We start from the raw sequence: 57671 nt of genomic DNA on the forward strand, positions 1-57671 counted from the left end.
CTGGCAGCTTCCCTGCGTGTGCTGCCGGCCTTGCGCAGCCGGAAATACTCCCCGAGCCCGGGATGAACCGGGCCGCCGGGCCTGCCCCGGAACCCGGCACGCCTTGCCCATTTCCGGCACGTGTACCGGTTAAAGCCCAGTGACTCGGCAGCCCGGGCCACATTACCCAACCGATCCAGAACCGAGAAGAACTCGTCCTTCTGCTCCTGCGTGTATTTCCTGCTGGTTCGTGGTGCTTCCGCTAAAGACGACACGGTCGTTGCAACTCCCAATTTTCATTGAGTGTTGCAACGACCGCTAGAACTCGCCGCCCTCCGATTGGGCGCTAAGTGACCCCGCGTTGCGTTGGATCGTCCGGTGGGTGGTGTGACGCACGTCATTACCGGCCAGTAAAAACTGGCGAACAGGCAGCGGAAAACAGGCAACACCCGGGAAACACTGCGGAAAAATCGGCCCCCTACGCTGGGATTCATCAAGCACACCGGCCGCACGATGGCCACCCAGCGAAAGGGCCTGCAGATGTCCGCTCCGGCATTGTCTCCCACGTCCGACACCTCCTCCTCGACGGCCGCCGCTTCCGGCACCGCCTCTCCCACGACGGCCGGCCGGCCCCGGATTGTGATCGCCGGCGCCGGCCCGGCCGCGCAGGCCCTGGTCCGCCAGCTCACCCGGACCCCGTTTGCCGGCGCCATCACCGTGCTCAGCAACCGGGACGACGCGCCGGATGAACTGCTGGAGCTCGCCGTCCTGCCCCAGGTGTCGGTCCGCTTCGGCCAGCCGGCCAGCTACATCGACGCGGAGAACCGCCGCGTGACCACCGCCGACGGCTTGGAGTTAAACTACGACGAGCTCGTCATCGCCACCGGGTCCGCCCCCGCCGAAGCGCCGGTGGAGGGCGCCGCACGCTGCCTGAGCTACTCCACGATCGACGACGCCGCCCGGCTGGGCGAAGCCGTCAAAGACGTCACGCGGGTCCTCGGCAGGCGCCCCCTGGGCATCCTGGTCGGTACCGGCTCCGCCGCCGGCCAGGCCGAGGCCGTCCTCCGGGCCCGCGGCGTCCGCCCGGTCCGCACCACTATCCGTCCCGCCGCCGTCGTTCCCACCCTCGCAGGATCCGTCCTGCCAGCCTCCGGCATCCTCTTCGAGGACGGCTCCAGCATGAACGGTGACCTTGTGATCCTCGCCGAGGAGCGCATCGCCCGCGACGAGCTGGCCGCCACCGCGGGGCTCGTCACCGCAGCCGGCGGCGGGATCGTCATCAGCCAGGACTTCCGCACGTCCGTGCCGGGCATCTGGGCGATCGGTGACGCCGCGGCCTACGACGGCGTCCGGCTGGGGCTGCTGGTGGCTTCCGGTTCCGCCGCCTCCGTGTGCGCTTCCCAGCTGCTGGAGGCCGCCATGGCCCGGCCCCTCGCGGCGGCCGCCTGAGCTGGCCGGCACCGGGCCGCCGGGCGCACCGGGACTGTCCAGACGGGCGCGTCCTCCTGTGGCAAGATGGTCAGCGATGAGCCGCGAACCGTGCGGCGCCGACCGGGCCTACAGGCCCACAGGCCCGGGAAGGGACCGCCGCGTCCCAGGCCCGCCAGGAAAGGGACCACCATGAGCCACGAAGCCGCCACCGCGGGCACGCCCGACATTGCTTCCTACATCGACCACACTCTCCTCAAGCCGGAGGCCAGCGAGGCTGAGATCCTCAAGGTTTGCGCCGAGGCGGCCGAGTACCACTTCAAGTCGGTCTGCGTGAACCCGGTCTGGGTCAAAACCGTCCAGACCGCGCTCAAGGGCACCGGGGTGCTGACGTGCTCAGTGGTTGGATTCCCGCTGGGCGCCACGCCGAGCGACGTCAAGGCCTTCGAGGCCCGGGGCGCCGTCCTGGACGGAGCCGAAGAGGTGGACATGGTCATCAACATCGCCGCAGCCCGCGCCAATGACAAGGGCACGCTGGTGGATGACATCACTGCCGTCGCCGAAGCCGTCCACGACGGCGGGGCGATCCTGAAGGTGATTATCGAAACGGCGCTGCTGAGCGATGACCAGAAGGTGCTCGCCTGCCAGGCCGCGGTGGAGGCCGGGGCCGACTTCGTCAAGACGTCCACCGGCTTCAACGGCGGCGGGGCCACTGCCGAGGACGTCGCCCTGATGCGCCGCACGGTGGGCAATCGGCTGGGGGTCAAGGCCTCCGGCGGCGTGCGTTCCCTGGCTGATGCACAGGCTATGATTGCTGCAGGTGCAACACGTATTGGCGCCAGCTCCGGTATCGCAATCGTCAAGGGTGAACAGGGTTCGTCCGCGTACTGATCCGGCGGCGCCACAGTTTTGAGCCCCCCGGGGCCGAGGAGGAACGAATGTCCAGCAACACCACCAAGAGCCCGCAGACCGAGAACAGCCTTGGCTCGTCCATCGTTCTCTTTGCCCTGATGATGATCCTCTTCGCCGGTGCGATCTACTCGCTGTCCTTCCTCACGCTGGAGAACCCCTGGCCGATGGCCGTCTGCCTTGGCCTGTTCGCCCTGGCGTTCTGGATCCCGCAGACGCTGCTGGGCCGCTCGGACTCGGCCGGAGAAAACTAGGCTCCACTGTTCTTAAAACGAGGAAGGCTCCGGATATCCGGAGCCTTCCTCGTTTAACGCGCACCATTTAACGCGTACCGGCTCATTAGGGCAGCAGCGCGAACAGGCTCCTGAGCAGTCCGGTGCCCAGCGCCAGTGCTGCCGGGAAGTGCGCCTTGGCCACGGCCAGTCCCGCGCCAAAGATCCCCACCATCGCGTAGCCGCTGACCGGGATAAGGACCAGCCATTCCCGCCGTGAGCCCGCCCGCCCCAGCAACGGGATGGAGAACGCCCCGTTGGCTTTCCAGACGTTTTTGAGCAACGGCAGTTTCCGCATAACCTTCGGCGGCTTGATCACGAGCGGCCAGAGCAGCGGCACTCCCCCGGTGGTGATCATGTCACCCACAATGTGCACCAGCACGCCGGTGAGCATCGAAACCGGGAGCCAGGTCCACTGGTGCGGCGCAAACCACGTCACAAGCCCTGCCATGACAAGGGCGAAGATCCAGTTGCTGATCCAGCCGTACTTCGGGAAAAGTTTCAGGGCCTTCGCGGCGATGTTGATCATGAACATGCACAACAGCCCGGCCCCGACGGACAACAGCCCCCACTGGGTCTGCACCTGCAACTGCCCGGCAATCATGGCCAGCAGCACGAAGAACGCCGCGCCCAGCACGGAGTGCGTGCCCTGCCGGTGGCCGCCGCTGACGTTCTCGATTCCGCGCGCCACGAGGTTGGACAGCGGCGGCAGCGCGTGCGCCACGGTGCTGGCGCGGTGGTCCCAGTCGCAGACCAGCGCGGTCCCCGCCGTCGCCATGGCACCGATCACGATTCCTGTGGGGTCCAGCGGGTACCAGCCCAGGGCGTACGGGCCGGTCGAGGCAATGGCTACCCACGCCGCGGCTCCCGACGCCGCGTGGTGTCCTCCCATCATGGTCTAACCCCTGGTCTGTTCGAGCGGAACAGGAACGTCGGTGAAGATGTTGCGGATGACGCCGTTGGCCCACTCCAGGATTTCGGCGTCCTGCAGGTCCCTGCCGCCGATCCTCGCGGTCTTGGGCTTGGGGATGAGCACCGCGTCCAGCGCCGGCTTCGCCTGCGCGCCCGGGTACATGCGGGTGAGGCGCATGAGCTTGGACTCGGGCAGCTGGGCCGGGGAGAACTTGATGAAGTTGCCCTGCAGCGCGACGTCGGACAGTCCGGCCTCGCGGGCCCCCACCCGGAAGCGGGCGACGTCGATCAGGTTCTTCGCCGGCAGCGGCAGCTCGCCGTAGCGGTCCACGAGCTCGGCCTGGACCTCCTCGATGGCCTCGGGCGTGAGCGCGGCCGCCAGCTTGCGGTAGGCCTCAAGGCGCAGCCGTTCGCCGGGCACGTAGTCGTGCGGCAGGTGCGCGTTGACGGGCAGCTCGATCTTCATCTCGGCGGCCTTTTCCTCGGCCTCGCCCCGGTATTCGGCCACGGCCTCGCCCACCAGCCGGATGTACAGGTCGAATCCGACGCCCTGGATGTGGCCGGACTGTTCGCCGCCGAGCAGGTTGCCTGCGCCGCGGATTTCCAGGTCCTTCATGGCCAGCTGCATGCCGGCGCCGAGCTCGTTGTGTGTGGCCACGGCCTTGAGGCGTTCCAGCGCCACCTCGCCCAGGGGCTTTTCCGAGGGGTAGAGGAAGTAGGCGTACGCCCGCTCCCGGCCGCGGCCCACGCGGCCGCGCAACTGGTGCAGCTGCGACAGTCCGTACTTGTCCGCCCCGTCCACGATCAGGGTGTTGGCGTTGGAGATATCCAGCCCGGTCTCGATGATGGTGGTGCAGACCAGGACGTCGAAGCGCTTTTCCCAGAAGTCCACGATGATCTGTTCGAGCCGGCTTTCGGACATCTTGCCGTGGGCGACCTCCACCCGGGCCTCCGGGACCAGCTCGCGGATCTTCGCCGCGGTGCGGTCGATCGTGGAGACCCTGTTGTGAACGAAGAACACCTGCCCTTCCCGCATGAGCTCACGGCGGATGGCGGCGGAGGTCTGTTTGTCCGTGTACGGACCCACGTAGGTCAGCACAGGGTGGCGCTCCTCGGGCGGAGTCGCCAGGGTGGAGGTTTCGCGGATGCCGGTCAGGGACATCTCCAGGGTCCGGGGAATCGGTGTGGCGCTCATGGCCAGGACGTCCACGTTGGTGCGCATCTTCTTCAGCGCCTCTTTGTGCTCGACGCCGAAGCGCTGCTCCTCGTCCACAATCACCAGGCCCAGGTCCTTGAAGCCGAAGTCCTTGGACAACAGCCGGTGGGTGCCGATGACGACGTCGACGGCGCCGCTCTTGACCCCCTCGGCCGTCTCCTTGGCCTCCTTCGCGCCCTGAAAGCGGGACAGCGGCCTGACCCGGAGCGGGAAGCCGGAGAACCGCTCGGTGAAGGTCTCGTAGTGCTGTTGGGCCAGCAGCGTGGTGGGCACCAGCACGGCCACCTGCTTGCCGTCCTGGACCGCCTTGAACGCCGCGCGGACGGCGATCTCGGTCTTGCCATAACCGACGTCGCCGGAGATGAGCCGGTCCATCGGGATCTCGCGCTCCATGTCGGCCTTGACCTCGTTGATGGTGGTCAGCTGGTCCGGGGTCTCCACGTACGGGAAGGCCTCCTCCAGTTCACGCTGCCACGGAGTGTCCGCGGCGAACGCGTGGCCGCGGGACGCCATCCGGGCCGAGTACAGCCGGATGAGTTCGCCGGCGATTTCCTTGACCGCCTTGCGGGCCTTGGACTTGGTGCTCGCCCAGTCCGCGCCGCCCATTTTGCTCAGCGCGGGTGCGTCCCCGCCGACGTAGCGTGTGACCTGGTCCAGCTGGTCGGTGGGCACGAAAAGCCGGTCACCCGGGGCGCCGCGCTTGGACGGGGCGTATTCGAGGACCAGATATTCCCGGACGCCGTCGCCGCCGCCAGCCACTTTGCGCTGAATGAGCTCCACGAAGCGGCCGATGCCGTGCTGTTCGTGGACCACGAAGTCGCCGGCCACAAGCTGCAGCGGGTCCACCGCGTTCCGCCGTTTGGAGGGCATCCGGCGCATGTCTTTCGTGGACCCAGCGGAGGTCCGGCCGAGCAGGTCCGCCTCGGTCAGCAGGGCCACCTTCAGCGGATCCAGGACAAAGCCGCGTCCGACGGCGGCGGTGGTCACCTCGATCAGCCCGGGCTGCGGCTCCTCGGCGAGCGCGTCCACCCGGGCGCAGGGGATGTTGTTGTCATGGAAGAGTTCGGCCAGGCGCTGGGCCGGCCCTGGGCCCTCGGTTACCACCACGATCCGCCACTGGTCGCGGACGCGGGAGCCGATGAAGTCCATCATCTCAGCCACTTCACCCTGGTAGCCGCGGGGTTCGCGGGCGTGCAGGTTCAGGACGTCGACGTCGGGCAGGAGTTCCTCGTCGGTGGCCAGGGACGTGATAGACCACCAGGAGACCCCGTGGGCGAGGGCTGTGGTGCGGGTGTCGGCCAGCGACCGGAAGCTGGCCGAATGCAGGGCCTCCGACGCCTGGGAGCTCAAATCAAGAGGCGCGGCACCGCCGTCGGAAGCCGTAGACCAGGCAGCTTCAAGGAATTCCTCGTTCGTGGCGGCGAGGTCGTGGGCACGGGTGCGGACCTTTTCCGGTTCGATCACCACGGCAACGGACCCGGACGGGAGCTGGTCCAGGAACGGGACCATGGCGTCCACGAGAACGGGCGCCAGCGATTCCATGCCCTCCACCGTGATGCCGCCGGCGATCTTCTCCAGCATGTCCGCCGCTGCCGGCAGCTGGGACTTCAGCGTCGCCGCCCGGGACATGACAGACGGGGTAATGAGGATTTCCCGGCAGGGCGGGGCGTGCAGCTCGGTGGGGTGATGGACACCGGGTGCCGAGAGCGAGCGCTGGTCGGCGACGGCGAACCAGCGCATCTGTTCGACTTCGTCGCCGAAGAACTCGACCCGGATCGGGTGGTCCTCGGTGGGCGGGAAGACATCCAGCATGCCGCCGCGCACCGCGAATTCGCCGCGCCGGGTGACCATGTCCACGCGGGCGTATGCTGCTGCCGCCAGGTTTTTGACCACGTCGCCGAACGGGACGTCCTGGCCGACGGTCAGGGTCACGGGTACCAGCTCGCCGAGGCCCGCCACGATGGGCTGGACCACGGCGCGGACCGGCGCCACCACAACGCGCAGGGCACCGGCACCGGCGGATTCCGGGTGGGCCAGGCGGCGGAGCACGGACAGCCGCCGGCCCACCGTGTCCGAGCGCGGGGAGAGCCGTTCGTGCGGGAGGGTTTCCCAGCTGGGGAACTCGGCGATCGATCCGGCCGGGAGATAGGCGCGCAGCGCCTCTGCCAGGTCTTCGGCTTCCCGTCCCGTCGCCGTGACGGCCAGGACGACGGGCGCACCGGCGCCGCTGCCCTGGGCGTCCGCCCCGCCGGAGGCCGCGTCGGACGATTCGTCAGCCAGGGCAGCGAGGCCGTCGGCGATTTCGGCGAGCAGCGTCGCCCGCAGGCCGGCCGGGGCGCTGATCTGGTAGTCCTCGCTGCGGGCGGCGAATCCGCGGGAGGCCTCGGCCCGGACGCGGGCGTAGTTTCGGTCCTCGGCGAGGACGCGGCGCAGACCGGTGAGTGAGGGGCCGTTGAGGCTCATGTCTGAAGCTCCTGGTGTGTTCACGAATGCAGGCAACACGAATAGCCGAAATTCGCAAGAATCCCGGGGCTTCCAAGCCTACCGCGCAGCCCGGGGCCGCCCACACACGGCCGCCAGCACCTGTCCGTGCCCGGCTGCCGCTGACTCCTTCCCGGCATGCGGGCTAGGCTGGCGAGAAAGGACCTGCCACAAATTACCGCCGGCGGCCATCCGGGCCGGCCGGCGGACCGAATGGCTTGGTGGGCGGCTTGCCAGTCCGGAAGCCTGCCACCTGAGCGCAAACGCTGGATGAGTAGGAGCCACCCATGAACGGCACACCCACCGCCCCGGAACCGACGCCGGAGCAGCTTCAGCCCGTCATCCCCAAGGCGGCGCACGCCAAAACCGTCCTCGTCACCGGCGCCACCGGGTACATCGGCGGCCGCCTGGTTCCCCGGCTCCTGGAAGCCGGGCACACAGTTAAAGTCGTGGTCCGGACGCCGGCCAAGATCGCCGGCGTGCCGTGGCTGGACGACGTCGAGGTGGTCCAGGGCAGCCTCGACGACGGCGCCGCCCTGCGGAAGGCGCTCGACGGCGTGGACGTCCTCTACTACCTGGTCCACTCCATGGCCGCCGGGAAGGGCTTCGAAGCCAAGGAAAAGGCCATGGCCGGCACGGCCGCCCGCGCGGCGGCCGCGGCAGGAGTGGACCGCATTGTGTACCTTGGCGGACTGCACCCGGCCGGTACCGAACTGTCCACCCACATGCGCTCCCGCGAGGCGGTGGGGAAGGTGTTCCTGGACAGCCCGGTGGACGCAGTGGTCTTCCAGGCCGGCGTCGTCATCGGCTCTGGCTCGGCGTCGTTCGAAATGATCCGGCACCTGTCCGAGACGCTGCCGCTGATGCCCGCGCCGAGTTGGGTGCGCAACAAGATCGAGGCGATCGCCGTCCGGGACGTGCTGCACTACCTCGTGGCCGCGGCCTCGCTGGAAGGAAGCACCAACCGCACGTTCGATATCGGCTGCCGCCAGGTGCTGACCTACGCGGAGATGATGCAGGAATACGCAGCAGAGGCCGGGCTGCCTCACCGGGTGGTGCTGGCGCTGCCCGTCCCCGCGCCCAAGCTGGCCGGCATGTGGGTTGCCCTGGTCACCCCGATCCCGCTGGCCATGTCGCTGCCGCTGGTCGAATCGCTCCAGCACGACGCCGTCTCCCGGGAACATGACATCGACGCCCGCATCGCCGTGCCGGCGGGCGGGCTGACCCCCTACCGGCGGGCCGTGGCCCTCGCCTTGGGCAAGGAACGCGACGGCCAGGTCGAAACCACGTGGGCCAGCGCCGGCGTCGACGCCGATCCCCTCCCCAGCGACCCGGACTGGGCAGGGTATCGGGTGTACGTGGATGAGCGCAGCTTCCCCAGCGACGTGGACCCGCAGCACGTCTGGACCATCATCGAAGGAATTGGCGGCCGCAACGGCTGGTACTCGCTTCCGCTGGCGTGGCAGGTGCGCGGCTGGCTGGACAAGCTCACCGGCGGCGCCGGCCTGCTCCGGGGGCGCCGGCACCCGCATCTGCTGGCGGAGGGCGAAGTGGTGGACTGGTGGCGGGTCGAACGGATCGACCGCGGGCGGCTGCTGCGCCTGCGCGCCGAAATGCGGGCCCCGGGGCGGGCCTGGCTCGAGCTCTCGGTGGAGCCGGAGGGGACGGGCAGCCGCTACCTCCAGCGGGCCATCTTCTTCCCCAAGGGCCTCAGCGGCCGCCTTTACTGGCTCGCCGTGCTGCCGTTCCACAGCGTCATATTTCCCGCGATGTCGCGGAATATCACCGCCGCCGCGCGGGAACTGGAAAACCTCGAGTCGGAGCCTGCCGGGCGCACCACGTAGGATGTTGAAGCCCGAAACGTCCACTTCCACATCACGGAGGACCCCCATGGCCCTGAGTGCATCCACTACCGTTCCGCACAGCGTCGACCGCATTACCGCGGTTTTCGTCAACGAAGACTTCCTGCGCCACACGAGCGAGCTCGTCGGCGGCACCCTGGAATCGTTCGCCCTCGAAGGCGACCCCGCCGCCGCCTTCAGCACCACCACCGTGCGCACCATCCCCACCACCCGGATGCCCGACCTGGCCCGGAAATTTGTCGGCGAAAGCCTGAAGGTCACCCAGCTCGAAAGCTGGGAGGCCCCGGCAGCCGACGGCTCCCGGCAGAGCAAGATCTCGCTCAAGGTCGCCGGCGCACCGCTGGACGTGAACGCCGTCCAGCGTCTCGTATCCGAGGGTGGCAGCACCCGGATCGAGCTCGAAGGCAACGTGACCTCCTCGGTGCCGTTCCTCGGCGGCAAGATCGCCGATGCAGCAGAGCCGATGGTCGGCAAGGCCCTGAACCTGCAGTCCCAGCAGGCCCAGGCCTGGCTCGAGAGCCACTAGCGCCGTGGAGCTGCCAGCGTTCCTCGCCGTCGTCCTGGTGGTCTCCGGTGTTTGGTCCCTGGTGGTCTGGCCGCAGTTCCTGCGCCGGGTCAGAAAGGACCCGCGGGCCCGCGATGCCGACGGCAAGGCCACGCGCTTCCTGACCGTCCACGTCGTCCTCGTCAGCATCTCCATGGTGCTTGGGGCCGCGACGGCGGCCATCGGCATCGCGGGGCTGGTCAGCTAGCCCCCGAAACACCGGCGGCGGCACTGCGCATACCGCGCCCGCCGCCGCCGGCGCTAGAATCGGCAAAAAGGTGGACCACTGAAAGGGGACACCCCTTTGCTACCCCGTCGTGCGGCCATCTGGGCCCTGGGCACCTATGCCCTTTCGCTGGGCCTGATTGCTTTTTGGCCCGTCCCCGTTGACCGCGACGCGTCCGGATTCTTGGCGCAGTGGTTGCAGGACCTCCACCGCGGGGGCGTTCCACGATGGTTCGATTACGCCGTGGTGGAATTCAGCGCCAACGTGATCTTGTTCTTTCCGCTGGGCGCCTTGGTCGCCCGGATCCTCGGCCCGCGGTACTGGTGGGGAGGGGTGGCTACGGGTTTCCTGCTCTCCGTCCTCATCGAACTTGCCCAGTTCGCCCTTCTTCCCGCCCGCTTTGCCTCCGTCGCCGACGTCGCCGCGAACACCCTCGGCGGGTTGCTCGGCGCCCTCCTGGCCCGGGCGCTCATGGCCCGCGGCAACCCTGTGCGAAAACGGCGGCCAGCACGTACGCTGTGAACTAGCCACGCGGGAGGACATTGAGCTATGCGGATCTCGGTCATCGGCTGCGGTTACCTGGGTGCGGTCCACGCTGCGTGTATGGCGAAACTGGGTCATGACGTCGTCGGCATCGACGTCGACGAACACAAAGTGGAACAACTATCAGCGGGCCATGCTCCCTTTTACGAGCCTGTCCTGGATGAACTCCTTGCCGAGCTTGAAGAATCGGGGCGACTGCGGTTCACGTCCGACTTGGCGGCCGCCCGCGGCGCCGAAGTCCATTTCGTTTGCGTCGGGACCCCGCAGAAACGCGGCGAAAACGGCGCCGACCTGCGCTACGTGGACGCCGCCGTCGAGGCTCTCGCCGCCCAGCTCTCCCCCGGCGACGTCGTCGCCGGGAAGTCCACGGTGCCGGTGGGAACCGCCGCGCGGCTGGCCGAGGTGATTGCGGAGACGGAGCCTGGTGCCACGCTGGTCTGGAATCCTGAGTTCCTGCGCGAGGGCCACGCCGTGACGGACACCCTGAACCCGGACCGGTTCGTCTACGGAACACCCGACGGCAGCGAAGAACATCCTGCCGTGGCCGTCCTGGACCGGGTCTACGAGGTTCCGCTGGCGGGCGGAATCCCCCGGCTGGTGACGGACTTTGCCACCGCAGAGCTCGTGAAGACGGCCGCCAACTCGTTCCTCGCCACGAAGATTTCATTTATCAATGCCATGGCCGAGGTCTGCGAGGCCACGGGGGCCGACGTCACGCGGCTGGCTGATGCGATCGGCCTCGACGAGCGGATCGGGCGGAAGTTCCTGAACGCAGGTATCGGGTTCGGCGGCGGTTGCCTGCCCAAGGACATCCGCGCGTTCATGGCCCGGGCCGGGGAGCTGGGCGCGGACCAGGCACTGACGTTCCTGCGCGAAGTGGACGCCATCAACATGCGGCGCCGCACCCGGGTGGTGGAGCTGACGCGGGAACTGTGCGGCGGGTCCCTGCTGGGCCAGCGGATCGCGGTGCTGGGGGCCGCCTTCAAGCCCGAGAGCGACGACGTCCGGGACTCCCCCGCGCTCAGTGCCGCCGCGCAGCTCCAATTGCAGGGTGCGGTGGTGACGGTGACCGATCCCCAGGCACTGACCAATGCGGCCAAACGCTTTCCCGAACTCCCGTTGGAACCCGATCTGGAAACCGCGCTGAACAGGGCCGACGCCGTGCTGCTCCTCACCGAATGGCGGGTGTACCGGGAACTGGATCCGCACGCCGTCAAAGCGCTTGTGTCCGTGCCGCGCATCCTCGATGGCCGCAATGTCCTGGACCCGGCCAAGTGGCGTGCTGCCGGGTGGATCTACAGGGGTCTCGGGCGGCCCTGATCCTGCCACGGCGGCCTCGTTCACCGCCCAGCGGCGGCCGGTCCTACTGCGAGACGGCTTGCCCGAGGGCGTCTTCGGCCGCTACCCAGGAGAGCATGGCGCACTTGACCCGGGCAGCGTAGCGGGACACACCCTCGAACGCGGCCGCGTCGCCCAGCAGTTCCGGGTCCGCCGGCACCTTGCCGCGGGAGCGAAGCACGTCGCGGAAGTTGCCAATCACGGTGCGGAGTTCCTCGGTGGTCATGCCCTCGGCAAGGTCCGTCAGCACGGAGGCCGAGGCCATCGAGATGGAGCAGCCGTCGCCGTCCCAGCGCAGCTCACTGACTTTGCCGCCGGCCACGGACACGCGGACCGTGATTTCGTCGCCGCAGGTCGGATTCAGCTGGTGGGACTGGCCGCTGGCACCCACGGGAGCTGCCGCCGCGGCCAGGCCGCTGCCGTGCCGGGCCTTGGAGTGGTCCAGGATGATCTGCTGGTAGAGCTGGTCAAGACTCATGGATGTCCGCCCTAGGCGTGGAAGTAGGCACGGACGTCGGCGACCGCATTGAGGAATGCGTCCACATCGTCCGTGGTGTTGTACAGGTAGGTGCTGGCTCGGGTCGTGGCCGTCAGCCCCAGCCGGCGGTGCAGCGGCTGGGCGCAGTGGTGGCCCACCCGCACCGCGATGCCGCGGCTGTCCAGGAACTGGCCGACGTCGTGCGCGTGGACGCCGGCGACGTCGAACGCCGCCAGGCCGATCCGTTCCTGGCCCGCTGCCGGGCCCAGCACGCGGATCCCGGGGATGGCCGACAGGCCCTGCACGAGCCGCTGGCCCAGCTCGGCTTCCCAGGCATGGATGCGGTCCATCCCGGTTTCGCTGAGATAGTTCACCGCCGCGGCGAGCGCAACAGCCTGCGAGATGCGCTGCGTGCCGGCCTCGAAGCGCTGCGGACTCGGCAGGAAGCCCGCCCGTTCCATGGTGACAGTGGTGATCATCGAGCCGCCGGTCAGGAACGGCGGCAGCGAGTTGAGCAGCTCCGAGCGGCCATAGAGGGCGCCGATTCCCGTGGGGGCGAGCATCTTATGGCCAGAGAACACCGCGAAGTCGACGCCGAGCGCCTTGACGTCCAGGGGCAGGTGCGGGACGGACTGGCACGCATCGAGCACAACGAGTGCCCCCGCGGAACGAGCCAGGCCGACCAGGGCTGCCACCGGGTTGATGGTGCCCAGAACGTTGGAAGCGTGAGTGAACGCCAGGACGCGGGTGCGCGGGCCAATGATGGCGGCGGCAGCCTCCAGGTCCAGGGCGCCGGCGTCGTCGACGGGGATGAACTTCAGGACCGCTCCGGTCCGGACGGCGAGTTCCTGCCACGGGATCAGGTTGGCGTGGTGCTCCATCTCCGTGACCACGAGTTCATCGCCCGGGGCCAGGGCGAAACGGGCGGCTTCAGCGCCGGCACCGGGCAGCGACGCGTTGAGGAAGGAGTAAGTGAGAAGGTTCAGGCCCTCCGTGGCGTTGGAAGTCCAGATGAGCTCATCCGGCTCCGCCCCGACGAAGGCCGCCACGGTCTCCCGAGCGTCTTCGAAGGCCTCGGTGGCCTCGACGGCGAGGTGGTGCGCCCCGCGGTGGACCGCCGAGTTCCGCTGCTCATAGAACTCCTGCTCGGCCTCGAGCACGCTGAGCGGGTTCTGCGACGTCGCGCCGGAGTCCAGGTAGACCAGCTCTTTGCCGTTGACCCGCTGCTGCAGGATCGGGAAGTCGTTGCGGATCCTCAGGACCTCATCGTTTCCGAGCGCGACGGCAGCGCTGCGGAGGTGGGCTGGGGTGGCAACCATGGCGGAGACTCCTGGATCGGCGTTCGCTGCGGCGCACCCCCGCAGCAAACGCCGGCGGAAATACGTCACACATATTGGACTTAATTATCCCACGTTCCCACTGGCTTCCTGTGCGGGCCCCGTACAGCAGCGGCACGACCCGGCTGATCCCGGGAAATGCGTCCCCGTAATGGAGATAAGCCGCTCAACAAATCTATAGTTCCTGCAGGTCAAGGCCGCTACGATGACTTCATGCAACTGACAAACGCAGTGTCCGGGCTTCTGACCGCGACCGAAACGTCGCCGTGCAGGTAGAGCAGACCCAGCAGCCGCTGGCCCCCTCAGCTTCTCACCGTCAACTGGTTCAGGCCCTGCGGTCGAAGCAAAAGACGTCCAAGGGCGCCTCTGCCTACGCACGCTTCCTCAACCGTCCCGCGGGCCGCCATCTTGCCGCCCTGGCGTACAAGTTGAATATGACGCCCAACGGCGTGACGGCGGTGAGCGCCCTGTGCAGCTTCTCAGGGATAGCGCTGATCGCGTTCGCGCCGGCCACGGCGCTCAACAGCGTGCTGGTTGTCCTGCTGCTCGTGCTCGGCTATGCCCTTGACTCAGCTGACGGACAGCTAGCCCGGCTGCGTGGCGGCGGAAGCTTTGCCGGCGAGTGGCTGGACCACGTTGTTGATGCGGTCAAGATGGCTTCTCTCCACTTGGCGGTGCTAGTGGCGTGGTACCAGGGCTACGTCGAGCGGGGCGCATGGCTGGCTGTTCCGTTGCTCTACCAACTGCTCGCCGTGGTGCTGTTTTTCGCGATCATTTTGACCGACCAGATGAGGCGGGCACACCGCGGCTCAACCTCGACCCGACTGGCCGGGGAAGGCAACTCATCCGTTCTCTATTCCTTGGCCGTGCTGCCCACGGAGTACGGGGTGCTGTGCCTGGCATTTCTCCTGTGGGCAATCCCGCCCGTTTTTTCAGTTGTCTATGCGGTCTTTTTCGGAATCAACGCGTGCTTTCTCCTGCTGGCGCTGCCCCGCTGGTACGGCGAAATGCGAAGTTACGGTGCAGCCGATAGGGCGCAGGCAGCACCCCTCACCGAGCCCTGAGGACAGGGAAGGCCCGCGACCACCACCGGTAGCACCGGAGGGCGGCCGCGGGCAGCCCGTTTGTCCACTGCGTGTTGGTGTTATTGCCGGACCGACTCCTGGAGCCGGTACCATTCCACGGTTCCGGTGATGCCCTTCTCCAGCGGGATGCGATAGCTCCAGCCGGAGTCCGTCAGTTTGGAGACATCCAACAGCTTCTGCGGCGTTCCGTCGGGTTTGGTCGTATCCCATTTCGTTGTTCCCGTGAAGCCCACGGCGTCCGCCACGAGCCCGGCAAGTTCGGCAATGCTTACGTCGGTTCCGGTACCGACATTTACTTGCTCAGGGCCGTCATAGTGTTCCATCAGGTACAGGCAGGCCTCGGCCATGTCGTCTACATGCAGGAACTCGCGCCGCGGTGAACCGGTGCCCCAGTTCGTCACCGTTTCAGAGCCGTCGGCTACGGCTTCTGCGTACCGGCGGATCAGGGCCGGGAGCACGTGCGAGCCCTGGGCGGAGAAATTGTCGCCCGGGCCGTAGAGGTTTGTCGGCATGGCCGAGATCCAGGCCAGATGGTGCTGGCGCCGGACCGCTTGGACCTGGAGGATGCCGGCGATTTTCGCAATTGCATAGGCGTCGTTGGTCGGCTCCAGATGACCAGTGAGCAGGTATTCCTCCTTGATGGGTTGGGCCGCCATCTTGGGGTAGATGCAGGACGACCCGAGGAAAAGCAGCCGCTCGACTCCTGCCTGCTGGGCCGCGTCGAGCACGTTGACCTGGATTTGGAGGTTCTCGCTCAGAAAATCCGCGGGATAGCTGTTGTTGGCCATGATCCCGCCGACCTTGGCTGCTGCGAGGACGACGTACCGCGGCTTCGTTTCACGAAAGAACGCGAAGGTGGCATCCCGGTCTTTCAGGTCCAGCTCGTCCGAGGCACGGCCAACCAGGTTCGTAAACCCTGCCTTGGCCAGGGCACGCCACAGCGCTGATCCGGCGAGGCCGCGGTGGCCGGCGATGTAGAAAGGTGCGTCGCGCTCAAGCGGACCGGGTGTAAAACGGGGAGCCTCAGTCATGCCCGTGGCCCCAGCTGCCCAAATCCACTGTGTCGATCCAGCCGCCGGGATGCTTCAGAGCTTCCATATCGGCGTCCACCATCAGACGGGCCAATTCAGGAGTCTCCACTGTGGCTTTCCATCCGAGCTTTTCTCGTGCCTTGGAAGCATCGCCCACGAGCGCATCCACTTCGGTGGGGCGAAGGTAACGCTCGTCGAACTCGACGTGGTCTTCCCAGTTGAGCCCGGCGTGGCTGAAGGAAATTTCCAGGAAGTCACGGACGGTGTAGGCCGCCCCCGTAGCGAGCACAAAGTCATCAGGCTCGTCGGCCTGGAGCATCCTCCACATGCCTTCGACGTACTCGGCGGCGTAACCCCAGTCACGGACCGCGTCAAGGTTGCCCATGTAGAGGGTCTCCTGAAGCCCGGCACTGATGGCGGCCACAGCCCTGGTGATCTTGCGCGTGACAAAGGTTTCGCCGCGCCGGGGTGACTCGTGGTTGAACAGAACGCCGTTGACGGCGTACATTCCGTAGGCTTCCCGGTAGTTCTTGGTCACCCAGTAGCTGTAGACCTTCGCAGCCCCATACGGAGAACGCGGGTAGAACGGCGTTTCCTCGCTTTGCGGCGGCGGCGTGGCGCCAAACATTTCCGACGAGGACGCCTGGTAAAACCGGGTCTCGATTCCCGCCAGCCGCACCGCTTCCAGCATGCGCACAGAGCCGACGCCCGTGGTGTCAGCGGTGTGCTCCGGTTCGTCAAAAGAGACCCGGACGTGCGACTGGGCCGCCAGGTTGTAGACCTCGTCAGGTTTGATGTTCGCGATCAGGGTGACGAGCCGGGCCCCGTCACTCAGATCCCCGTAGTGGAGGAAGAGCTTCGCATCCGGCTCATGCGGATCAACGTACAGGTGTTCTATCCGCACCGTGTTGAAGGTGGAAGCCCTGCGAATGAGGCCGTGGACCTCGTAGCCCTTCTTGAGGAGAAGTTCGGCCAGATACGAACCGTCTTGGCCGGTAATACCGGTAATAAGCGCACGTTTAGTCACAAGGTCCCCCGAAGTCTCGAACGATGATGAACGGCAAATGTCCGGACCCCGGTGAAGGGCTCCACACGATCTGTGCTGTCATGATAAATGACGAAGATCACACTTGCGAGCACGTCTCAGGATTCAAGATGGGCAGATGCGCGGGGATCGAGGCAGCCCACCACGGCCAATGCGGCGGGAGCGAACGCTCTCCCGCCGCATGGCCGGCCGGTAGCTAGGTGGCCGGAACCACCCGTCCGTTGCGCTCCTGGCCGGTGGCCTGAAGCGAAGCGAACGAGATGTAGGCCTTGTTCCACGAGAAGCGCTTGGCGCTCGTGGCGTCCATCCGGTACGTGTTGAAGTCGAACCGGTTGTTCTTGCCGGTGTAGTACAGCGTCGGCGAAACGGGCGACAGCGTACCCAGGCCCTGAACGCCTTCGCCTGTCCGGGCCCCGGTGGCGAGTGTTACATCGTTGTTGTGGACATAGAGGTTGTGCAGATCCCAGGCGCCGTAGGTACCGCTGCCGCGGCTGCGCATCTGGGCGGTGATGCCGTTCTGGTTCCTCCCGACGACGTTCTGCCGGATCTCAACATCGGGTGAGGAGTTGACGTTGATGGCGGCTACTGCGTACAGCGAGTAGTCCATTCCCCGTCCTCCACCGGTGGCCAGGCCGTAGCCATTGCCGGTCAGCTTGTTGTCGCTGATAAGCGCCTTATAGCTGATCTCGTACCGGATTCCATCGGCGTAATTGTTGTTGATCGTATTGCCGAGAATGTTGGAGTTGATGTTGTTGATATCGAACCAAATACCTGTGCCGCGGTTGTCATGGACGTTGTTGGTGCGGACGGTCACGCCATTGGAATAGGTGCTCTTAAAGCCTCCGGCTTCCCAGTCGGCGCCCCAATAACCGGCAGTATTGTTCCGGGCAATCTCGTTGTTTTCCACGACGGTGTTATCGGAGGAGTAGTGTCCCATACCAAGCTGGCCATTTTCGACCATGGTGTTGTTCCGGACGATAGCCCTGTCTGCGTTGGAAAGCTGCAAGCCGATACCGTGGTTCCGCTTGAACACGCAGCCTTCGATGACCCAGTTGGCTCCGCCGGCCATTACGGCACCCTTTTGGGACGGGGTGGCAAAGTTGGTGAACGTCAGGCCACTCAGGGTCACGCCGTAGGCCCCGGAATTGATGGCGTGCGGGGTGCGGGCGATCTCCATGGTCGTATTGGCGGGATCACTCCCGACCCAGGTGCGGTTGTTCTGGTAGTCCTGGTAGAAGCCGTTGGCGCGCACGCTTGAGAGCTGCATGACGCGGTTCATGGCGACGCCGTTGCGGTACACCTGCTCCCGCTTCTGGCAGGGGTTGGCTTCCGCGCCGCTGATCACCTCACACTGGCCCGGGTCCGAATAGGCAGCAGGCAGCAGGCCGTTCTTGTACCAGCGGGCATTCGACCCGTCTTTGACCCATCCGGTGACAACATTGGAACCTTTGATGACTGCTGTGCCCGCGCCGCCAAGTGCCAGCAGCTTCTGACCTCGCTTGGGGCTGATGGGGCTGCTGATGCGGTATGTCCCGGCCGACACTCCGATGCGCGCGCCTTCCGGGGCGGCATTGATCGTTGCCTGAATGGACCCGCCAGCGGGAACGGTGGCGTCAACCACCGGCGTGGCAGCTGTTGATGGCGCAACAAATCCGAGGGCCAACACGCCCATGAGCGCCGCGACCGCGGCGGCACGGCGGGCCCTTCCGGGCGGGAGTGGCTTCATCTCAGGCATAGGCGCAAGAGTGGGGAAATTCATGTGAAATTTCTTTCTGTTGGCGAGCCCTGTCTAGGAACCCTTGGCCGCGACTCCCCCAGCGAAAATCGCGTCTCCAGCATTCAAAGGGGATTACGGACGGACACTCTAGCAAGAAATTGTTGCAAAACAGCATCCGGCCGGTCCTTGACACCACCCTGTCGCCACAGTATAGAAGCCAGCTTGGTCAGGAAGCAATGTCCCATTCAAGCGGGGAGGACCGCCCCAGCCGTATCGTTTCCTGCGTTCTGCCAACCCTTGAAATCCAGGGTCCCACCATTGAAATTAAATTTGTGCGCGTCGGCGTCGTCGAGGATGTACCGGTTGTCCTGAAACCTGACGCCGCCCCGGTCCGACTCCCGGGTCGGGGCGCCGGACTCGACGTAGCCCGTGGTCGATGTGGTCGGCGCGCTCAAGTCGATGACGTTTCCCTTCACCACCACCTTTTCCAGGACGTACTTGCCCCACGGCCCGTTACCCCTCGACCGCGCCTGGACGCCGATTCCGTTGAGGTTGCCGCCCACAGCGTTGTCCTCAATCGTGACGTCGCTGCTGGTGTTCACCGTGATGCCCGCCCCGGTGAGCAACCCGGTGCCGGCGCCCCGCTTCAGGGCGAGTCCATTACCGGTCACCTTGTTGCCGGTGATGCGCCCGTCGCGGCTGATTTCGTACCGAATGCCGCAAGCCGCATTTCCGCCTATTTTATTGTCAGTGATGACGACGCCGTCCCCTGCCAGATCTATCCAGACGCCAACGCCGAGGTTGTCTGATACATCATTGTTGATGATGGTTGAGGACGATCTTGTGACTTTTATTCCGCCCGCTTCCCAATCGGCACGCCAAAAATCCGCAGTATTGTTTTTGACAATCCGGTTGTTGTCAATACGACCACCTTGGGAGCGGTATTGGCCCAAACCTAGCTGCCCGTTTGCCGTAATTGTGTTCTCCGTAATGCGTGCATTATCGGCCTGTGCGATCATTACGCCCACCCCGTGATTAGCGGTAATGACGGAATCGCGAACGGTCCAGTCCTTGCCCCCGACCACAATGGCGCCCTGCTGCGCCAAATTGGCGAATCCGCGAACGGTCAGGTGCTCGATGACAACTCCCGGCGCATCGGAGGTGACTGCCGTTCTGGTGCGGGCCAGCGTCGCAGCACGGCCCGCCGGGTCCTGCCCGAGGTAGACCACGTTGGCAGCATAATCGGCGTAAAACGTCGTTGCGTCGACGGCGCTTTTTTTCATGACGCGCCGCACTGGCCTTCCATCCAAAAAGAGGTCCTCGGCGACTTGGCACGGATTGGAGACAGTGTCCTCACACTGTCCGGACTTCTCATAGTCGGCCGGCAGGTAGCCCGCGGCAGCCCAGATGGCGCCCTCCCGGTTCCAGCGCTCCACCGGGACGTCGCCAGCCAGCACCGTGTTGTCGCTACCCCGGAGGGTTTGCAACGCCTTGGGCCGGACGGTCCGGGCCACTCTAAAAGTCCCCGGGGCCAGGCAAATTACGGCAGCCTCGGGCTGTTCATTCACCACAACGTCCAGATCTGCTCCGGGTTCCACTGAAACGGTGCAGGGTGCTGCCGGAGTACTGCCCGTGGAGTCGGACCTTGGTCCTGCGTCGGTCGCCACCGGGGAGGTTGTTGGCGGCGCAGTTGGCGGACCCGCGGAATCGGCCCCGCTGCAGCCGCTCAGTGCCAATGAGACGGCCAGCAACAAAGCACTTGGATATCCCAATCCAACACGGATCACGTCGACATCCTCTCTAGCAAGAACAGATCAGATCCGGTAGCATGCGAGCTAATTCAGCCCACCTAACGAACGGAACCATTTGCGCGTCTTATTGGTCCACAACCGCTACCGTTCGGATCATCCTAGCGGAGAGGACATGGTAGTAGAGCAGGAGCGAAAACTGCTTGAGGATGCCGGGCATGAGGTGGCCGAATATATTCGCCGCAGCGACGACATTTCCGGCATGTCGGTCGGCCGGAAAGCAGAATTGCCGATGCGGGTCACTTGGTCTCTGCAGGACCAGGCGGCGATGAAGATTGAACTGCGGCGGCAACATTTCGATGTTATTCATCTGCACAATTCGTTTCCGCTGATTAGTCCCTCGATTTTGGCCGCTGCCCGGCAATCCCATGTTCCAGTTGTCGCGACCCTGCATAACTACCGCCTTGTGTGCGCCGCCGGCACGCTGTTGCGCGACGGCCGCCCCTGCTTCGAATGCCTCCACGGCTCCCCGCTGCCGGCGCTCACGCATTCGTGTTACCGGGACAGCCGCCTCGCCACAGCTCCGCTGGCCTTCTCGATTGGGACGCACCGCGCGATGGGGACCTGGCAGCGGGGCGTGGACCGGTTCATCGTGATGAGCAAATTTGCCCAAGGGATCATGACGGAGGCTGGTTTGCCGGCCGAGCAAATCACCATCAAGCCCCATTTCATTCCCTCTCCTGCTCAGGTCCGGGAAGGACCAGGATCCTATGGGCTCTACTTGGGACGGCTCTCTGTTGAGAAGGGCGTCTCGACCCTCATCGAGTCCTGGGACCCCTCCCTCGGTACCCTGATGATCGCGGGTGACGGCCCGCTGCGCCGGGAACTCGAAGAGCAGGCAGCCGGTCACGGCAACTCCGTCCGCTTTCTCGGATCGCTCGACCGCTCTGCTGCCTTGGAACTGCTGCTGAACGCGCGCTACCTGGTCAACTCGTCGAGGGCATTTGAGACTTTCGGATTGAGCGTAGTGGAGGCGTTTGCCCATGGCGTACCCGCGGTCGTGCCCAATCAGGGGGTGTTTCCGGAACTAGTTCGAGATGGCGAGAACGGCTTCACCTTCCAGCCCGGGGATCCGCTGTCCTTGCGCAGGGCGCTGCAGGAAATTAGTAATCCTGCGGTCTCCGTGCTCGCCGGTTCAGTAGCCCGGCAGGACTACCTCTCCCACTTCACTCCGGCGAACAACCTACGCGCACTGGAGAGGATTTACGCCGAAGCCATTGCCTGCAACCCGCCCTCCCGGCCCTAATTCGCTGGTTGCCGTGCCCGGGTTCAGCTAACCTCGACCTGCCGGAACTCCACCGGCTGCTTTCCTTGATAGTTCTTGGTGAGCCCAAAGTAACCGCCACGGTGGGACGAAGTACGCGCGGACGCGCTGGTGACAGTCCCGTCAAGCCGGGTGAAGGTGATCTCCTGCGGGCTGACATCCACCCGGAAGCGCATCCACGCACCTGCCCTGGGCGCGTCTGATCGCGCCTCGCCCAGCAACTGCCCGTCCAGCGTTCCAGCCTCGCGCGCGAAGAGCCGAATGGTGCCCACGCGGTCAACCGTCAGGTGATAGCCGGCCACCGTGGCCGGCACCGTGGGGCGGTACGGCCGATCATCGGCCTGCCCGAACGCGATGCCAGCGCTTCCGCTCTTTTCGGGGACGGCCATCGGCCACCTCATGTCGAAGGACAGCGAGTAGGTGTCTTTTGTGACGGGGCACATGGATCCCATCGTGTAGCTGGAGCCGGCCTCGTTGTTCAGGCTGATGGAGGAAAACTCGGGCTGCAGCGTGGGCTGGTAGGTCGGCGCCAGGATCCATGGCAGGTCCCCTGGTGCCCGCACACCGGATGCGAAATTGTCGCGCGTGCTGATGGGGGTGCTGCCCGAGGCATAGGGATAATTCGAACACATCAGCCCGGTCACGCCCAGCGCCATCACTCGTTCCCGCATCCATCGGGTGTGGATCTCCCAGCAGATTACGGGCTTACCGTAGCGAACCAGGGCCTTAATCTCGTCGTCCGAAGCGCCGTGATAGATGCCCAGATAATCAAAGCGGTCCGCGAAGTCCGCAAACCGGATCTGAACGTCGTCAACGAAGTATCCCCAGGCCTTGTATCCCCTCTCCTTGGCCTCGGCAAGGTGTTTGCCGCCCGCGGTCTGCTTCCACACAAAGTGCTCTTTGGAATTGGGGTAACTGTCCATAAGATCCAGGAGGGCAGCCGTATTGGTGCCTTGTTTGTCCTCGAGGAAGATGACACTGGTGGCTGCGTGGGCATCCAGCACGTCCTTGACCCGGGGAATGGGCTCGAGCGGTGCCTTCGGTCCGATCCAGGATCGCGAGTCATTGCGCAAGGCGCCCAGTTCCTCGAAGGTCACCTCGCTGATCTGCAGGTTCCGCCCGGTCATCCGTTCGGTACTGAGGTCGTGGTGGCAGACCAGGACTCCGTCACTTGTGGCGGAGACGGAGACCTCAATTGCCTTAGCACCGTTTTGAATTGCCTGTGAATAAGCCTCGGCCGTGTGTTCGGTCCAGTTGTCGCCCGAGCCGCGATGGGCGATGTAAAACGGCGTCGTGGACATCAGGTCGCTCAGCGTGTGCACCTGAGCTGGCTGCGACCCGGCGGCACGGGCACCTCCGGGGCGGGGCACTTCACCTCCGCCACAGGCAGTAAGCAGCGCCCCAGTTCCCAGGGCCGTCAACAGCTGACGCCGGGAGACGGCCCGGGTCGCGGGCACGTTCTCAGGAAGTTTGCTACGGAACAAGGTGTCCCACCCCTCAACTGTCGGTTGTCGGCTGGCCAAGGGGCTGCGAGCGCGCCCTCGTTCCCACCCTATCCGCGTGGTCGGCGGCCGGCCGGGACAATTCCCGGCCGACGCCAACCTCCGCGCCCATCTCCGGACCGCACGCGTACACACTCATGAGCACGGGGCGCCGGCCGGGGCCGCCTACTCCGCGGACATCGTTGGCAGTTTGCACGGTCCGGTCCTTTCTCAACGGGGAGTAGTCAGGGACAAGTTCGACACCCGGGCCGTGACAGGAGAATTAGTCGCCGAGCCCGAAAGCAGCGACATCACTCCGGTGTAGCCCGGCGCCTGAAGCGCTGCCGTGGTGTCTGTTGCTTCAAGCTGCCACGCCGCCGGTTCTGCCCCGGTGGTTGCCCACAGTTTGGCCTTGATGGCCGTGGTGCCCTGACCTGTGACCTGGATGCGGACCCCGAGCTGCTGGCTGTTGGTGCCGGTCAGCCCTGCGATCACGGTTTCCGGCGTCAGGTACGTCTCAGCACCGGCAGCGTCGGTCCTGACGATGGCGAGCGACATCCTGCCGGCCGAGGTGAACCGGACCTTGGCCCGGTACTCCCCCTGGTTGGCAACGGAACGCCCGACAGCGGTAAGGTAAACGCCGCCGCCGGTGGCTGCCTTGTCGAGCGAGACCGCAAACGACAGGTCGGTGTCAGCAGCCTGGACATTCTTCAGGTACGCGGCCGGAGCGTTGCCGGGGGCCTGCATGATCCAGTTGCCTGCTCCACCCGCGACGGAATACCGGCTTGCCGAACCACTGATGGTCCACGGGCCGCCCAGATCTGCCGTCCCCAGCCCTTGGGCCACAACCCTGGCGAAGGTGTCCTTTGCCAGCCCGGTGCCAGCCGGGGCTGACGAGGCCGTGAGGTCCTTGCTGGCCTGATTAGTAGCCCCCTTGTCGTCCGTGACGGTTAGCTTCACGGTGTAGGTTCCTGCCGTAGCGTAGGTGTGGGTGGCGGTTTTGCCGGTGCCAGTCTGGCCGTCACCAAAATCCCAGGCCCAGGAGCTCACGCTGCCGTCGGGGTCCGAAGACGTCGAACCGTCAAAGGAACAGTTGAACCCGGAACACGTCGACGTCAGCGCGGCAACCGGTGCCTTGTTGGGTGCAGAGACCGGCACTGCGTTCGCCACGACACTGCTCGCCCCCCGGTCATCCGTCACGTTGAGGCGGACCTGGTATGTTCCCGCCGCGGCGTAGGTGTGCGTGGGGGTTGCTCCCGAGCCGGTTTGCCCGTCCCCGAAGTCCCACGTGAAGTCCGCGATCGTTCCGTCCGGATCGGACGAAGCCGAGGCGTCGAACCCGCAGCTCAACCCCGTGCATGCTGGGCTGAAGGAAGCCACGGGTGCCTTGTTTCCGCTGCCGAGGCTGTAGTGCCACTGGACGTCCGATGAGGTTAGCTGGATGGGGTAGATGGCCACTTCGTCGATGCTGCCCACCATGGCCCGCGATGCCGGCTGATTCGGCCAGCCGTTGAGGTTGTCCGCTCCCACCCTCCAGTAACCGTCGTATCCTTGCGCAACCGTCGGAGTGTTGGTTCCCTGGCTGACGCCGTCCACGAAGAGTTCAGAGCGGCCCGGTGCCATGGTCCCGACGAGGTGATGCCATTTCCCGTCATTGAGGGCGGCGCCGCTGGTGACCATAGTGGCTGAGCCGGTCCACACACCGAAGACGACCTTGCCGTCATTCTGCATGAAGATGTGGCGGTCGTAGTTGCCGCTCTGGTCCGCCTGGCTGTTACCGAAGCCGACAATCCGGCCGCCGGAAGTTGTGGTGGTCTTGATCCAGGATTCCACGGAGAACGTCTGCGGCCCGGCCTGGGACACGCTGCTCGCCATGCTGCTGTTGCTGTCCGTCAGATCAGCAGACGTGGTGCCAGCCAAGATCCCGGGCCCGCCCAGGTTCATGGTCTGGTACGTGCCGGCATTGGTGCTGGCAAAATCCGCCGCTGCCGTACCGCTGGCCTCCTCAAAGCGCCAGAAGCTGCTGGCGCCGTCGCCCTTCACGGTGTCCTGATAGTTAGCGGACTGTGAGGCGACGGTGACATAGGGAGTCCAGAAGGACTGGACCGCAACGGTACCGTCGGATGCCTCAACCCGGTACGCAGCTTGGGTTCCTGGAGCGAGATTCTTATCAACAAACGTCACCGTCGGGATGTCCCAGAACCGGGACCGGATGACCTGCGTGAGGATCGGCTGCGTGCTCCCAGCCCGGTACAGGTTGTAGGTGAGGTTTTCGTCGTCTTTGTCGGTCGTGGCCTTGAACGTGACTTTCACCTGGCCAGCGCGGGTGCTCGACGCAGAAGGAGTCAATGGCCGGGTAGGGGCTGTTTCCGGATCGGCCTGGAACCTAGTTACACCCTGCTGGATGGCCCCGTTGACCGTGGTGAAGTCTCCGCCGACCCACAGTTGCTTGCCATCGGTGGCCATGGCCAACGGACCAACCTTGGTCACTCCGGCGGCGTTGGTCTGGGGGTACCAGCCAGCCAGCTTTCCGTTATCGGGGCGCTGTACCAGCAGGTAGCGGTTGGGCACCTGGGGGAAGTCTCCCTCGCTGCTGCAGTCATGAGCATGCGAGCCCTTGTAGAGCCAGCCTCCGACGAGGGCGATTGCTTCCGTGGCGCCGAGGCAGTTGTTCTGCCACTTCAGCGCGCCGCTGGTGAGGTCCGCGGCCCAGGTGCCGTCAAAGCAGCCCCAGCCGTCTCCGGAGTTGGCAAAGTAGACGGTGTTCTGATCGGTGATGATGTCGCGCACGATCGAGGTGCAGCCCGGTTGCTTGGGCGGAACCGCCGTCGCTGCCGGGAAGGGCAGCAGTGCGCCCTGCGCGCTGTCCACGAGGCCGACGGCCCAGGAGGGGGTTCCGCCGAGGGTGTCGAACGCGCCGCCGATGTAGACCTTGCTGCCATCGGGTGCGGGGCGCACCACCTTTACGTCGGCGCTGGCGTTCGGGTTCCAGGGCAGGAGGGCTCCGTCGCTTGCCTGCACGGCAGCCAGCCGGTTCCGGACGGCGCCGGCCACTGTTCCGAACGAGCCGCCGAAGTAGACATTGTTGCCCTGCTGGGCGATGGTGGCCACGCGGTAGCTCACGTTGGGCCGGAAATTGGAAACCAGGGCCAGGCTGGTCGTGTCGAAGGCCGCCATCCGCTGGCGGGACTGCCCTGCAATCTGGGTGAAGTCGCCGCCGACGTAAACCCGGCTTTGGTCCTCCGAGGCTGCAAGTGCCCAGACCCTGCCGTTGGGTTGGGGGGCGAAGGAAAGCAGGTTCCCGCTTGCGGCATCCACGACGGCCAGATAGGTCCGGGAGGTCTCTTGGGTGCCTGCGGCTGCCCCGGGGGGCCGCACCGTAGTGAACTCGCCGCCGATAAAGACTTTGCCTTTGGCGTAGGCCAGGGCCCGCACCGTGTTGTTGGTCTGCCACATAGATGAGCTGGTGGCTGACAGCGTTGTCTCCCGTGCGAAGGCCGGCGAAACAAGTCCTCCCAGCAGCAGTAGCAAAGCTGCCACCACTCCGGCAGGGCGCAATATGTGTCTCGTGTACATCTCGTACCTCTCTTAGATTGACCCTGGCTGCGTGGAAGACCGGCGCAACCGATTGAGGGTGTGACCATGCCGGACCGAATTTCCGGCGGCACGGTCCCGTTTGTCAGCCCTGTCCACTGCGCTTATCAGGACTGAAACGAGAACCAGGAGCGTCATCGAGGAGAAGTCACAGAGACCGCTCTCGTTGACAGATGCGACCAGGACGTAAGTCATGAGGAATCCGGCGAACGTCCTGGCGGCGTAGCCGGGTGTTTTGAAGGCGTAGACCGATGCCGCTAGAACGGCCAGGGCCACGAGGGTCGCCCCCACCGCCCCGGTCTCCCAAAAACTGTCAAGCCAGCTGTTGTCGATCGGCACCACGTTGATGTCGCCCTGCCCCCGGCGAAGCAAAATCCGCTTGTCTCCGAGGCCGTGTCCCAGCCAGAACAGCTGCGGATCGTAGGGCTGGCTGAGGATGAAGTCCCACGCCGCGGTGCGGCCGCTTAGCTTCTGAAGCTGTTCGCTGTCCTGGCCCCGGACCGCCCAGTCGATGATGCCGGGAAGGAACGGCAGGGCCAGGGCGAGGGCCCCCGCCACCAGCGCCAGGCCACGGCGGCCGGCCGGCGACGTCGCGGCCGTTCCGAAAGCGACGAGGAGACCCAGCGCCAGGGCCAACGCCGCCGTGCGGGTGTGGCTGAAGACAATGAGGGCGGTTCCTGCCGCGACTGCGGGAGCCAGCGTGAGAAGGCCGATCTTCCGCTGGGCCCACAGGAGGACCGTCAAGCCGACCAGCACGGCGCCTATTTCCCCGACCCGGGGAGCCATCATGGGCAGGAAAGCTCCTACCAGCCGTGCCGACTGGAAGGGCTTACCCTCCTGCCAGGCCAATTGCGGCGACAGGACAACTCCGGCGATAACGGTCAGGGCCAGCCCCGAATAGGCTGCCACGTTGGCGTACACGATCAGCCGGAAGCGCCCGCGCACGACGGACCAGAGCAACACGGGCACCACGAGACCCAGAACGAGCCGGGTGCCGCGGAACATGGCCTGCAAGGCGTCGGGCTGAAAGGCAGAAGAAATCACCACGTAGATGCCGTAGAGCAGGAACAGGGCCAGGGGTGCCGGAATTCGAAGTGCTGCCCGCGGCGGCAGCACCATCAGGAGGGCAACGACGCAAAGCATCAGCACGGCCCCCTTGAGGACGCTGCTGCCGCTGCTGTCCGTCCCGGCGGCCGGGTCCGTCCGCGACCAGGGCTGCACCGTCAGCAGCAGCAGGCCCAGGACGACGACGAGCACGATCAGGGCTGTTCCGTTAGTGAGCCGGCCGGCCCGTGCCCATCGTTCAGGTACCGGAGCGTCCCGGGGACTTTCCCCGGGGAGACGGCCGGGACCGGCGGTGGCCAGGAGCACGTTCATGACTTGGTACCCGCCGTCGTGCGCAACTTAGGGTCCGCCTCAGCGTTCTGCACCTCGGAGCGCAGGGCCCGGGTGGCACCGGTCCGCTCCAGGCTGGCCCTCCGTGCATTCGAGCCCGCCGGCCTGCCAAAACGGCCCCTTCCCGTGGCCTGGTCGGCGATAAGGATTGCCACGACCGGCAAGTTGGCCGCATTAAGCTCATCCACGGCCTGTTCCAGCTTCTGGACCCGGTCCTTCCGCGGTTGCACAACCAGGACCGTGGGACCGGAGAAACCTGCCGGCAGGCTGTTGTGGATACCACCGACTTCGAAGTGCGGTCCGGTCGCCAGCAGTAGCAGATCATAGGTTCCAGTCGGCGTCGGAGTGGTGCCGAAAACGGCTGACGCTTCACAACCGATCTCGCTGTTGACACTTGCGAGTTCGCGGCCCGACAGGGCACTGAGGGGTGTTTGACTGGGGCTCATGCCAAGCTGGTGGGCGATGTCGGCCCCGGTCTCCTTGCGGAGGGCCACGACGGCGACAGACCCCAGGCTGGCGTGCCCCCCGGCGGCCAATCCCAGCAGCCCGGCGGCGTCGACGCTGGTGGGTGTGAGCGGCCTGACGGCCACCTGCTCGGAGGAAATTCCGAGTTCCGTGCTCGACTTCTGCACGGACCGGAGAAGCAACTCACCGGCGCCGCTGCCCCGGCCGCCCAGTTCGAAGATTTCAGTCAGGCCGGTGGCTCGCATGATGTCACGCCGGTCCATGATCCGATCGCTGACTTGACGGCGAATAACGGCAAAGGCCACGCCGCCCAACAGGCCCACACCGAGACCCAGGACGATAAACATCAGCATCGAGGGTGAGCCGTCCACGTCCGTGGGGCTGCCCGGCCGAACCACGGACCCGCCGCCGTTGAAGTTCTTGACAGCGTCATCGAGTGCCGCCGCGATGGACTGCGCGGCACTCGCCGCGTGCTCGAATTCTTCCCGCTTGGCCAAGATGCTGGCCGCGTAGCCCGCATTATTGCCCTGTGCCTTGGCCAGCGGAGCTTCAAGCTTGGCCGCTGAGGCCAGACTGTCCTTGGCGGCTGCGTGGGCACGCTCGGCGAGCAGGTTCATGTCGGCCCGGCCGATGTCGGCGCGGTACTGCAGGAAAGCTGCGGCCACTGCATTGACGTTCTCCGCCGCTTTCGCTGGAGTTGACCCGCCAGCGAAGACGGCCAGGGAATTGTCAGTGGTCGCACTTGCCTTCACGCTGGACCGAAGAGCCGCCGACTCACGGTCGTCGAGGCGGAGGGCCTGGGCGGCTACGTCCACGACGACGGGGCTCGCCAAGATGCGGGCCTGAGTCTCGGCGGGAAGCTCGAGGCCAAGAGCGCCCGACTTGGCAATTGCTGGCTGGGAAGCCATTTCGGCCGGAAGGGAATAGTTGCCGGTGATGAGCTCTGCCCGCGCCGTATATGTGGTGGGGTTCCGCAACGCCAGTCCGACGCCGACAAGACCCCCGACCAGCATGAGCGAAATGATGACAGGCCAGTACACCGTGACTACCTGCTTAGCTCCGTGCCAAACAGACCACGATTCATTCATCGGGGACCGCCACCTCTCTGGGTTGAGACCGTTCCGCCAGATGGCGGGATATTTCAGACTTGTAAGTTGTGAATGAATATTGCGAATAAACGTTTTTGAACTGCAGATACCAGAGAACTGTGCTGAGCGCGGCAGCCACGGCAAGCCCCCATGCTGCTCCTGGCAGCCCCGCGAGGCCGGCCCCCGCGACCGAGATCACGACGACCAGGGACGAGGTCGAGATCCGCGTCCACATGCTCCTCCTTGCGGCCCCCATGCTGCGCAAACCAACCGCCGCACCTGTCTTTGCCCCGTTGAAAACCTGAACGAGGAACATCGGAAGTACCAGCGCTGATGCCGTCAACCACCCCCGCCCCACGAGCGCCACACCCCAGGATTCCGGCAGGAGCGTGACGGTGAGTCCCCAGAGGAGGGCTCCCAACGCCACGGCCAGCGAAAACACTGATGTGACGCGTAGAAACCGGGAGCGTCCGGCGGCTATGGCCCTCGCGGCCTCCGGTACCGCGACTACACCGAGGCCCTGGACCAACACGTTGACCGGTCCCAGCAGGACAAGGGCCAGTTTCATCTCCCCCACCGCCGACAGCCCGACGAAGGCCCCAATCGCGAAGAACACGATCTGTTGGGAGCCGTTAATGGCGGCGCCTTCAACGAGGAAGGGAGCCCAGAGTCCGCGCTGGGAGTTGAGCCAGGACTTGATCAGGCCGATTCCCGGCACAACCCGGCACTGGAAACATCCGACAACCGCAGCGAGAGTTGCCGCGGCGCCCCAGGCGAGGATCAACGTGGCTGAGCTGACAGTGCCGGAGAGGAAGACGCCACCAAACGCCGGCACCATCAGCACCGCCCAAAGCAGATCATTGTTGAAGGCAGACCGGCCCCTCCCCGCCGCGAAAAGTATCTGGCGGACGCAGTCCTGGACCAGCAGTCCGGGGAGGACGGCGCCCAGGCAGATGACCAGTGACCGGTATTCCTGCGGCAGCATCTGGCTGAGCACCAGTGCCACAGCGAGAAACGCAACTCCGGTCAGGAGTGCCACTCCGGCAACAGCGCCCCGGGCCCGGTGAAGCTGCTCCGGCTCGGAAATGACGAACCTGACGGCGAACGGTTCGGTTGCGAGGGCCCGGGAGATCCCCAGGATGAAGCAGTAAGCAGAGAAGGCCAGGGCATACGCACCGAAATCAGCAACGCTGACAGACCTGGCGACGAGGATTCCAACGGCGAAGTTCGTCAGGCTGCTGAGCGCCTGATCTCCAAGCCCCCAGCCAACGCGTTTTACCGCCCCGGTGTGCAACGACCGGGCACGGCGCCCGCCCACCGCGCCGGCCGCCGTATGGGCTCCGGTCATGACTTTCACGCAGACTCCACGAGCTTGGGAGCGCGGCGGCACAGCGCCAGCGCGAAGACGGGCACGTTCCGGGTGTAGCGCTTCCACAGCCGTCGGGGCTCCTGGGAGAACCGGTAGGCCCATTCAAGGCCGTTGCGCTGCATCCAAAAAGGAGCCCGGCTGACCCGCCCGGCGTGCATGTCGAACGCCCCGCCCACGCCGACCAACAGCGACGCGGTGAGGCGGCCACGGTAGCGGTCCATCCAGCTCTCCTGCTTGGGCGCACCTAGGCCAACCCATACGATCTGGGCGCCGGAGTCGTTGATCTCCCGGACCATAGCCGTTTCCTCGTCCGGAGTCAGCTCACGGAAAGGAGGCGACTGGTATCCGGCCACCTTGAGCCCGGGAATGGTCCGTTTGAAGTTCTCGATCATCTCCTCGGCGACGCGCGGCGCGCCGCCCAGGAAGTACGACGCCCATCCGTGCTCGGCCGCAGCCTTCAAGAGCGCCGGCATCAGGTCGGGCCCGCACACCCGGCCCATCCAGTCAGCACCTGCACTCTTACCGGCCCATACCAGGGGCACGCCGTCCGGAACGGTCATGGTGGACGTGTTGAAGATCCGGCGGAGTTCCGGGTCGCGGCGGGCATGAAGCAACGCGTTGACGTCCGTGACGCAGACGTAGCCGCGGTGGCCGCCGCTTATGTGGCGAACCAGCCGGCCCAGGGCCTGCGACATATTAACCGCGCTTATCCGGATGCCCAGAATGTCCACCCTCGGGTCTGATGATGGGACTTTGAAGCCGCCATCGAGCCCGGAATGTGCCGTTGAGACCATGTAAATTTCCCCCCTCGGAAAAATATGTAATTGTGCGGCTACGCGAAGTGCGCCGCCGAGCTGCCTTGTTCGGACTCCAGAATCAGCCCCAGCGCGCGGCGCAAAACCGTGCTGGAGGTATGCATCGTGTAGGGGAAGTAGACGACTTCCACCCCCACGCTCGAGAGTTGCTGTTCGAGCGAGATCCCCTTCTCCGTGCCTCGCCAGTCGTCACCCTTGAAGAAGATGTCGAAGTGGTTGTCCCGCCAGGTGTCAAGCCGGCTGGGATGAACTTCGGCCACCGCTTCGTCCACGTACCGGATGTTCCTGACAATTTCCAGCCGTTCGGCTAGCGGAACAACGGGCGCCCGGCCTTTGGTTGCCCGGAGCAGCTCATCGGAAACCACACCAGCGATGAGGTAGTCGCAGCGCTGCCTGGCCTGGGCCAGAAGGTTGAGGTGACCGATGTGGAATAAGTCGAAAGCTCCGGCTGCGTAGCCAATGCGAGTGTTCATTGGGTGTCCTTACTTCCAGTGGCTGTGGGGAGTTTGTGCCGCTGCCGGCGTCTAGTAAGCGCCGACGGGTTTGATCATTTGCAGTGCTGTGCGCCAGATGATGATCAGGTCGCCGGCCAATGACCAGTTCTCCACGTAGTACAGGTCCAGCCGTACGCTGTCCTGCCAGTTCAATTCCGATCGGCCGTTTGTCTGCCACATTCCCGTGAGGCCGGGCTTGATGTAGAGGCGGCGGTGCACCCGGTCCTTGTAGCCGTCAACCTCGCGCTGAAGCGGCGGTCGGGGTCCAACCAGGCTCATATCCCCCTTGAGGATGTTCCAAAATTGCGGCAGTTCGTCCAGGGAGTACTTGCGCATCCAGCGGCCGACCCGAGTAACCCGGGGATCGTGCTGCATCTTGAAGAGCATTCCGGATCCCTCGTTCTGATCCAGCAGCCCGGCCAGGTCATCCTCGGCGGATTCCACCATGGAGCGGAACTTCACCATCAGGAACTTCTTGCCGCCCTTGCCAACCCGTTCCTGGCGGAACAAGACCTTGCCGGGGCTGTCGCGCTTGATCAGGATGGCGAGCAGCAGGAAGACCGGAAGCAGGAAAACCAGAGCCATGGCCGACGCAACGATGTCGAAGAGTCGTTTCACGGAGTGTCGGGCTCCCGTGTACTGGGGAAGTTCGACGTGCATGAGCGGCAGACCCTCGACCGGGCGGGCATGGATGCGTGGGCCCGCCACGTTGGTCAGTCCGGTGGTGAGGATCAGTTCAGTGGCCGACTCCTCCAGCTGCCAGCCGAGTTCTTGGATGTACTTGCCTCCACCTTTGCCCGGGCCTGCCACGATCACCGCATCGGCTCCGAACTCACGGACGGCCTCGACTACGGAGCGGGCTTCCGGCACGACCGGAACCGTGCGCCGGCCGAGGTTCAGCCATTTCATCCCGCCGTTTCCCGTCAGGCACACTCCGACGACGTGATAGGCGGCTCCGGATTTCCTTTCAATCTGGTTCACCACGTAGCTCACGTCCTTGGGCTTCCCGAGCACCAGGACCCGTGACAGGAAATGCCCCTTCGTGCGCTGGCGGGTGAGCCAGCGGCGGAGCACCCATCGGGAGGCGATCAGGCCGGCCACACCGAGAGGAAAGGCCAAGGCAAAGTAGCTGCGCGCAATGGCGACCTGGAACAGGAGGCATAGCATGGCGAGGACGCCCAGAAGGGCGACCGTGGCGCTGACCACCCGCTTGTACTCGTCGACGCCGATCCCCACAATTCTGGGGTCGCGGGTTCGATAAGCCCTCAGGGCGAGCATCCAGGCCGCTGCTATAAGAATGGAAATCTGGAGGTAGCCGACGTCGAACCATCCGACCGCGACCCGAGCCTCGTCGAGCCCGAACCTGGCCATCTGGGCAATCAAGGTGACGGAGACGATGACGCAAACGTCGCTGATGGCGAGCATGCGGCGGTACTTGTTGCTCCAGCGGGTCCCTTCCCCCACGACGCGCGTCCGATGCTGCATCCCCTGTGGGGCCGCAACCCGCGGAAAGTCGAGGGCGGCCGAGGTCAGGACCGAGCCGGCGGCGGAGTCACGGACCGCGGTCACGGCCGTACTCCGGCACGGAACGCAGCGCCGGGGAGGGCGGAAGGCAAGGCGGAAGCCAGAGAGGAGCGCATTTGAGACCCAATTCGTAGCCGTAGCGGTTACTGACTGATTGCTATCGCAAACCTATGAGCCGCATGCGGGGGGCACACGAGTACGTTCCACCTAAATTCCCGGCCTCGTTCCTGCAGGTGGTGTGGCGGACTACCCGTTGGAGCTGCAGCCCTCAAGTAGTCGCTACGTGCCGCTTCCGGCGGAGTACCCGGCGAATGGCTGGCCGGGTGGAGCATTGTGTGAGCAAATCCTGGTTGTGAGGCGCCCCGCGCCGGCCTGAAAACCGGATTCCGCGGTGACGTCCGCGAAGCTGGGGTCGAACACCAGCTGGTCTGGTTTCCATCCAGTGCCAGGACCGGTTAGCGGACCACGCCGCGTTCAATATCTCCGGGGAGGTGGCAGCCGCCGTCCAGCAGCCGCCGTCCAGCAGTCGCCCGGAGAATCGGTGCTCGGGCGGACATTGGTGTGCGAAGTGGGTGGCCGACCAAAGCGATTGCAGATCGGTCCGGATGAAGAAGGGTTGCGTTGGAACGAACCCGGCTGCGGAGCGGCCCTGCCCCGGAACCCCGCCAGTCGGCCTGGCCGGTTCATGCCTGAGTGATCCCCTGCGGCGCTCATCGATGGCGCTCGTGCCGGGCGCGCGTCTCTCGGCGGCGCGGCCTGGGTGCAGACCGGTTAAGGGAGCCGGCGGCGGCTGGGGGGAGAGCCTCGGTCTCAGAAGGCTCTGACGCCGCCGGCTCCGACCTTGGCGTACGGCTGCCGGTTTGGGGCACCGTACGATTCCCTTGAAGGAGTTCGGTGTAGAGAAGTTACGGAACGACCACCTCTAATGGTGGCAGTGGCTGCTTCTGCAGGCAAGATGGATTTTGAGGCCACACTTTCCTGCGGGGCATCCCCGCGGTTATTCCCGTTGAAGTTCCTCATTTTGAGACCCTGTGTGGGACTGACTTAAGTCAATCGCCCAGACCGGATCTGCGCACGAGTAGCGTTTACCCGACTTCTGGGGCGTTCTCGTCCGCGGCACTACTTGGGGATACTCCCGCCGGTCCCCAGGGCCACCCGGTGGGGTACGCAGCCGGCGGACGTCCGCGAGTCGGCGGCGGGCCTTGCGACAGGCCCGGACGCGCGCCGTTGCCCTCGGTGACGGTGGGGACCCGGCCGGTCAGGGGCGCGGGGTGCCGGAGTGAAAGGACCCAGGGTGCAGGGCGCCTGCATCAAGGAGGTCCGCGCGCCGGCCAACGCCGAGCTTGGCGAAAATCCGCGACAGGTGACCCTCCACGGTCCGTTGCGATACACAGAGGTCGGCGGCGATCTCGGCGTTAGTGGCCCCGCCGGAGACCCGTTCCAGGACTTCGGCCTCACGGGCGGTCAGCGCAGCGCCATGATCACTGTGGACCACTTCCAGTTGCGCCGACATTCCGGCCTCCACGAGGCGGTGATGAACGCGGCGCTGGACCGCGGTGAGCCTCCACCGCTCCGGGTCGTCTGCCAGGATCCGCTCCGCCTGCTGGGCCGCTTCTAGGGCCAGGAGCGCGTGCCCGCCGTTTAGCGCGTCGTCGCTGATGCCAATGAGGTCGACGGCGTCGCACGCCGAAACGGCTCTCGCGTAGGACTCGAGCAGGCGCGCCTCCGGGCCGTCCACCGCGCTGCTGCTGAGGGCCAGGGCCTCGGCGCCCGAGGTGTCACCGCTGCGGAACGCGAGCCGCCGAATTTCCGATTCAACGCCCCGCAGGCCTTCGTGCTGTGCTTGGTCAGCCAGCCGGGCCAGGGCCTCGAGTCCGCTTCGGTCGGGCCCGTCGCCGAGGTCCGCCGCGTGGCTGTACGCCTCCGCGAGCAGGCGGAGGGTTTGAGGTTCCCGGTAGACCAACTGCCGGTGCGCCAGCGAATGCTTGCTGGCCTCCCGACGGTGTCCCACGGCAGCGGCGGCGTAGGCTGCGACGGCATGCGCGAACGGCAGCAGGCCTAGGGGGTCGGCGATGGACAGTTCCTCCACGCCGAGCCGCACTTCAGCCAGGCTTTCGCGCATCCTGCCCTGGCGCAGCCTCGAGTAGCCCCGCATGAGGTGGAGCATGCCGCCGCTGTAGAGCAGCCGGCCGGGCTCGCGGGCCGCGTAATCGTCCAGGACCGTTCCGAGGGCGTCCCAGTCGCCGGCCCGGATCAGGTTCAGGCAGTGCCGGACCACGAGGTCTTCGTAGACAAGGGGAAGCGCCAGACTCGCGCTGCGCGCGCCGCTCCATGCTTCGCCGTCCAGACGCAACCCCGTGTGGAGCCGGCCCTGGGCAGTCAGCACTTCGGCAAGGAGGGAGAGGGCCGGGACACGGATTTCGGAATTGCCGCCGGACGTGGCGACGAGTTCGCGCAGCCCAGTTCCGGCGGCCATGAACCGGTCGTCCCATGCCTGGCTCAGGAGTTCCGCGGCCACTCCTGCCACGGCGGTCCCGTCGCGGAGCTGTTCCTCCTGTGGCAGCTGCCCGGCGTCGGCGGGCAGGTGCCGGGAAGGCGCGACGGCCCCCAGCCGGGCCGCGAGCAGGGCGGCCAGATAGGAGGACCGTCCGGCCCGCAGCGGCTGGGCGGACTCCAGAAACGCCGAGGCGGTGTCCGGGCGCCCAAGAATGAAGTGCGAGTAGGCCAGCTGGATCCGGGCATCGGGGAGGAAGGAGGCGTCCCGGATGGCGCCCGCAGCCCGGGCCGCGGTCGCAGGATCCAGGGCTGTGTTGGCCGCGACCGCGGCCTGCAGTAGCTGAGCCGGAGGCACGTCCACGCCGCAGTCAAGGGACCAGCGCAATCTGTTCAGTGCCGAGCCGGGGACCGCCGCACGGGCCGAGGGAAGCGACAGCACGCTGGAACGCAGGGCCGAACTGCGCCCTGCGGGGACCCGGTGGCGGATGATCTCGCCGACCATCGGGCTGGCGGGCCGTACGAGCCTGTCATGGCCGGCGGAAACGGCGATGATCCCCGCCGTGTCCAGCGCGTCGACTGCTTTAGGGCCACTGATTCGCAGGATCTGGGCCAGCGAGAGCGGCCCGGCCAGCGCCACGATCATGGCCGCGGTCTTTTCCTCCGGCGTCATGGAGCGCAGCTGCCGGTCAACGACGTCGGCGGCCGGCACCTGGGCCATGTCCGGGTTGGCGAGGAGGAACCAGACTCCGTGCCGGAAGCCCAGCGCTCCGCTGTTGCGGGCATGATGAATCAGTGACATGAGCATGAGCGGGTTTCCGTCGGCCGCGTCATGAAAAAGGGCGCTGACCCAAGGTGAGACGTCGGCGCGCAGGACCTGTTCGCACAGCTGGTGCGTCCCGGTCCGGCTAAGCGGGCCAAGGTCGAATTTGGCAATTATGCCGTCATCCCACAGTGACAGGAATTCCTCGGGGATCATCGGTCCGGGCCGGCTGGTCGCAAGGATGCCGGCTGCGCCGGTGGCGGCGGCCTGTGCGAGCTGCCGGACGGTCCCGGGGTCCAGGCAGTGCGCATCGTCGACGACGAACAGCGGACGGTCTGCCTCGGATTTCAGGCTGCCCGCCATCGCCTGCACGACGGCGGCATGGGAGTCGAGTTCGCCGTCGGGAAGCCGGGAAAGGTAAGGCGCCAGGGCCCCGAAGGGAACCGCGGCCAGGGCCGGAGTGGCCGTCAGCCGAAACACGTGGCCGCGGGGCCCGAGCTCACGGACCGCGGCCTTGACGACCGCGGTCTTGCCGGTACCTGCGGCGCCGATAACGAGCGCACCTGACCCGGTGTCGTCGCGCAGGCAACGCACGAGGTCCTTCACCAGAGCCTGCCGCTCAATCAGCGGGACTCTCTCAGCCAGGCTTTCCATCACGGGTTCTTCCTACCGCTCTCGCCTGTCCAGGAAAGCTGCCGGGACAGCCGCCCGGAGCTTGGCAGGCTTAGCCAAGCCGGGCGCTGTCCGCGGGAGTTGAGATGACATCTTTGAGTTCCGATCGGCTGGCGACGTGCAGTTTCGAATACACCTGGTAAAGGTGTCCCTCGACCGTACGGACCGATACGTGCATCTGTTCGGCGATCTTCCGGTTCGACGTACCGGCAGCCGCCCGGACCGCCACTTCGCATTCCCGCGCCGTGAGAGTCGAGGTTGTCAGCGAATGCATGCCGTTCTTGGGACTGCCGAACTTGTCATCGAGGGACTGCTGCGCTCGCTGGGCGATCCGCAATGCGATCCGGTTGCCGGCGTCGTGAGCGCAGCTGACGGCTTTCCGCGCCGCATCCCGGGCGAAGACAGCGTTGCCGGACGCCTCAGCTTCCTTCGACGCCGCTAGCAGCCGTTCGCTGTCTGCTTCCCGCATGCCCTCGGCCAGCCGCATGCACAAACCGGCGAACGGTCCGGTCACCCGGCCGCTGAGGCTGCCCAGCTTCGGCCCCATCTGGCGGTCCCCCAGGCGGGCGGCAGCTGACAGGAACAGCAGCGCCGGGGTGTGGGCCGCGGCTTCCGTGTCGCCGTCGGACTCGACCGTGAGCGCACGGACAGATACTGCCCTTTGGCCCAGCTCGGCCTGGGCCGAGAGTTCGAAGTAGCGGGTCAGCCGCTTCACCAGCCACGCCGCAGGAGTCCGCGGCTGGGTGAGGTCTCCCAGCAGGAGGCCAGCGGTTTCCTCCTCGCCCTGCAGGGCCGCGGCATAGGCACAGGCGGCCGTGGCCAGGGCCGCCAGAGCGTCGGGGCCCTGCGCCCGGAGCTGCAACCTGCCCGCCTGAAGCTGGGACAGCGCGGCCTCGAGGCGGCCGGCGTGCAGATCCAGAACACCCTGAGCGATCTCGAACACTCCCCCGAGCCTGGTCTGCGGCTCTCCGCTGGCATATGCCTCGGCAACGTAGGCGGAAGCCTCCTTGAACTGGGCCGAGAGCAGCAACAGGAGCAAGAACCTGCCCCTGATCTCCCGGACTGCCCGGTCCGTGAGCCGCACGCTGGAGGTCGCCGCCAGGACCTGCTTGCCAAGGGCCAATGCCGGCACGACATTTCCGGTGACGGCCATGGCCTCGCAGCGCAGGCTGGCGGTCACAAGCCGCGGTTCGCTGGCCAGGTTCGATGTGTCCATGCCGTCGGTAGCTGCGAGAACATCGGCGTAGCGTCCCTGGAACGCGGCGAGCCCGGCCTCGGCCAGTCGCAGCTGCTCCCGGGCCGTCTCAACCTCAGGGCCGTGCTCGGCTGACGCTGCCAGCAGCCGTTCCGCGAGCTCCTGCAACCGTGTTCTGGGATCGCCTGCCGGGGCGGAGCTGCGTTTGTCCAGTTCCGCCCGCAGGAGCTGCAGCGCTGTCCACTCGGCCAGCGGTAGCTCCCGGCATGCTGCCTCGTCCAGTGTGTCCAGGACCCGGCGTGCGGACTCCTCGTTGTTGACCGAGATGTGGGCCTTCACGGACTCGATGGCCATCAGGACGGCGGGATCGTTCCCTTCGACTTCCTGGACGAAGCGAAGGGCGGCCGCGGGGTCGGACGAGCTGTTGGCGGTGCGGGCCGCCGCCAGGGCCAGGTCCGGGCTCACCTGCTCGCCGCAGTCCAGTGCCCAGGCCACGCCGGTGGCTTCGCCGGCTTGCAGGGCGTCTGCGTCCTGGAGCACGGCCGTGAGGCGGCGGCGGAGTTCGGCGCTGCGTCCCGGCGGCACGACGCTTGCGACGATACCGGCCGTCACCGGGTTGGAGACCCTGACCATCGGCGGATGCTCGTGCGTGACCCGGATCAGGGCGCGTTCCTGGAGCGCGTCCATGTCTTGGGGGTTGGCGATGAGCATGAGCGTCTGCAGCGGGACGGCGCCAGCGAGGGCCAGCAGTTCAAAGACGTCGCGCTGGCCGGTGCCGAGCCGGTTGAGGCGGGCCTTCACGACGTCCCGGATCTCACCGGTCAGGGCGATGGGGCCGTTGCCCAGGAACCACACGCCGTCTTGGCGGAGCACGGTACCCAGCTTGATCTGTTCCCGGGCCAAGGAATGGAGGAACAGAGCGTTGCCTCCGCTCGCGCTCCAGAGCGCCCGGGCGGCGGTCAGGGAGAACCGGCCGCCGTATTCGTGGTTCAGCGTTGCCGCCGTCTCGGCGAAGTCGAACGGTCCCAGGTCCACCCGCCGGAGCAGGTCATCCTTCCACAGACCCATGATGTCGCCGCCAACATGTGGCATGTCCACGCACGCCGCCAGCAGCGTGACATGGGCGCCGGCGCTCAGTTGGGCCACCATCATGCTCGAGAGCTCGTCCAAGTCATGGGCATTGTCGACGAAGAGGACGATTCGCCGCCCCTCCGACTTGCTGTGGAGCAGCTGGATCAGCCCGCGCAGCACCATCAGCGGGTGCTCGAGGTGCGAGGCGTCGAGGTCGTTCAACAGGACGCTCAGTGCCCCGTAGGGAAGCTTGGAGGAAATCGAGCTGCCCCGGACCTGGACCACCAGGTACTCGTCCCCGAGCTGCTCGATGGCGCGCTGGGCGATGAAGGACTTGCCGGCCCCGTGGTCACCGACAAGCACGATGCCGCAGCCGGAACCCGACGTCAGGGTCTCGACGACTTCGGCAACTACCTGTTGCCGGGTGAAGGCTCTGTCCTTGTTCCGGCCGTAGCCGTTTCTTTGCGGCGGAAAGGTAGCTTCTGTCTGGCCGCTGCCTGCAGGCAAGCCGGCTTCTTGCTGGAACATATGAGAGACCTTCGCAATCATGTGGGAGCGGTGATATAAACCACCGTATTGACTACGGGTTTTTTAGGTATGCGTAAGTAGTACTCGATTACTTAGCGAGTAATCGGCCCGTTCTACGTACCTGTACTCAGTTGGTCCCACATGGCTGAGAGTACAAAGCAAGTAGTCGCCAATCCGCATCACGTGGCCCGGACCGTAGTCGCCCGGACCCGCGGAAAAACCGGCCTGCCGCACGACTGGTGCGGGCTTCGGGCGGCACCAAACGTGCCGAAATCTGCGATGTGGCCGTGCACGGGGCGGGAGCTAATGGCCGCCAATGCCGGGAAGCTGTTCGCGCCCCTTGACGTTGAGCTTGGCGTAACTGCGGTAGAGGTGGCCCTCCACGGTGCGTACTGAGACCTGGAGCTCGGCGGCAATCTGCCGATCGGTCAGGCCACGGACGGCGAGCGCCACGATGTCGCGTTCCCGTCGGGTCAGGATGCCCAGGGAGTCATCGTTCTTGGCCGTTTCCTCGCCGGGGAGGTCGTCGGCCCGGTCCAGGCACCGCTTGCGCTGGGAGTTCGCCATTCGCTCCCTCAGGGTGTCGCCCGCGTCCCGGTAGGCGTGCGCCGCGGCGTCATAGGCAAGGGCGGCAAAGGTCCACAGTTCCGCAGCTTCACAGGTTTTCGCGGCCTCCAAGTGGTCGCCTGCGTCATCCGTGCTGATGGCCGCGGCGTAGGCGCAGATTGCAGCCGGCCTGGGGCCTTCGAGCCCGGCCCGCAGCTCCAGCAGTCTCGGAGCCGAGTCCGTGTCTCCCAGCGCTAGGCAAAGTGCCAGCGCCTCGAATTCGAGGCCGGCCGTCTCCATCTCCGGGTCCGGGCGGCCGAGCCGCTTCAGTTCCGCGATGGCGCCCGGGTAGTTGCCGAGCCGGGCCTTGCCGTAGACCACCACCATTGCGGCCAGCGAGCTCATGTACCTTGGCAACGCCCCCGGCGCCGCCTCGAAGTCGGCGAGGAAGAGTTCCGCTTTCGTCTGGGCACCCACTTCGGCGGCCGCGCTGAACGCCATGGCCGCCGTGAGGGCGAAGAGCTGCTGAGGATCGGCCAGCCGCAGCGCCTCGAGCGCGGCGCTCAGGGTATTGAGCGCCTGGGCGGCCCTGCCCTGGTACAGGAGGATGATGCCGTGGGCCGCGTGCACTCCCCCGCCGAACGAAATCAGGCTCCGGCCGGATCCGGCGACAAAGCCCGCCAAGAGGCTTTCCGAGGTTTGCCAGTCTCCGGCCTGGACCGCAGCCGCAGCCGCACGCACCACGAGGAAGTCCGCGAGGAAATCCAACTCATAGGGAACGGCCCCGGCGCCCTCGATGGCCTGGGACATCACGGCCAGGGCACTCAGTCCCTTGCCAGCGGCCAGGAGCCGTTCCGCTTCCAGGGACAGCCGGAACGCCGCTTCGAGGTTATGCGCCACCGGCCGGGTACCGCTGTGCCCCGCCTGGGCAGAGGCCTGCGGGTACTCCCCGGCCAGGGCCAGGACCATGGCCTCCATGATTCCCAGGCGCTCCGTTATCGCGGCGATGATTGCTTCGGAGTTCTCCGGACTGGCCTTGGCGAGGCGGTCACCGGCACGCTTGAGGTCCTGTGCCCGTTGCATGATGTCTGCCGGCGTGTGGCTCAGGGCGGACATGACCGCCGCCCACAGGAGTGAGCCGGTCAGCAGGCTCGTGAGGCTCTCGCCTTCACAGAAATCGGCGTCCAGGATTTCCTGCGCAGCACCGTAGTCGGAGGCGTTGAAGAGGGTCCGCGCTATGACGGCACGTGCCGCGATCTGCTGTTCCGGATCTTTGACGAGGGCGGCGGCCTTGCGGACCAGCTCGTCCTGGTCGAGCCGGCTCGCCAGAACGGCGGCCCGCAGCAGCTGCCGGTCCTCGACCTCCGCACCGCATTCGATCGACCAGCTCACGTGCCGCAGCAGTCCTTCGGCCGACGTCGGCTCGCTGTCCATGTGGCGCAGCAGGCTCTGCCGAAGCTGCAGACTCCTCGCCGGGGAGATCAGGTTCCGGAGCGTGTCGCCATAGACGGTATGCCACAGCCGCAGCTCACCGGCCGGGGAATCCGTGAGTCGGATCAGTTCGCTGTCGATCAGCGATTCGACGGCGTCCCCGCCGGCGACGGACTCGATCAGCTCTCTGGACACCGGTTCGGCCAGCGCCACCAGGTTCAAGGCCTGCCGTTCTTCCGGCGAGCGCAGCAGCAGCTGGCGCCGCACGACGTCGGTCAGCCGGTCCCCGTGGCTGTTAAGGTGCCGCGTGAACAGCCAGACACCGTTGCGCCGGAGCAGCGTCCCGTCCTTCTTGGCGTCCTCGAGGAGCCCGTTCAGGAGCATCGGGTTGCCGCCGGAGGCTTCCCACAGGATCTCGGCGACGCTCGGCAGTACCTGCGCGCCGAGTTTGCCCTCCAGCAGCTCCGTGGTCTGGGCGAGGGTCAAGGGCCGCAGATCGTGCCGTTCTGCGATGCCTTCAAACCACAGCTGCAGGAGCGGTTCGGGCAGCCCGGGCCGGGCGGCGGAGCCTACCAGGAGTTTCGCCCAGCCGGCCGCCGCAAGCTCCGCCAGGATACCCGCCGTCGCCTCGTCGAGGTCGTGGCCGTCGTCGACGATGAGCAGCAAGGGTTTCTGGGTGGCGCGCTTCTCTTCTTCCAGATGCGACCACAGCGTCCGCAGCACCGCCAGCTGCGACGTCGCCTCCTGCACCGGCAGCCCGACAATGAAGGGACCGAGGACGCCGTAGGGCACCTTCGTCAGCGACGCGCTGCCGTGGATCCGCACGGGCGTCACTTCGGCGCCCAGCTCGGCCACCACCGCTTCGATGAGCCGGGATTTCCCCAGCCCGCTGTCGCCGATGACGAACACCGCCACATGGCTGCCGCCTTGGAGCGCCTCAACTGCCGATATCAAATCCTCTGATCTTCCGGTCAGGGCGCCGGCGGCTGGGGCGCCGGGAGCTGCCGCCGGGACCTTAGATGAGACCAAGCAGATCACTTCGCGAAGAAACGCCGAGCTTCGTGAACACCTGGTACAGGTGGCCCTCCACTGTCCTGACCGAAATGCCCACTTCCAGGGCGATGTCCTTGTTGGAGACCCCATTCCCGGCAAGGGTGGCGATCTGCCGTTCCCGTTCCGTGAGCAGCGGGCCCTTGTTGCGGGGCATGATGGGCAGCGCCGGGACAGACTCCGAGAGGCTTTCGAGCATGCTGTACGCTGCGTTGGCGCTGGCTGTCAGCCCGGCAAGTTTGGCGAAGTCGAAGGCGAGCGCGGCGCATCTGGCCTGAACGGCGTCGAGCTCAAGGGCAGCGGCCTGCCCGGCGGCTTCGAGCATGATAGCGGCGTCCTTCTTCCGGCTGCCGAGCGCAACCGTACGGGACAATTCGGCCAACGGCCCCTGCCTCAGCCCGGCGATTTCCTCCATGAACAGAAAATCCTTGACGGTTCCGTTGACCGTGGCCCCGAGCATGCAGATCCCGGCCAGGGTGTAGCGGCCCTTTCGGTAATGTTCCTCCGCGGCCCGCACCAGCCGGTCCTTGGCCTCGGGGTCCCCGAGCCACCGCGAGGCCATGTCCATGCAGAACTCCGTGGAACTGCTGACGGTGAAGCGGGCCGGGCCGTCCGCCGAGCGCGCCCGGTCCAGGTACATCGTGGCCTGGACCGAGTTGCCGGTCTGGGCGTAGGCAAAGGCGGTAGCGGCGTAGGCCTGGCGGAGGGATTGCAGGCTCGCCCGGACCTCAAGCTGGCCGATTGCGGCCAGCAACGGGTCCAGCGCCATGTAGCCGCGGCCGGCGTAGACGTAGGCGAGCCCGACGGCGAGATCCGTTGCGGCGCTGCCGGAATGCAGCCCGTGCCCTGCCCGGCCGCTCGCGTCCTTGAGCATGTCAATCGCTTGGCGCCACAGCCCGGACACGAGCAGGACGTTGAAGGAGCGCCAGGCGAAGTTTTCGCGGACGCGCGGCACGTTGGACCACTCGCCCAGCTGGCCGCCGAGTTCCCGCATGAGTTGGCGCGCATCAAGTTCCCGGCCCGTCATGGAGAACGCCTCCATCAGGATGATGGCCGACCGGAGCCGGTGCACGGGGTCGGCACCCGGGACGTCCGTCGTCGCTGCCGCGGTGAGCCGGGTCATCATGGGCTCAAAATCGCCGATGAAGGAGAAGTAATTGAACTCGCACAGGTCCAGGCACAGTCCGGCCCGGGACAGTTCGGCGGGGTCCGCGGCTGGCTCGTCCAGGCCGAGGTCCTGTAGCCGGACCCTGGCCTGCTCGAGGAGCTCGGGGACCTCGCCGGAGCGGTCCTCCAGCCAGGCCATGCAGTCAGCTTTGGCTGCAATGAACTCGGCAAAGCTCTCGGCCCCGAGATCGTTGATCTGCCACTCTGTGACGTCGTCCAGCGCTGACATGGCCTGCAGGGGCAGGCCGAGCTGGAGGTACGCCGCCGATTTCTGGAGCTGCCCCTCGGTCCATTCGGGGTCCGAGGGTGACAGGCTGCCGGCGCACTTGAGGGCAAACTTCGGGTCAAAGAGCTTCACTGCGGCGCTGGCAGCCGCCACGGCATGGGCGGGAGCGAGCTGGGCGTGGCAGTCGTGGGTCCAGGCGGCGTAGGCGAGCAGGTCCTCGACTGTCAGCTGGGCCAGCTCATGTTCCTGGTGGCCGGGGACCTTGTCCCGCAGCTCCAGGCGGCGCTCGACGCTCAGCCAGTTCCGGACGATGTCGCCGAGGTACCGGTCTCCCAGCGTGACAAGGTGCCGGTCCGTGCGGTCGACCACGATCTGGCCGGCTTCTTCCATGTCGGCGATCACACCCGGGCTGTACATCCTGGCCAGCCTGGCCAAGGGAAGCGTCCGGGCGCAGGACAGGACGTCGATGACTTCCCGCGCCTCGGGTGTTTCCCGGGCGTACCTGGCCCGGACAATGTCTTCCAGCGCCGTCCGGCCGTCCAGCACGACTTCATCGACCAACGTCCAGACCGAGCCGGACAGGACGAGGTTTCCGCGTTCGACCTGTTCGGAGACGACGGCCTGCAGGAGGGTGGGGCTACCGCCGACCAGCTGGTGCAGTTGGCTGGCGAGGGCGGTCGAGACCCGATGGCCGAGAGCCGCCTGCAGGACCTCAAGCGTTTCGAGCTCAGTCAGGTTGGCGAGGCGGACCTCGGCAAGGTGGCCCGAGGTGATGAGCCAGTAGAAATCGGGGGGAAGGTCCGTGGTGCGCTGGGCGGTGGCGATCAGCCGCGCGGTGTGCGTCTGCAGCAGGTTCAGCAGGACCCCGGTGCTCAGTTCATCAAGGGCGCCGGCGTTGTCGAGCAGGATCACGCACTGCCGGCCGGCTGCGTCGTCGCGGATCAGCGAGGTTATGCCGTGGAGTATGGCGGTCGGTGAGCCTAGGGAGCTCTGCGGGAGCCGCGCCAAGGTGAAGGCGAGGCACCCGTACGGGGTTGCCGATCCCGGTCCTGTGCTGCGGAGCTGGATGGTGTGCACCTCGGGGCCGAACGCGGCGAGGGCTGTCCTGCCGACAAGGGTTTTGCCAACGCCGCGGTCACCGGTGATGACAACGCCCATCCGGTCCTGCGCCAGCAGTTCCGTCCGGACGCGTTCGGCATCGGCGTTCCGCGCCAAACCGGACCACCCGTGCTTCGCCACCGCACCGGCGGCATGTTCTTCTGCGGCGGGTGCCAATGTAGTGGAAACATTCCCCCAGCCCAGCGAGTCCCTCGACATGTAGTTTCCTTCGTACCGCTTTGTGGACAGCAACCCCCGGCTGCCCACTTAGAAGTAGCGTATCTCTATCCCCCGACATGAGAGTAGACAGATCATAACCGGAATGCCGAAAGCTTGGAAGGAAACCAGCCGTCATTACGCCCCGGGACCACCCGGACCCCTGGCCGCAGCCGGACAGGCGGCTGGGCGGCGGCGGCCGTGGCAGGTGCGCGTCTTCTGCTGCGCGTATTGACGCATCTTCTACTGCGCGTACTAAGGAGCCTGAGGTTAAGGAGCCTTAGCCGGGTGGAACTTCTGCTGCGCAGCGGGCAGGCCGTCCTTGACGAGGACTTCGACGGCGTCGGCCGCCGCATCGATGAGGAAGGGAAGATCCTTCTTTTCCGGGGCCGAAAAGTCCCGCAGGACGAAGTCTGCGGTGTCCATCCGGCCCGGAGGCCGCCCGACGCCGACCCGCACACGCAGGTAGTCCTTGGTACCCAGGGCCTTCGAGATGTCCCGCAGCCCGTTATGGCCGCCTTCGCCGCCGCCGATTTTGAGCCGGACTGTGTCGAAGGGGATGTCGATTTCGTCATGGACGGCAATGACATGCGCGGGATCGATGCCGTAGAACTGGGCCAGGGCCGAGACGGGGCCACCGGAGACGTTCATGTAGGACTGCGGCTTGGCCAGCACGACCCGGGGCCCGCCGATGCCCAGGCGCCCTTCCAGGACCTGGGCGCGCGCTTTGTGCGACTTGAATTTGCCGCCGGCGCGCGCTGCCAGTTCATCCAGCACCATCTGCCCGACGTTGTGCCGGTTGTGGCTGTACTCGGGTCCGGGGTTGCCAAGGCCTACGATCAGCCAGGTATCGGTCATGAATAGTCCTTTGGTGGGCAGGTTCAGCCTCTGGTGGGCAGGTTAGGCGGGAAGCCGGGTCCGGCGCGGCGCTGTATACGGCATCGGAGACGACGGCGGCCGGGCCCCTGAGGGGACCCGGCCGCCGGCGTATTGGCCGGAATTACTCGGCTGCTGCTGCTTCGGCTGCCGGGGCGGCTTCGGCGGCCTCTTCGCCCTCTTCGGGGGTTTCGACGGCCTCGGAGATGTTGACGACGAGCGCTTCGGGGTCAGCCAGCAGGGCGGTGCCCTTAGGCAGGACGAGGTCGGACGCGTGGATGTGCTCGCCGGCGCCGCGGCCCTCGATGCTGACCTCGATGGCGGTCGGCAGGTGGGTGGCCTCGGCTTCGACGGAAACGACCGTCATTTCGAGGTTGTGGACGTTGCCCGGAGCCAGTTCGCCGGTCAGGTGGACGGGGACGTCAACGGTGACCTTCTCGCCCGTGCGGACGGTCAGCAGGTCGAGGTGCTCGATGATCTGCTTGATCGGGTTGCGCTGGATGTCCTTGACGAGGGCCAGGTGCTGTTCGCCGTTGATGTCCAGGGTCAGCAGGGCGTTGGCGGTGCGGACAGCCAGGGTGGTGGCCTTCGCCGGCAGGGTGACGTGGATCGGCTCGGCGCCGTGGCCGTAGATGACGGCCGGGATCAGGTTGGCCATGCGGGCGCGGCGGGCAAAGCCCTTGCCGAATTCGGTGCGGACTTCTGCGGCGAGCTTCTGCTCAGACATGGGTATCTCCTAGGGATTTCAAGCTGTGGGACTAAACGGTGTTCAGCAAGGGCGGAGGTCTGTTTGCGACCTTCAACGCCGGGCTGCCGTGCAGCTGACCTTTAGAAGGAGATTCAGACCCAGTCGATAACGGAGACCAGCAGTCCGGTTTACCGTGCATACGACTTATGCAGGCTTACCGGCGCTCTCCCTCGCCAAGGTTCGGTACAAGGTTACCAGCGGCAGGCCCGGTTTCTAAAACCGGGCCTGGCGCCAGGCAGACTAGGCCTGGCCGTCGAACAGGCTGGTGACCGAGCCGTCGTCGAACACTTCACGGATGGCGCGTGCGATCAGCGGCGCGATGGACAGGACGGTCAGCTGCGGGAAGCGCTTGTCGGAGCCGATCGGCAGCGTGTTCGTGACCACCACTTCGCGGGCGCCGGACTCGGACAGCCGGCGGGCTGCCGGATCGGAGAACACGGCGTGGGTCGCGGCGATGATGACATCTTTGGCGCCGGCGTTCTTGAGCACCTGGACGGCGCCGGAAATGGTTCCACCGGTATCGATCATGTCGTCGATCAGCACGCAGGTGCGGCCTTCGATCTGGCCTACCACCGTCTTGGAAACGGCCTGGTTGGGCACGGTCAGGTCGCGGCTCTTGTGCACGAAGGCCAGCGGCGCCCCGCCGAGGCGCTCGGCCCACTGCTCGGCGACACGGACGCGGCCGGTGTCCGGGGACACCACGGTGATGTTGTCCGCGGCGACGCGGGTGCGGATGTAGTCGGCCAGGAGCGGAATGGCCATGAGGTGGTCGACGGGGCCGTCGAAGAAGCCTTGGATCTGGGAGGTGTGCAGGTCGACGCTCATGATGCGATCGGCGCCGGCGGTCTTGTACAGATCGGCGACGAGGCGTGCCGAGATCGGCTCGCGCCCGCGGCCCTTCTTGTCCTGCCGGGCGTAGGGGTAAAACGGGGACACGACGGTGATGCGCTTGGCGGAGGCCCGCTTGAGCGAATCGATCATGATCAGCTGTTCCATGAGCCAATTGTTCAGCGGGGCCGGGTGGGCCTGGATCACGAAGGCATCGGTGCCGCGGACGCTTTCGCCGGCCCGGACATAGATCTCACCGTTGGCGAAGTCGTAGGCGTCCACGGGCAGCAGCTCGGTGCCGAGCTCCTTCGCAATCTCCTTCGCCAGCTCAGGGTGCGCGCGCCCCGCGGCCAGCACCAGCTTCTTCTCGCCGTGTGCCGTAATTTCGCTCATGATTGCTAGCCCTCTTCTGTTGGTGCCGGAGTAGTGGAGGATGTTGGGGCCACGCCCGCGGCGGCGGACTCGGCCAGGGCTGCGGAGACGGAACCGGGGCGATTGGCCGCAACCCAGCCTTCGGAGTTCCGTTGCTTGGCCACGGAGATGGCGAGGGCGCCGGCCGGGACGTCCTGGCGGATGATGGCGCCGGCACCGCTGTAAGCGCCATCGCCCATGCGGACCGGAGCGACGAACACGGTGTTCGAGCCGGTGCGCACGCCGGAGCCGATCACCGTGCGGTGCTTCTTCTCGCCGTCGTAGTTGGCGGTGATGTTGCCGCAGCCGATGTTGGTGTCCTCGCCGATTTCCGCGTCTCCGGCGTAGCCGAGGTGGGACAGCTTCGAGCCGCGGCCGATCGTGACGTTCTTGGTTTCGTAGAACGCGCCGATCTTGCCGGTCTCGCCCAGGACGGTGCCGGGGCGCAGGTAGGTGAAGGGGCCGACACTGGCGCGGGCCCCGATGATGGAACCGGAGCCGTGGGTACGGATCACCGAGGCCCCCTCCCCCACCGTGACGTCGGTCAGCGTGGTGTCCGGGCCGACGACGGCGTCCCGCGCCACCGTCGTGGCACCGTGGAGCTGGGTGTTGGGCAGCAGGCGGACGTCCTCGTCGAGCACCACGGTGGCGTCAATCCACGTGGTGGCGGGATCGACGACGGTCACGCCGGCGCGCATCCAGGCTTCGACGGTGCGGCGGTTGTGTTCGGCTCCGAGCGCCGCGAGCTGGACGCGGTCATTAGCTCCTTCGACCTGCCAGCGGTCTTCGGTGACGACGGCAGCGACGCGGCCGCCCGCGGCACGGGCCAGGGCCAGGACATCGGTGAGGTACTTTTCGCCCTGGGCGTTGTCCGTGGTGACGTGTGCGAGCGCGTCGCGCAGCACGGCGGCGTCGAAGGCGTAGATGCCGGAGTTGATCTCACGGATTTCACGTTCGGTCGCGCTGGCGTCCTTGTGCTCGCGGATTCCGGTCACGGTTCCGTCTTCCGCACGGAGGATGCGGCCGTAGCCGGTGGCGTCATCGAGTACGGCGGTGAGGACCGTGACGGCGTTGCCCTCGGCCTCGTGGGCGGCGACCAGCCCGGCGAGCAGCCCGCCGGTGAGCAGCGGGACGTCGCCGTAGGTGACAACGACCGTTCCGCTCAATGTTGCTTCGGGATGAGCCGCGTCGAGGGCCTCCAGGGCGGCCTCGACCGCGCGGCCGGTGCCGGGCACATCGTCCTGGTCCACGATCAGGGCTTGCGGATCGAGAGCGGTGATGTGGGCGGCCACGAGGTCGCGTTCATGCCGGACCACGAGGGCCAGTTCGCGGGGGTGGATGGCGCGGGCTGCGGCGAGCGCGTGGCCGACCAGGGAGCGGCCACCGATTTCGTGGAGGATCTTGGGGGTACGGGACTTCATCCGGGTACCGGCACCTGCAGCTAGGACGATTACGGCGGCTGGGCCGGTATTCTCGGGGCTCACGTATTGGCTCTCCTTGCTTGGTTGCGCATATGCATCGCCAGTTCCGCCCATAGGACTCGAACCTATACTCCACGGCTCCAAAGGCCGGGGTGCTGCCATTACACCAGAGCGGACCGTGCCCGGGCCTGACCCGTGGCACAAGAAACAATTCTGCCACGAAGGTTGATGCTCGTGCGACTCAGCGCATTAAGGCCGGGCGGTGCGGCTGTGTAGGGGCGAGCGGGCGGGCTCATAGGCGCGGGCGGAGCGAGTTGCAAGGGCCGCCCGTGCGGCACTCGAGGGACATGTGCTCCGGGCCTCGGTCGCTCCGAGGGACATGCCCATCCCTAGCTTGGGCCAGAGGACATGCGCAGAGCGCGCCTGTGCCAGGGAGCAAGCGCCGTGGCCGACGAGCGCTACGCGGAACATGCCCTCCCCTGGCCTCGAGGGATGGACATAGCACCACTATGTCCATCCCTCACCCTCGCCGCGGGACATGTGCACCGCGCCTGGGGCAGTCCGAGGGACACGTCAATTTCGGGCGCGTGCCAAGCAACCTGGCGGAGGGTTGCGGGCTTCGAGGGACAGGTTCGGTTCAGGCTTGTGCCTTGCGACCTGGCTGACGGCTGCGGCTTTCAGGGACATGTCCTCCTCGGGCCCCGGGGGATGGACATAACACCAATATGTCCATCCGCCACCAACGTCCCAGGCACATGTGCTCACGGTTTCGGGCATTCCGAGCAACATGTCCATCCCTAGCCACCAGCCAGGCACATGTCCGCACGGCTTCGGGCACCCCGAGCAACATGTCCATCCCTAGCCGCCACCGAGACACATGTCCGAAGGGGGTGGCGGCGGCGAGGGGACATGTCCAGCCGTGCCGCAGCAGAGTGGGCATGTCCGCCGGGGCGAGGGCGGCATGTCCCCGGGCCATGAGCGGGTTACTCCCCCAGCACCTCGAGGGCCTCAAGCCATTCAAGTTCGAGGGCTTCGCGTTCGCCGGCAAGCTCCTGGAGCTTCTTGTTGAGCTCGGCGAGCTGGTCCATTTTGCTGGCGTCACCGGCGCCGGCGGCCATCTGGGCGTGGATCTTGTCCTCCTGCTGGGTGAGCTTGCCGAGCTGGCGGTCGATCCGGTTCTTGGCCTTGCGGGCGTCGCGCTTTTCCGCTTCCGACGGCCCGGTCGCGGCCGGCGCGGAACCCCCGCCGGCGGATGTCACCGGATTCCCGCCGCCGGTGATGGTGGAGCCGGCCAGGGCCGACTCGCGCAGTTCCAGGTACTGGTCCACGCCGAGCGGCAGGGCGCGGATCTTGCCGTCGCCCAGGAGCGCCATCTGGTGGTCGGTGACGCGTTCAAGCAGGTAGCGGTCGTGGCTGACCACCACCAGGGTGCCGGGCCAGCCGTCCAGGACGTCTTCGACGGCGGCCAGGGTGTCGGTATCGAGGTCATTGGTCGGTTCGTCGAGCATCAGCACGTTGGGCTCGCCGACCAGGAGCCGCAGCAGCTGCAGACGCCGGCGTTCGCCACCGGAGAGGTCCTTGACCGGGGTCCACTGCTTCTGGTTGGTGAAGCCGAGCTGCTCCACGAGCTGCCCGGCCGTGAACTCCTTGCCGCCCACATTGAAGGAGCGCTTCTCACGTTCAATCACTTCGATGACGCGCAGGTCCGCGACGTCGTCGAGCTCCTTGACCTCCTGGGTCAGCACGGCGGTGACCACGGTCTTGCCCCGCTTGAACTTGCCGGAGGTGGGCTGGATCTCGCCGTTGAGCAGCTTCAGCAGCGTGGTCTTGCCGGCGCCGTTGACACCGACCAGTCCGAGCCGTTCGCCCGGCGCCAGGCGCAGCGTGATGTTGTCGAAGAGTTTCTGCCCGGGCTCGCCGCCCTGGAAGTCCAGCGAGACGTGCTCCAGGTCCAGCACGTCCTTGCCGAGCCGGGCCGTGGCCATCTTGCTCAGTGCCGTCGAGTCGCGCGGCTCGGGCACGTCGGCGATCAGGGCGTTGGCTGCCTCGATCCGGAACTTGGGCTTGGCGGTGCGGGCCGGGGCGCCGCGGCGCAGCCAGGCGAGCTCCTTCTTCACGAGCTGCTGGCGCTTGGATTCGACCACCGAGGCCATCCGGTCGCGCTCGGCCCGGGCCAGGACGTAGGCCGCGTAGCCGCCCTCGAACGGGTCCATGATGCCGTCGTGGATTTCCCAGGTCTTGTTGCAGACTTCATCAAGGAACCAGCGGTCGTGCGTGACCACGAGGAAGGCGCCCTGGTTGGCACGCCAGCGGGTCTTCAGGTGCCGGGACAGCCACGCGACGCCTTCGACGTCGAGGTGGTTGGTGGGCTCGTCGAGCATGATGACGTCGTGGTCCTCGATCAGCAGCTTGGCCAGGGCCACCCGCCGCTTCTGGCCGCCGGAAAGTGCGTGCACGTTGGCGTGCCAGTCGACGTCGGCCACCAGGCCGCCCATGACTTCGCGGATCTGCGGATTGCGGGCCCATTCGTAATCGGCCTGGTCGCCCACGATGGCCGCACCGACGGTGAGGTCGCCGTCCAGGACGTCGCTCTGGTCCAGGTACCCGATGTTGACCTCACTGCGCTTGGTCACCCGGCCCGAGTCCGGAGTCGAGCGCATCGCGAGCAGGCGCATGAGCGTCGACTTGCCGTCGCCGTTGCGGCCCACCATGCCGATCCGGTCGCCCTCTTCCAGGCCTAGGGTTACGCCGTCGAGGACGGTGCGGGTTGCATACGAGACCGAAAGGTTCTCGCCGCCGAGCAGGTGTGCCACTGGGAACTGCTTTCTTAGGTGTATCGGTGAAGTGTTGCGGTGGGTGCGTCAAAGCTCCTAAAGGAGCGTATCGGAGATGATGCGGGCCCCGTGCACCGGCCCGTGCACGGCCATGGCGTCGAGGCTGTGGTGGCGGAGCTCTTCGGCGAGCCCGGCCGCGGCGGCAGGGCTGTGGGCGAGGAAGGCGACCGTCGGTCCGGACCCGGAGACGATTCCGGCGATCGCGCCGCAGGCCTCGCCGCGGCCCAACGTGTCGCGCAGGGCCGGGGCCAGTTCGATCGAGGCGCGCTGAAGGTCGTTGACCAGGACGCGGCTCAGGGCGTCGGCGTCACCGCTGCGCAGCGCCGTGATGATGCCGGGATCGACGGCCGGTTCCTCGCCCGTCACGCCCTCGGCCGCGCGCAGGCAGTCAAGGGTCCGGAAAACCTCCGGGGTGGACAGACCATAGTCCGCCGTGACCAGGACCCAGTCCGTCTGGGCCTTGACGAGGGCCGGTGAAAGGTCATCGCCGACGCCCAGGCCCACGGCGGTGCCACCCAGGAGCGCGAAGGGAACGTCGGCGCCGAGTTCGGCGGCCAGGTGGGCGAGCTCGTCGCGGGACAGGCCGCTGTTCCACAACGCGTCGCAGGCCAGCAGCGTTGCGGCGGCGTCGGCGGAGCCGCCGCCCATGCCGCCGGACACGGGCACGCGTTTGGTGATCTCCAGGTGGACGCCGGTTGAGTGCTCGGAGACGTCGGCCATGATCGCTGCTGCCTTGTAGGCCAGGTTCCGGTGATCGAGCGGGATGTCCACGCCGTCCAGGTCCAGGGTGCTCGCATCACTGATGCTGACGGTGATCCCGCCGTTTTCAGTGCTGGTGGCAGCGACTTCCTCGTAGAGCGAGACAGCCAGGTAGACGCTGGCAACCGAGTGGTAGCCGTCCGGGCGCAGCGGTCCGACATCCAGTGAGACGTTGACCTTGCCTGGAGCCTTGACCCGAACAGTCCTCGCGGCAAAGCGCCCTCTCACTGCGTTCATGGCTCCACGCTATGGCATCGCGGCCCGGGCTCAAAGCTCGGGACGGTGCCCGCAGAAGTTCCCAAGAACTCAGGAGCCCGCCTGCGCCCGGGCTTCGGCGATCCTGGCGAAGCCCGCAATATCGATCACTTCGCCGCGGGCGGCGGGGTCGACGCCGGCCGCCCGCAGGCAGCGTTCGGCCTCGGCGGCGCCGCCTGCCCAGCCGGCCAGCGCCGCCCGCAGCGTCTTGCGGCGCTGGGCGAAGGCGGCGTCGATCACGGCGAAGACCTGCGCCCTGGTGGCGGTGGTGGCCGGGGGCTCCCGCCGGGTGAAGGCGACGAGCCCGGAATGAATTTTGGGCGCCGGCCAGAAGACGTTCATTCCGATGACGCCGGCCTTGCGCATGCTGCTGTACCAAGCGGCCTTCACCGACGGCACGCCATAGGTCTTGGAACCCGGCCCGGCCGCGAGGCGGTCGGCTACTTCGTCCTGGACCATCACCAGGCCGTGCTGGAGGCTCGGGAAATGCTGCAGGAGGTGCAGCACCACGGGGACGGCAACGTTGTAGGGAAGGTTCGCCACGAGCGCGGTCGGTTCGGCGGGCAGCTCCGTGACCTTCATGGCGTCAGCCAGGACGAGGTGGAAATTCCCGACGGCGTGCGGCCGCCACTGGGCGACAGTGTCGGGCAGGCGTCCGGCGAGAACCGGGTCAATTTCGACGGCGACGACGGCGCGGGCGGCGTCCAGCAGGCCAAGGGTCAGCGACCCGAGTCCGGGCCCCACTTCCAGGACTGTTTCATCTTCCCGGATGTCGGCGGCGGCCACGATGCGGCGGATGGTGTTGCCGTCGATCACGAAGTTCTGGCCCAGGGTCTTCGTGGGCCGCACACCGATTTCCTCTGCCAGCCGGCGGATGTCGGAGGCGCCCATCAGCGGTGCGGGCGCAGCTCCGGGCTGGCTTTCGGCGGCGGCGGGGGTCGGTTCAGTCACCTAGGTATCCTATCCCGGCCCTATCCGGGCGCCCGTACGCCACAGGCCGGGTCCTGAGGAATCCGGACCCGGCCTGTGGGGACACCGCCGACGCGCTCACGCGGCCGCGCGGGCGTGCTGGCTGCGAGTGCTAGCTGGAGGCGGCCCAGCCGCAACCCCAGGGCTGCAGGCCGCGCTGGGCATAGACGCGGTTGGCGATGGCAATCTGCTGGGCCTTGGTGGCCGCAGCGGCGTTCGGGGCGTAGGCGCCGCCGCCGGAGCTGATCCAGGTCCCGATGTCGAACTGCAGGCCGCCGTAGTAGCCGTTGCCGGAGTTGATGGACCAGTTCCCGCCGGACTCGCACTGCGCGATCTTGTCCCACATGCCCTGGTTCATCATCGCGGGGGCTGCGGCGCCGGTGTTGGCCGCGGGCTTGGGCTTTTCCTTGGTCCCCACGGTGACCTTTTCGGTCACAGGCCGGGTGCTGACGGTCTTGGACACCAGGGTCCGCGAGGCTTCACGGCCGTCCACGAGGACCAGCTTGAAGTTTTTGGTGGTGGTGCCGGCGACGCCCGCCTGGGTGACAGTCTTCTCACCCTTGAACATGTCCGCGCTTTCCGTGGTGAGCGTTTCGAACGCGACGGGTTCGGTGGTGGTGGCCGTCTTGCTGACGTCGACCCGGGAGACCTTGATCACCATGTCATTGACCACCGGAGCGTTCCCCGGCTGGGAGATGCGGTCGCTGGCTCCGAGCTTCAGCCCGGCGTCCTCGAGCACCTTGGCCACCGTGGCCGCCGTCGTAGTCTTCGCGGCTGCCTTGCCGTCCGCGACGATGCTCACGGTCTTCGGCGTCGAAATGGCGACATAGGAACCGGTGACGGCCAGCTGGGCGTCCTTGGGCGCCGATACCTGTGAGGCACTGGCCACGCCGAGTTCGGTCACGAGCCCTTCGACAGTGGGCGAAGTGGTGTTGATGGTCCGTTCGGCGCCGTCCAGGCTCACCTTGACGGCTTTGGCGAGGTTGACGTTGATGACTGATCCGTCCTGCACCTGGGAGTCCACCGACGGCGACACCCGGTCGGCTGGCTGCAGTTCAACCTCGGCACCCTTGATGGCCTCTCCGACGGTCCCGCCGAAGGTCTGGACGGAGCTGACTTTCCCGTCCACGTTGAGTGTGATCGTCTTGTTGTTGCCGACGAAGGCCACAAGGCCCAGCACCAGTGCCACGAGCACCACAAGCTGAGTTCCGACTTTGACGAAGCTGATCTTGCCGTCCGATGTGAAGAACTTGACCACGATTGCCCGTATCTCTTGGACCTTCCGGGCACGGGGAAAAGTACACGTGACCACCCTCCGCGAGCGTGCCAAAGGCGGCTCCGGACAGGGCCCGGAGCATCACGGAGGATGCGTGCACTGCCTCACTCAAAACGAGAGCGCACATGTGGTTCGTTGACCACGATGCACGCCCTGCAGGAGTGAATTTATCCGTAGGCCTTCCCCGACCCCGGCTAATAGTTGACTACTGTAACCATAGCGTTATAAAGGAACCAAGAAATCGTGCATACCCGGTATCCTCAAATGATGAGTTGGAGCGGCCGCGTTTAGGTCCAGGATCCGTATGCCCGTACGGAATTTTCGGCTATCTCCGCGCATAAGGCGGAGAGGTCCGATCCGGTCACATCGGCCATGGCCCGCACCGTGTACGGGATCATGTAGCTCGCGTTGGGGCGGCCGCGGTGCGGGTGCGGGGTGAGGAACGGTGCGTCGGTCTCGACCAGGATCCGGGTCGGCTCCGCGATGGCCAGCGCCGCCCGCAGGTTTGAGGCGTTCTTGAACGTCACGGTGCCGGCGAAGGACATGTACCAGCCCTCCGTGTTGCACGTCCGGGCGAGCTCCTCGTCGCCCGAGAAGCAATGGAAGACCACACGCTCCGGGGCACCTTCTTCGCGCAGCACCTGGACGACGTCGTCATGGGCATCCCGGTCGTGGATCTGCAGCGTCAGTCCGAGCCGCTTGGCGATATCGATATGGCGGCGGAACGAATAGCGCTGATGGGCCAGGCCCTCCCCCTCGGTCCGGAAAAAATCCAGGCCGGTCTCACCGATTGCCCGGATCCGCGGGTGGGCGGCCAGGGCCTCGATTTCGGCGAGCGCGCCGTCGAGCTCGCCACGCAGGGCGTAGTCCGGGGCATCGTTGGGGTGCAACGCGACCGCGCCCAGGAGCCGTGCGTCCAGGTCGACGGCCTGGACGGTAAACCGGGACGATTCGAGGTCGCAGCCCACTTGGACGGCGCCCTGGACACCCACGGCGGCCGCGGCGTCGAGGGCGTCCTTGACGCCCACCGAGAGCTCCCCGGAGCGAAAGTCCAAATGCGTGTGGTTGTCCAGGACCGGCACAGGAAGCGGTTCCGGGGCAGGCGGATATCCGCTGCGTCCGGTACCGTCAGTTCCGG

Annotated in this window: 39 protein-coding genes and 1 tRNA gene (1 of these 40 running past the window's edge); 10 read left to right on the forward strand and 30 right to left on the reverse strand. The window is 66.4% G+C overall.

Annotated elements, in window-relative coordinates; translation table 11 throughout:
• The first annotated feature begins 519 nt into the window (after window positions 1-519).
• The 3 genes from BM372_RS14505 to BM372_RS14515 all read left to right on the forward strand — a co-directional run bounded on the left by BM372_RS14505 (window position 520) and on the right by BM372_RS14515 (window position 2570).
• Complete coding sequence (locus BM372_RS14505) at window positions 520-1428, forward strand: FAD-dependent oxidoreductase (RefSeq protein WP_090956317.1); 909 nt, start codon at window positions 520-522, stop codon at window positions 1426-1428.
• Between the two features lie 171 nt (window positions 1429-1599).
• Window positions 1600-2298, forward strand: a complete 699-nt coding sequence (gene deoC, locus BM372_RS14510; RefSeq protein ID WP_090956170.1) for a deoxyribose-phosphate aldolase — start codon at window positions 1600-1602, stop codon at window positions 2296-2298.
• Between the two features lie 47 nt (window positions 2299-2345).
• Window positions 2346-2570: a hypothetical protein gene (locus BM372_RS14515; protein WP_090956171.1), complete on the forward strand. Its 225-nt coding sequence runs from the start codon at window positions 2346-2348 to the stop codon at window positions 2568-2570.
• 85 nt (window positions 2571-2655) lie between these two features.
• On the opposite strand, the gene BM372_RS14520 is transcribed toward BM372_RS14515, so the two are convergent.
• Together BM372_RS14520 and mfd are read right to left on the reverse strand one after the other, a co-directional pair.
• Window positions 2656-3483, reverse strand: coding sequence for a metal-dependent hydrolase (locus BM372_RS14520; protein WP_177236022.1), 828 nt, complete (start codon window positions 3481-3483; stop codon window positions 2656-2658).
• A gap of 3 nt (window positions 3484-3486) precedes the next feature.
• A complete protein-coding gene (gene mfd / locus BM372_RS14525) occupies window positions 3487-7179 on the reverse strand; it encodes a transcription-repair coupling factor (RefSeq protein ID WP_090956172.1) in 3693 nt (1230 codons plus the stop codon).
• 305 nt (window positions 7180-7484) lie between these two features.
• Between mfd and BM372_RS14530 the strand changes: the two genes are divergently transcribed.
• The 5 genes from BM372_RS14530 to BM372_RS14550 all read left to right on the forward strand — a co-directional run bounded on the left by BM372_RS14530 (window position 7485) and on the right by BM372_RS14550 (window position 11692).
• Window positions 7485-9041: an SDR family oxidoreductase gene (locus BM372_RS14530; RefSeq protein WP_090956173.1), complete on the forward strand. Its 1557-nt coding sequence runs from the start codon at window positions 7485-7487 to the stop codon at window positions 9039-9041.
• A 46-nt stretch (window positions 9042-9087) separates the two neighbouring features.
• Window positions 9088-9585 (forward strand): DUF2505 domain-containing protein, encoded by a 498-nt coding sequence (locus tag BM372_RS14535; RefSeq protein ID WP_090956174.1) that lies wholly within the window; start codon window positions 9088-9090, stop codon window positions 9583-9585.
• A gap of 4 nt (window positions 9586-9589) precedes the next feature.
• Complete coding sequence (locus BM372_RS14540; protein WP_090956175.1) at window positions 9590-9811, forward strand: SCO4848 family membrane protein; 222 nt, start codon at window positions 9590-9592, stop codon at window positions 9809-9811.
• A gap of 96 nt (window positions 9812-9907) precedes the next feature.
• Window positions 9908-10351: a VanZ family protein gene (locus BM372_RS14545; RefSeq protein ID WP_177236023.1), complete on the forward strand. Its 444-nt coding sequence runs from the start codon at window positions 9908-9910 to the stop codon at window positions 10349-10351.
• 27 nt (window positions 10352-10378) lie between these two features.
• Complete coding sequence (locus BM372_RS14550; protein WP_090956177.1) at window positions 10379-11692, forward strand: UDP-glucose dehydrogenase family protein; 1314 nt, start codon at window positions 10379-10381, stop codon at window positions 11690-11692.
• 43 nt (window positions 11693-11735) lie between these two features.
• Here the strand turns inward: BM372_RS14550 and sufU are convergent, their stop codons facing one another.
• Window positions 11736-12188 (reverse strand): Fe-S cluster assembly sulfur transfer protein SufU, encoded by a 453-nt coding sequence (gene sufU / locus BM372_RS14555; RefSeq protein WP_090956178.1) that lies wholly within the window; start codon window positions 12186-12188, stop codon window positions 11736-11738.
• A gap of 11 nt (window positions 12189-12199) precedes the next feature.
• Window positions 12200-13507 carry an aminotransferase class V-fold PLP-dependent enzyme gene (locus BM372_RS14560; protein WP_090956179.1) on the reverse strand — a complete coding sequence of 436 codons (1308 nt, stop codon included), beginning with the start codon at window positions 13505-13507 and terminating at the stop codon, window positions 12200-12202.
• A 284-nt stretch (window positions 13508-13791) separates the two neighbouring features.
• On the opposite strand from BM372_RS14560, the gene BM372_RS14565 reads away from it, so the two are divergent.
• Window positions 13792-14589 carry a CDP-alcohol phosphatidyltransferase family protein gene (locus tag BM372_RS14565; protein ID WP_256214287.1) on the forward strand — a complete coding sequence of 266 codons (798 nt, stop codon included), beginning with the start codon at window positions 13792-13794 and terminating at the stop codon, window positions 14587-14589.
• An 80-nt stretch (window positions 14590-14669) separates the two neighbouring features.
• Here BM372_RS14565 and BM372_RS14570 read toward each other — a convergent pair whose 3' ends face one another.
• The 4 genes from BM372_RS14570 to BM372_RS14585 all read right to left on the reverse strand — a co-directional run bounded on the left by BM372_RS14570 (window position 14670) and on the right by BM372_RS14585 (window position 19917).
• Window positions 14670-15641, reverse strand: coding sequence for a GDP-L-fucose synthase family protein (locus tag BM372_RS14570; RefSeq protein WP_090956180.1), 972 nt, complete (start codon window positions 15639-15641; stop codon window positions 14670-14672).
• A complete protein-coding gene (gmd, locus tag BM372_RS14575) occupies window positions 15634-16668 on the reverse strand; it encodes a GDP-mannose 4,6-dehydratase (protein ID WP_090956181.1) in 1035 nt (344 codons plus the stop codon). The genes BM372_RS14570 and gmd overlap by 8 nt, the downstream gene beginning before the upstream one ends.
• Before the next feature lie 214 nt (window positions 16669-16882).
• Window positions 16883-18421, reverse strand: coding sequence for a right-handed parallel beta-helix repeat-containing protein (locus tag BM372_RS14580; RefSeq protein WP_177236024.1), 1539 nt, complete (start codon window positions 18419-18421; stop codon window positions 16883-16885).
• 227 nt (window positions 18422-18648) lie between these two features.
• A complete protein-coding gene (locus BM372_RS14585) occupies window positions 18649-19917 on the reverse strand; it encodes a right-handed parallel beta-helix repeat-containing protein (protein WP_090956183.1) in 1269 nt (422 codons plus the stop codon).
• 409 nt (window positions 19918-20326) lie between these two features.
• Between BM372_RS14585 and BM372_RS14590 the strand changes: the two genes are divergently transcribed.
• Window positions 20327-21457, forward strand: a complete 1131-nt coding sequence (locus BM372_RS14590) for a glycosyltransferase family 4 protein (RefSeq protein ID WP_090956184.1) — start codon at window positions 20327-20329, stop codon at window positions 21455-21457.
• A 23-nt stretch (window positions 21458-21480) separates the two neighbouring features.
• On the opposite strand, the gene BM372_RS14595 is transcribed toward BM372_RS14590, so the two are convergent.
• The 22 genes from BM372_RS14595 to BM372_RS14700 all read right to left on the reverse strand — a co-directional run.
• Window positions 21481-22797, reverse strand: a complete 1317-nt coding sequence (locus BM372_RS14595) for a glycerophosphodiester phosphodiesterase (RefSeq protein WP_090956185.1) — start codon at window positions 22795-22797, stop codon at window positions 21481-21483.
• Between the two features lie 390 nt (window positions 22798-23187).
• Window positions 23188-26412: a PKD domain-containing protein gene (locus BM372_RS14600; RefSeq protein WP_218160885.1), complete on the reverse strand. Its 3225-nt coding sequence runs from the start codon at window positions 26410-26412 to the stop codon at window positions 23188-23190.
• 132 nt (window positions 26413-26544) lie between these two features.
• Window positions 26545-27927, reverse strand: coding sequence for a hypothetical protein (locus BM372_RS14605; protein ID WP_143111489.1), 1383 nt, complete (start codon window positions 27925-27927; stop codon window positions 26545-26547).
• Complete coding sequence (locus BM372_RS14610) at window positions 27924-29450, reverse strand: hypothetical protein (protein WP_090956188.1); 1527 nt, start codon at window positions 29448-29450, stop codon at window positions 27924-27926. The genes BM372_RS14605 and BM372_RS14610 overlap by 4 nt, the downstream gene beginning before the upstream one ends.
• A gap of 40 nt (window positions 29451-29490) precedes the next feature.
• Window positions 29491-30855 (reverse strand): MATE family efflux transporter, encoded by a 1365-nt coding sequence (locus BM372_RS14615; RefSeq protein WP_090956189.1) that lies wholly within the window; start codon window positions 30853-30855, stop codon window positions 29491-29493.
• Window positions 30852-31661, reverse strand: coding sequence for a WecB/TagA/CpsF family glycosyltransferase (locus BM372_RS14620; protein ID WP_090956190.1), 810 nt, complete (start codon window positions 31659-31661; stop codon window positions 30852-30854). The genes BM372_RS14615 and BM372_RS14620 overlap by 4 nt, the downstream gene beginning before the upstream one ends.
• Window positions 31662-31699: 38 nt before the next feature.
• On the reverse strand, window positions 31700-32155 hold the full coding sequence (locus BM372_RS14625; RefSeq protein WP_090956191.1) for an FAD synthase family protein: 456 nt from the start codon (window positions 32153-32155) through the stop codon (window positions 31700-31702).
• A gap of 51 nt (window positions 32156-32206) precedes the next feature.
• A complete protein-coding gene (locus BM372_RS14630; RefSeq protein WP_256214291.1) occupies window positions 32207-33745 on the reverse strand; it encodes a sugar transferase in 1539 nt (512 codons plus the stop codon).
• 1213 nt (window positions 33746-34958) lie between these two features.
• Entirely contained in the window at window positions 34959-37610 is a 2652-nt protein-coding gene (locus BM372_RS14635) for a helix-turn-helix transcriptional regulator (RefSeq protein ID WP_090956192.1), read from the reverse strand.
• Window positions 37611-37680: 70 nt separating this feature from the next.
• Window positions 37681-40422 (reverse strand): LuxR C-terminal-related transcriptional regulator, encoded by a 2742-nt coding sequence (locus BM372_RS14640; RefSeq protein WP_177236025.1) that lies wholly within the window; start codon window positions 40420-40422, stop codon window positions 37681-37683.
• A 303-nt stretch (window positions 40423-40725) separates the two neighbouring features.
• Window positions 40726-43428, reverse strand: a complete 2703-nt coding sequence (locus BM372_RS14645; RefSeq protein ID WP_143111491.1) for a helix-turn-helix transcriptional regulator — start codon at window positions 43426-43428, stop codon at window positions 40726-40728.
• A complete protein-coding gene (locus tag BM372_RS14650) occupies window positions 43415-46159 on the reverse strand; it encodes a LuxR C-terminal-related transcriptional regulator (protein ID WP_090956195.1) in 2745 nt (914 codons plus the stop codon). The genes BM372_RS14645 and BM372_RS14650 overlap by 14 nt, the downstream gene beginning before the upstream one ends.
• A 267-nt stretch (window positions 46160-46426) precedes the next feature.
• Window positions 46427-47014, reverse strand: coding sequence for an aminoacyl-tRNA hydrolase (pth, locus tag BM372_RS14655; RefSeq protein WP_090956196.1), 588 nt, complete (start codon window positions 47012-47014; stop codon window positions 46427-46429).
• Between the two features lie 142 nt (window positions 47015-47156).
• On the reverse strand, window positions 47157-47759 hold the full coding sequence (locus BM372_RS14660; RefSeq protein WP_090956197.1) for a 50S ribosomal protein L25/general stress protein Ctc: 603 nt from the start codon (window positions 47757-47759) through the stop codon (window positions 47157-47159).
• A 261-nt stretch (window positions 47760-48020) separates the two neighbouring features.
• A complete protein-coding gene (locus BM372_RS14665; protein ID WP_090956198.1) occupies window positions 48021-49001 on the reverse strand; it encodes a ribose-phosphate diphosphokinase in 981 nt (326 codons plus the stop codon).
• A 5-nt stretch (window positions 49002-49006) separates the two neighbouring features.
• Window positions 49007-50503, reverse strand: a complete 1497-nt coding sequence (gene glmU, locus BM372_RS14670; protein WP_090956199.1) for a bifunctional UDP-N-acetylglucosamine diphosphorylase/glucosamine-1-phosphate N-acetyltransferase GlmU — start codon at window positions 50501-50503, stop codon at window positions 49007-49009.
• A 41-nt stretch (window positions 50504-50544) separates the two neighbouring features.
• Window positions 50545-50616, reverse strand: a tRNA-Gln gene (locus BM372_RS14675).
• 807 nt (window positions 50617-51423) lie between these two features.
• On the reverse strand, window positions 51424-53253 hold the full coding sequence (locus BM372_RS14680) for an ABC-F family ATP-binding cassette domain-containing protein (protein WP_090956200.1): 1830 nt from the start codon (window positions 53251-53253) through the stop codon (window positions 51424-51426).
• 57 nt (window positions 53254-53310) lie between these two features.
• Window positions 53311-54270, reverse strand: coding sequence for a 4-(cytidine 5'-diphospho)-2-C-methyl-D-erythritol kinase (locus BM372_RS14685; RefSeq protein ID WP_090956201.1), 960 nt, complete (start codon window positions 54268-54270; stop codon window positions 53311-53313).
• A 69-nt stretch (window positions 54271-54339) separates the two neighbouring features.
• Entirely contained in the window at window positions 54340-55179 is an 840-nt protein-coding gene (gene rsmA, locus BM372_RS14690; protein WP_090956321.1) for a 16S rRNA (adenine(1518)-N(6)/adenine(1519)-N(6))-dimethyltransferase RsmA, read from the reverse strand.
• A gap of 190 nt (window positions 55180-55369) precedes the next feature.
• Window positions 55370-56515 (reverse strand): resuscitation-promoting factor, encoded by a 1146-nt coding sequence (locus tag BM372_RS14695; protein WP_090956202.1) that lies wholly within the window; start codon window positions 56513-56515, stop codon window positions 55370-55372.
• A gap of 305 nt (window positions 56516-56820) precedes the next feature.
• A protein-coding gene (locus tag BM372_RS14700) for a TatD family hydrolase (RefSeq protein WP_090956203.1) crosses the window boundary here: on the reverse strand, window positions 56821-57671 show its 3' portion. It continues 37 nt past the right edge of the window; only the last 851 of its 888 coding nucleotides appear in the window; its start codon lies beyond the right edge, outside the window; the stop codon is at window positions 56821-56823.

Source organism: Arthrobacter sp. ov118 (genome assembly GCF_900116495.1).
GTDB lineage: Bacteria > Actinomycetota > Actinomycetes > Actinomycetales > Micrococcaceae > Arthrobacter.

What these genes read in the sequence shown, in the direction of transcription:
- BM372_RS14505 (WP_090956317.1), top strand. Translation starts at nt 520, where the DNA reads ATGTCCGCTCCGGCATTGTCTCCCACGTCCGACACCTCCTCCTCGACG.
- deoC (WP_090956170.1), top strand. Translation starts at nt 1,600, where the DNA reads ATGAGCCACGAAGCCGCCACCGCGGGCACGCCCGACATTGCTTCCTAC.
- BM372_RS14515 (WP_090956171.1), top strand. Translation starts at nt 2,346, where the DNA reads ATGTCCAGCAACACCACCAAGAGCCCGCAGACCGAGAACAGCCTTGGC.
- BM372_RS14520 (WP_177236022.1), bottom strand. Translation starts at nt 3,483, where the DNA reads ATGATGGGAGGACACCACGCGGCGTCGGGAGCCGCGGCGTGGGTAGCC.
- mfd (WP_090956172.1), bottom strand. Translation starts at nt 7,179, where the DNA reads ATGAGCCTCAACGGCCCCTCACTCACCGGTCTGCGCCGCGTCCTCGCC.
- BM372_RS14530 (WP_090956173.1), top strand. Translation starts at nt 7,485, where the DNA reads ATGAACGGCACACCCACCGCCCCGGAACCGACGCCGGAGCAGCTTCAG.
- BM372_RS14535 (WP_090956174.1), top strand. Translation starts at nt 9,088, where the DNA reads ATGGCCCTGAGTGCATCCACTACCGTTCCGCACAGCGTCGACCGCATT.
- BM372_RS14550 (WP_090956177.1), top strand. Translation starts at nt 10,379, where the DNA reads ATGCGGATCTCGGTCATCGGCTGCGGTTACCTGGGTGCGGTCCACGCT.
- sufU (WP_090956178.1), bottom strand. Translation starts at nt 12,188, where the DNA reads ATGAGTCTTGACCAGCTCTACCAGCAGATCATCCTGGACCACTCCAAG.
- BM372_RS14560 (WP_090956179.1), bottom strand. Translation starts at nt 13,507, where the DNA reads ATGGTTGCCACCCCAGCCCACCTCCGCAGCGCTGCCGTCGCGCTCGGA.
- BM372_RS14570 (WP_090956180.1), bottom strand. Translation starts at nt 15,641, where the DNA reads ATGACTGAGGCTCCCCGTTTTACACCCGGTCCGCTTGAGCGCGACGCA.
- BM372_RS14580 (WP_177236024.1), bottom strand. Translation starts at nt 18,421, where the DNA reads ATGCCTGAGATGAAGCCACTCCCGCCCGGAAGGGCCCGCCGTGCCGCC.
- BM372_RS14590 (WP_090956184.1), top strand. Translation starts at nt 20,327, where the DNA reads ATGGTAGTAGAGCAGGAGCGAAAACTGCTTGAGGATGCCGGGCATGAG.
- BM372_RS14600 (WP_218160885.1), bottom strand. Translation starts at nt 26,412, where the DNA reads ATGTGGCAGACCAACAACACGGTGCGGGCCCTGGCCTACGCCAAAGGC.
- BM372_RS14605 (WP_143111489.1), bottom strand. Translation starts at nt 27,927, where the DNA reads ATGAACGTGCTCCTGGCCACCGCCGGTCCCGGCCGTCTCCCCGGGGAA.
- BM372_RS14620 (WP_090956190.1), bottom strand. Translation starts at nt 31,661, where the DNA reads ATGGTCTCAACGGCACATTCCGGGCTCGATGGCGGCTTCAAAGTCCCA.
- BM372_RS14625 (WP_090956191.1), bottom strand. Translation starts at nt 32,155, where the DNA reads ATGAACACTCGCATTGGCTACGCAGCCGGAGCTTTCGACTTATTCCAC.
- BM372_RS14635 (WP_090956192.1), bottom strand. Translation starts at nt 37,610, where the DNA reads ATGGAAAGCCTGGCTGAGAGAGTCCCGCTGATTGAGCGGCAGGCTCTG.
- BM372_RS14640 (WP_177236025.1), bottom strand. Translation starts at nt 40,422, where the DNA reads ATGTTCCAGCAAGAAGCCGGCTTGCCTGCAGGCAGCGGCCAGACAGAA.
- BM372_RS14650 (WP_090956195.1), bottom strand. Translation starts at nt 46,159, where the DNA reads ATGTCGAGGGACTCGCTGGGCTGGGGGAATGTTTCCACTACATTGGCA.
- pth (WP_090956196.1), bottom strand. Translation starts at nt 47,014, where the DNA reads ATGACCGATACCTGGCTGATCGTAGGCCTTGGCAACCCCGGACCCGAG.
- BM372_RS14660 (WP_090956197.1), bottom strand. Translation starts at nt 47,759, where the DNA reads ATGTCTGAGCAGAAGCTCGCCGCAGAAGTCCGCACCGAATTCGGCAAG.
- BM372_RS14665 (WP_090956198.1), bottom strand. Translation starts at nt 49,001, where the DNA reads ATGAGCGAAATTACGGCACACGGCGAGAAGAAGCTGGTGCTGGCCGCG.
- BM372_RS14685 (WP_090956201.1), bottom strand. Translation starts at nt 54,270, where the DNA reads ATGAACGCAGTGAGAGGGCGCTTTGCCGCGAGGACTGTTCGGGTCAAG.
- rsmA (WP_090956321.1), bottom strand. Translation starts at nt 55,179, where the DNA reads ATGGGCGCCTCCGACATCCGCCGGCTGGCAGAGGAAATCGGTGTGCGG.